A 56,311-nucleotide genomic window follows, 5' to 3' on the forward strand; every position below is an offset into this window, starting at 1 on the left:
TTGCCGCACACCCGGTTCAGCGCGCGGGTCGTGCGCGGCAGGGCGCGGGCTACGCGGCAGACCAAGCCGAACGCGCCGTTCTCCATGACCTCGTACTCGTAGAAATGGCGCAACTTCGACAAGGGCGCGGCGGGCTGGTCGGTTCGGTTGTTGCGCTTCAAGATCACGTTGTCGCTGTGTGGGAACCAGTGGAACTCGACGTGGTCCTCCACCGCTGTCAGGTGGTCGAACTCCTCCAGCACGCGGTCGAGGCGGTCCGGGGTTTCGCGGGCGTGCAGGACGAAAGCCGGTACGCAGCGCAGGGTCACGGTGCTGATGACGCCCAGCGCACCCAGGCTCACGCGGGCCGCGTTGAACAGGTCGGGGCGTTCGGCGGCGGAGCAGCGGACGGTTTCGCCGGTCGCCAGGATCAACTCCAACGCCGTGACCTGCGTGGACAGGCCGCCCAGCTTCGCGCCGGTGCCATGCGTCCCGGTGGAGATGGCGCCGGCGATGGTCTGCGCGTCGATGTCGCCGAGGTTCGGCAGCGCCAGGCCCAGGTGGTCCAGCAGGGCGTTCAGCTGTCGGAGCGTGGTGCCCGCCCGGACGGTGACGAGCGTGCCGGACACCTCAGTGATGCCGGTGTACCGGTCGAGGTCGAGGGCCACGGCGGGTGCGGCGGCGATGTCGTTGAACGAGTGCCCGCTGCCGCGCGGCCGGATCGCGGGCGCGTGCGCCACGGCCTCGGCGAGTTCCTCCGCCGTGGCCGGGTGCTCGACGCGGTGCGGTGTCGCGGTCGCGGTGCGCGCCCAGTTCCTCCACGGGGTACCCAACGCCCACCTCCGGTGTGACCTGTTCCACGCACCGTAGGTGAATAGCTTTCACCTTTCAAGTACGGTGAGCCCATGCAGCCCCGCAGCCGCCTCGACGCCGCGACCAAAGCGCTCGACGCGCCCTTCGCGATCGTCGACCTGGACGCGTTCGACCACAACGCGGCCGACCTGGTCCGCCGGGCCGGCGGCAAGCCGGTGCGGGTGGCGAGCAAGTCCGTGCGGGTCCGCTGGTTGCTGGAACGAGTGCTCGCGCGCCCGGGATACGCCGGCGTGATGTGCTACTCGCTCGCCGAGGCGCTGTGGCTGTCCGAGCACGACCTCTCCGAGGACCTCCTCGTCGCCTACCCGACCGTCGACCACGGTGCGCTGCGCGCGCTGGCCGCCGACGACAAGGCCCGCGAACGGGTGACGATCATGGTCGACTCGCCCGCCCACCTCGACCTGGTCGACGCCGCCCTGGGCACCGGCCACCCGGCCATCCGGGTCTGCCTGGAGCTCGACGTGTCCTGGCGACCCGTCCCCGGTCTGCACGTCGGCCCCCGGCGCTCGCCGGTGCACTCCGCGCGGGACGCCGCCGACCTGGCCGCGAAGATCACCCGGAGACCCGGATTTTCCCTCGTCGGAGTGATGGCCTACGAAGGTCAAATCGCCGGATTGGGTGACTCCCCGCTCGGCCGACCCCTGCGCGCGGCAGCGGTCCGGTGGATGCAGAAGAAGTCGTCGACGGAACTGGTCGAGCGGCGGGTCGAGGCCGTGGTGGCGGTGCGGCGCGTGGCGGACCTGGAGTTCGTCAACGGCGGCGGCACCGGCAGCCTGGAGATCACCGGCGCCGACCCGTCGGTGACCGAGCTGGCCGCCGGGTCCGGCCTGATCGGGCCGACCCTGTTCGACGCCTACCGCTCGTTCCGCCCCCGGCCCGCAGCGTTGTTCGCGCTGCCGGTCGTGCGGCGACCCGGCCCCCGCGTGGCCACCGTGTTCGCGGGCGGCTACCTGGCGTCCGGCACCGCCACGGCCGACCGCCTGCCCTCGCCGTACCTGCCGGTCGGCTTGTCCCTGACCCCGTTGGAGGGCGCGGGCGAGGTGCAGACGCCGGTCGTCGGCCGGGCCGCGAACGCGCTCGCGCTGGGCGACCGCGTGTGGTTCCGGCACGCCAAGGCCGGCGAGCTGGCGGAGCGGTTCACCCACTACCACGTCGTGCAGGGCGACGCGGTCGTGCACACCGCGCCGACCTACCGGGGCGAGGGCAAGTCCTTCGGCTGAGACGTGGCGACGTCAGCCGCGACCTCAGTCGGGGAGCCTTGTCGACAAATACCCCCGCACGAGCGCCTTGGCCTCGTCCAGGATCGCCTGGTCGCCGGCCGGGTCGGTGCGGAACGCCAGGTTCAGCACGCCGTCCGCCGCCTGCACGGCGATCGAGATCGGCAGTTGCAGCTTGTCCAGCGGGATGTCGAACTTGGTCGAGATCATCTCGGCGATGCGGTCGGAGATGACGGTGTTGTTGTCCCGCCGGTCGTCCAGCAGCCGCATGTCGACCACGTCGCCGAAGTGCAGCTTGCTGAACGCGGGCACTTCCCGGTGCATCGACACGTAGACGTCGAAGATGGTGTCCACGGCGTCCCACCAGTGGTCGAGCGTCTTGGAGGTGAACCGGCCGTCCACCGTGCTGATGAACTTCTCCAGGTTGCGCAGGGTCAGGGCCTGCACGACGGCACGCTTGTCGGGGAAGAACTGGTAGAGCGACCCGACCGCCACCCCGGCGCGCTCCGCGATGAGCGTCGTTGTCACCCCGTCGTAGCCGACCTCCTCGATGAGCGAGGCACAGGCTTCGAGCATCCGCTCGACGCGCTTGGCACTGCGCTGTTGCACCGGCTGGCGGCGCAACGGGGTCGTACTCGTCACGGCGACTCCTGCTGGTCGGGTTGCGGGTCTCCATAGTGCCCGGTCCGGGACGCCAGTACTTCCCGTTGGCGGTCAACACGCCTACGATCCGAATCACTTTCATGTTCTGGGAGGCCTGCGTGACCCTGCCTGACGACTTCCTCTGGGGTGTGTCGACGTCCGCGTTCCAGATCGAAGGGGCGTTCCACGACGACGGCCGCGTCCCGTCCGTGTGGGACGACTTCCCGGCGCACGAGGGCCACACCGCCGCCGTCGCGTGCGACCACTACCACCGGTACCGCGAGGACGTCACCCTGATGCGCGACCTCGGCGTCGGCGCCTACCGGTTCTCCGTCGCGTGGCCCCGCCTGGCCGACCTCGGCTTCTACGACCGGCTGGTGGACCTGTTGCTGGACAACGGGATCGCGCCCGTCGCCACGCTCTACCACTGGGACACCCCGAAGTCCGTCGAGGACGCCGGCGGCTGGCTCGCCCGCGACACCGCCTCCCGGTTCGCCGAGTACGCGGCGGCCGTCGGCGAGCGCCTGGCCGACCGGGTGGCGATGTGGATCCCGATCAACGAACCCGCGATCCTCACCCTCCTGGGGTACGCCGTCGGCCAGCACGCGCCCGGCAAAGCCCTGCTCTACGACGCGCTTCCGGTCGCGCACCACCTCAACCTCGCGCACGGCCTGGCCGTGCAGGCACTGCGGTCCGCCGGCGCGAAAGCCGTCGGCACCGCGAACAACCACACGCCCGCGTGGCCCGCGACGCCCGACGACGTCGAAGCGGCGCACGCCTACTCCGCGCTGCACAACTGGCTGTTCACCGATCCGCTGCTCGCCGGCGCCTACCCGGCCGAGTTGGCCGACCGCCTGCCGATCCAGGACGGCGACCTGGCGATCACCGCCCAGCCGCTCGACTTCTACGGCGTCAACTACTACAACCCGACCCGGCTGCGGAGTCCGAGCGACGGCAACCCGCTGCCGTTCGAGTTCGTGGACATCGACGAGTACCCCAAGACCGCGTTCGACTGGCCGGTCGTGCCGCACGGACTGTCCGAGATGGTGGCCGCGCTGCGGGAACGCCACCCGAACCTGCCGCCGGTCTACATCACCGAGAGCGGGTGCAGCTTCGGCGAGGACATCGAGGACACCGCCCGGATCTCCTACCTCGACGGGCACGTCGAAGCCGCGCTGGCCGCCGGTGTGCGCGGGTACTTCGTGTGGTCCCTGATGGACAACTTCGAGTGGGACTCGGGCTATTCGCAGCGGTTCGGCCTGGTGCACGTGGACTACGAGACCCAGAAGCGCACGCCCCGCGCGTCCTTCGCCTGGTACCGCGACCGGATCCGCCGGTGACCGCGGTCGACCCGTGGGCCGAGCCGGTCACGCCGGTCCGGCGGTCGTGGATGGGGTGGCTGTTCCTGGCCAACCTCGGGCTGTGGCTCGGGATCTACGCGCCGATCCAGGTGCTGCTGCCGCAACAGGCCGAACTGCTCGCGGGCACGTCGAAGGAGGCGGTGTTCGGGCTGGTCACCGGGGTGGGCGCGGCGGTGGCGCTGGTCGCGAACCCGCTGATCGGGCTGTCGTCGGACCGCACCACGTCCCGGTTCGGGCGGCGGCACCCGTGGACGTTGGGCGGCGCGCTCGTGGGTGCGCTCGGGCTCGTCGTGCTGGCGTCGGCGTCGTCGGTGGGCGTGATGGTGGTCGGCTGGTGCCTGGTGCAGGCCGGGTTGAACGGGATGCTCGCCGCGCTGACCTCCGCCGTGCCGGACCGGGTGCCGGTGCGGCAGCGGGCGAAGGTCGGCGGGCTGGTCGGGACCAGCCAGATGCTGGGGACCGTGCTCGGGGCGGTCGTGGTGACCGTCGTGGTGTCCGGGTTGGTCGCCGGGTACCTGGCCTGTGCGGTCGTGGTCGTGGCGGGTGCCTTGCTGTTCGTGCTGCTGACGCCGGACGCGCGGATCGTCGTGCGGCCGGAGCTGCGGTGGCGCGAGCTGTGGGTGTCGCCGCGCCGGCACCCGGACTTCGCGTGGGCGTGGGGCGCGCACTTCATGATCAACCTGGGGAACGCGTTCGGCACGTTGTACTTGTTGTACTTCCTGGACGACGTCGTGCGGCACCCGTCGCCGGAGGACGGGCTGCTGGTGCTGATGCTGTTGTACGGCGTGGCACTGACGCTCGGCGCGTTCGTCGTCGGGGTGTGGTCGGACCGCAGCGGGCGGCGCAAGCCTTGGGTGCACGGGTCAGCGTTCGTGATGGCGCTGGCGGCCCTGCTGCTGGTGGTGTGGCCGACGTGGACCGCCGCGCTGGTGGCTGCCCCGCTGCTCGGGGTCGGGTTCGGCGGGTACTGGGCGGTCGCGCTGGCGCTGCTGACCCAGGTGCTGCCGGCCGCGTCCGACCGGGCGAAGGACCTGGGCGTCGTGAACATCGCGAACTCGTTGCCGCAGGTGGTCGCGCCGCTGTTGACGACGTTCGTGCTGGCCGGCCTCGGCGGGTACCGCGGGTTGTTCGCCGTGTCCGCGTTGGCGACGTTGTGCGCGGCGGCGCTCGTGAGCCGCGTTCGAGCTGTGGGGTGATGGAGTGCGTTTGACGGGAACCACCGCTGTGGTGACGGGGGCTTCGCAGGGCATCGGTGCGGCGACCGCGTTGACGCTGGCACGGCGCGGATCGGTTGTCGTGCTGGTGGCACGCAGCGCCGAAGCGCTCGAATCCGTCGTTCAGCGGGTCCGGGGGTTCGGCGGCCGTGCGGTCGCGGTACCCGCGGACCTGACGGACGTCGACGCGATCGGCACGCTGGCCGAGCGGGTGCTGGGCGAGTTCGGGGCGCCGGACGTGCTGGTGAACAACGCCGGCGCCGGGCGGTGGCTGTTCCTGGACGACACCCCGGCCGCGGAGCTGGACGCCATGACCGCTCTGCCGTTCACCGCGGCGCTGCACGTGACCAGGAGTTTCCTGCCTTCGATGCGGTCGCGCGGGTCGGGGCGGATCGTGAACGTGAACTCGCCGGTGTCCCGGATGCCGATCCCGGGGGCGACCGGGTATGCGGCGTCCCGGTACGCGCTGCGCGGCCTGACCGCGGCGCTGCGCCAGGACCTGCGCGGGACGGGGGTCGGGGTGAGCGAAGTGGTGCCGGGCAAGGTGAGCAGCGCGTACTTCCGCAACAACCCGGGCGCGGAGGAACGCATCCCGGTCGTCGCGCGGCTCATCCCGACGGTCACGCCGGAGCGGGTGGCGGAGGAGATCGCGCGGGCGGTGGAGCGCGGGCGCGACGAGGTCGTGTTCCCGTGGCAGCTCAAGGCTTTCGACCTGACCAACCGGGTGCTCCCGGGCTTGGTGTCCTACCTGACCTGGCGCACCGGCACCCACCGCTGACCGGCCGGGCTCGGCGTCGGCAGGGCTGGCCGCCGGGTCGGAGGTCGTGAGATCCGATGCGTGCGGCGGGTTTGGCGCGCGGCGCGGGGCTCGATTCGTGCGGCGAGGTTCCGGCGCGCGCGGGAGGTTCGGTGCGGAGTGGAGGGATGTCCGGCGGAGGCGCCTCTGTCGGGCTTGCCTCCCGCTCTCGTCCCGGCTTGGCCTCCAGCCGCCTTCGGGCGTGGCCTCCGGCCCCCGTCTCCATTGTCCCACGGGGGTACGACATTTCCCCGTGAGCGCCCCCTGGGGCTCAGTCTGCCGGCGGGGTACGACAACCCCGTGCTGGGCGGGTGTGGAAACGGCCTCCGTTGCCCGCGCGGGAGGGGCGGGCAACGGAGGCCGATGTGGTGCCCGCGGACCAGTGCCGGTCGGGGAGGGAAGGTGCACAGCACCGGCCCGCGGATGTCTGTGTGGAGTTGTAGCCGGCCGGCGGTCCGTTCGTCGCGGTCGGGGGTTCGCACGTCCCGGACCGCCGGCCAGTAGGCGGGTGCTCGACCTTGTCGCGTCGGGGGAACGACAGGTCGGGGCCGCCCGTTAGTGGGCTCGGAGCACCGCGCGTCTGGTCCGGGTGACAGGAGGGGTCACCGGGGCCGAGCGCAGGTGTCGAGCCGGGCGCGGGGCGAGGCCGCCCGCGACCAGGTGTTCGTACGCGGCGCGCCACACCGAGCAAGGGCTCTTCTGCTGCCGCCACCGTCCGGAGCACTCGGGGCAGTTGCCCTTCTCGTCCGGTTCGTGCGCGGCGAGCAGTGCCCGCCACCCCTCGGTCAGCCGAGGGAGCTCGGATCGGGCCACCGACAGGAGGGACGGGGCGTCGGCCTCGTTGGCCAGCTCGGTGAGCAGGTCCAACCGTTCCCACACCGCGTTGCGAAGAACTTGTCCGAGGATCTCGTCCACCGAAACGTCACCGTCACCTTTCCGCCTGCTCGGCGGCCTCGCGTAGCGCAGCCCTGAGCTGTACGAGCTGGTCGGCCGAGAGGACCGCGGTCTCACCCGGCGGACCGACCAGGACCACGCGGCCCTGGTCGACCAGCACGGTGAGGCAGCGCTCCCGGTCCACCACGTCGCTACAGCGAATCCGCCACCAGCGACGTTGCCCGGTCGAGCCGCGCCATCCGGAGTCGAGGTCGGTCGACTCCCGGACAGTCGGGGAAGGGGGAGAAGGGGCCGTGGCGACGGCGTGCGCTGCCGACCCACCCGTGGTGGTCACCGCCCGCTCGATCAGGTCCACTGCCGGTTCCCTCTCCGTGTTCGCTCGCTTACCGAGACTCAGATTGCGATGATTCAACCCGGATCGGGACGTCACAGCGCTAGCCGGTGGCCGTTCCACGGTAAGCGGTCAACGGAGTTCGGCAGGGCCGATCAGCCTCGCCGATCAGCACTTCCTGCGGTTGGGGGAGTGCCCCTACTCTGCCGTTGACGCCCGGAGGACTGTGAGGGGGCGCAATTGAACACCATCGGTTCGCAAGGCTCTCCTGTTACACCCGACGTGTGGGACCAGCAGGAGATGCGGGACGCGCTGGCCAGGCGGGAGATCAGCTCGGTCTACCGGCTGCTGCGCAGGCACGGCGTGTCCCAGCGCCAGATCGCGGCGCTCACGGGCCAGTCGCAGTCCGAAGTCTCGGAGATCCTCAAGGGACGCCAGGTCATGGCCTACGACGTCCTGGCGAGGATCGCCCAGGGCTTGGGTGTCCCCAGGGGATACATGGGCCTCGCCTACGACGAGGCCACGGCAGTGCGGGTGGCCGCGACCGCGGAGGCACCCCAGTCTGAGGAGGACGAGTCGGTGAAGCGAAGGAAGTTCCTCGCGCACGCCGCCGCCATCACCGTCGGCGCGGCCGTGTTCGGTACGGACTCCGGGTCTTGGGCCTCGTCGCCCGCGCAGACGCCGGCTCCCGGCCGGATCGGCATGACCGACGTCCGACAGGTGGAAGCGGCCACTCGGGCGCTCCGCACGCTGGACTACCAGTACGGCGGCGGCTCGTGCCGCGACGCCGTGGTCGCGCAGCTGTCCTGGGGACAGCAGATGCTCGGCGCCAACGCCACGGACCTGGTGAAGGAACGGCTCTACGTCGCCCTCGCCGACCTGCACAACCTGGCCGGCTGGACCTCGTTCGACACGGGCCTGTACGACTCGGCGCGCAACCACTTCGGCCAGGCCCTCGGGCTGGCCAAGCAGGGCCGCAAGGAAGAGCTGGTCGCGAACATCCTGTACCGGATGGGCCGCGTCTACCTGCACCAGGACGCGCCGGACGACGCGTTGAAGGTGTTCCAGCTCGGCCAGTTGGCCGCGCAGAACTCCGGTTCGGAGCTCGCGGTGGGCATCCTGTGCGCCAACGAGGCCTGGGCCTACGCGAAGATGGGCTCCGACGACCAGGCGCTGAAGCTGCTGGGCCGGGCGCGCGACGAGTTCGCCCGCGCCAACCTGAACGAGGCGCCCGCGTGGGCGAAGTTCTTCGACGCCAACGACCTGTCCGCGATGATCGGCACGGTCCACACCGAGCTGGCGCAGACCGTGGACGCCCGCAAGTACACCCGCACCGCGATCCCGGCGCTGACCAAGGCCATAAGCGGTTACGGCGAGGACATGAGCCGCAGCCGCTCGTTCAACCTCACGTCGCTGTCGATCAACCACCTGCTGGAAGGCGACATCGACCACGGCGCCAAGATCGGGCGGCAGGCGATCGACCTGTCCGAGGGCCTGAAGTCGGTGCGCACCAAGGACCGCATGCGCCCGCTCCAGCTGGAAGCGGAGAAGCGCAGCAACAACGCCGACGCGCGCGAACTGGCCGACCGCCTGGCCAAGTTCACCGGCAACGACAGCGCGGCCTGAGCCGGGGAGTCTCGCCTGGACGGCAGGTTCACCCCGGCCGCGCTCACCGGAGTGCTGGAGCGGCTGTGCGCCCAGCTCGGGTTGGCGCACCACTCGGCGCGGCTGCTGAAGTTCACCTCCAACGCGGTGTTCGACCTCCCCGCGGACCGGGTCGTGGTCCGGATCGTCGGGTCGATGGCGTTGCGGCACCGGGCGGAGAAGGTGGTGCGGGTCGCGCGGTGGCTCCAGGACCACGACGTGCCCGCGGTGCGGCTGGTCGAGCAGTTCCCGCAGCCGCTGGCCGTGGGCGAGCACCTGGCCACGGTCTGGCACACCGTGCGTTCCGACGGACCCGCGGTCGACGGCCGTGACCTGGGCAGGCTGCTGCGCCGCGTGCACGCGCTGCCGCCGCCGGACTTCCCGCTGCCCCGCTGGTCGCCGCTGGACGACGTGCGCAAGCGCATCGCGGACGCCGAGGAGCTGTCCGCGCCGGACCGGTCGTTCCTGGAGGAGCGGGTCGCGCTGCTGGAGGACCGGCTGGACGGGCTGGCGACCGTGCTGCCGGAGGGCGTCGTCCACGGGGACGCCCACCTGGGCAACCTGATCCCCAGCCCGGACGGGCCGGTGCTGTGCGACTTCGACTCGACCAGCGTGGGGCCGCGCGAGTGGGACCTGAGCACCCTCCCGGTGGGGGTGGCGCGGTTCGGCCACCCGGACCGCTGGTACCGGCAGCTGGCCCGGGAGTACCGGTTCGACGTCACCCGTTGGAGTGGTTTCGCGGTGTTGCGGGACGTGCGGGAGCTCAAGCTGACCACCAGCGTCCTGCCGATCCTGCGCAGCCACCCCGACGTGCGGGGCGAGCTCCGCCGCCGCCTCGCGGCCCTGCGCGCGGGCGACACCACCACCCCGTGGACCCCCTACCGCTGATCGCGGGGGCGTGGGGGAACGAACCGGTAACACTCGGGCCGGTTTTTCCGAATCACGCAGCGACGGGGATGCGGGACGTGCGGTGAGGTGCGCGTGATCGGACGGCTGGTGGGTGCACGGCTGGGCGCCAAGGCGCGGCTGGGTGCGGTGGCACGGCTGGGTGCCGTGGGCGGCGCGCGGCGGTGGAAGGGCAAGCGCGCCCTGGAGGCCGCGCGGATGCTCGACGAGGTCGTGGACACGCAGTTGCCGCTCCTGGCGTCCTTCGACGAACAGCGCCGCCGCAGGTCGGCCGACTACCTCGCCGAGCTGGTGAAACTCGCCCAGGACTACCGCTACTACGCCCACGGCTGGATCGACGCCCGCGAGCTGGACCGCCGGGGCCACGCCGCGATGGCGACGCTGAGCAAGCTCCGCTCGGACCCCGAGGCGCGCCTGATCGCCGACTAGACCGTTCGGTGCAGCTCACCGCACCGAACGGTCCACTCACCGACGAACCGCGTGGCGAAGCGGGGTGTCATGTGGCCCACGCCCTGGTCGCGTACTCGGCGAAGTCGATGGCCGCCCGCCCGGTCACCTGGGGTACCGCCTCGGTGGGCTCGGTGTCCTTGAGCTGCGCGAACGCCTCGATCTCGGCCTCTGTCTGCTCCCCGGGCATGCCGATGGCGTCCTGCTGCGCCCGGTACTCGTCGGCTGTGCCGCCGAACCGCACCGGCCGCCCGGACGCCGCGCCGATCAGTGTCAAAGCCTCCGCGAAGCTCAACGCCCGGGGTCCGGTCACCTCGTAGGTCCGCCCCGCGTGCCCGTCCTCGGTCAACGCCACCGCCGCCACGGCCGCGATGTCGTCCGCGTCGACGAACCCCTGCCGGACTTCCCCGACCGGCACGGCCAGCGCACCGGCCTCGATCGCGGGCCGGAAGAACCCCTCGTCGAAGTTCTGGTCGAACCAGTCGGCCCGCACCACGGTCCACTCCGCGCCGCACCCGCGCACCGTCGCCTCCGCGCCGAGCAGCCGATCGTCCGCCATCTCCTCGATGCCACGACTGGACAGCAAGACGACCCGCCGCACCCCGCGCGCCACCGCCTCGTGCACGAACTCGGCGTCGATCTGCAACTCGTGCGGCGCCATCAGGTAGACCGCCGACACCCCGTCCACCGCCGGCACCCAGGTGTCCCGCTCCCCCCAGTCGAACCGCACCCGACCACGCCGTGACGCGGCCCGCACGACCACCCCCCGCGCTTCCAGTTCCCGCACGACCCGCTTGCCGGTCGTGCCCGTCGCTCCCAACACCAAGATCTCGTCCATGCGGTCGAGTAGACCACCGGGGTACGACAATTGCGGTGGCGCTGAGTCGGAACTGGGTTAGGCATCAGGCCGGAGAAGGGGGTCGTCATCGTCCTGGAACGCGAGGTGCTGAAGCTCGGCAGCACGATCGCCACGCACGCCGCCAAGTACTGGCTCCAGCGGCGGAAGGCGACGTTCGAGCGGGGCGCGAGCCTGGCCGAGCTGGCGCAGGTCGAGCTGAAGGGCTTGTTGCAGCAGCGGAAGCTGGAGAACCTGGTCGATCGCATCGGCCAACAGGTGGCCGAGCAGTTGGCGCCCGTGCTGGAGCAGCGGTTCTCCGACGTGCCCGACAACGAGGCCGAGGCCGCCTTGCGCGGTGTGGCCGACGTTCTGGAGGACGTGGACCTGTCCGACAAAGCGCTGCTGGCGGCGGATGCGGACCCCGAGGTCCTGGCCAAGCAGATCCGCCGCCAGTTCCCCCAACGGTCGGCACTGCTGTCCGAACGGGCCACCCAACTCCACGAGCTGGCCCTGGACCAGGCGTGCCGGCACCTGGTGCAGGTCGTCCGCTACCTGCCGACCTTCCCGTCCGCGGCACTGGGCGAAGTCCTGACCCGCCTGACCGCGCAGGCCGACGTCCTGGACGAACTCCTGTCCCGGACACCGACCACCAGCCTCTACGCACCCCGCGGCGTCGACCGGGACGAGGAGTTCCGGGTCGAGTACCTGTCGAGGCTGGCCAGCACGTTGGACCGCCTGGAACTGCTCGGACTGCCGGGCGACGACCAGCCGACGCTCGCACTGACCGTCGCCTACCTGAGCTTGAGCGCGTCGGACGGCCGCGCACGCACCCGTCGTCGCCGGATGGCCTTGCCAACTCGGCTCGACCTGTCGGAACAGGTCGCGACGGAGGGGTTGTCGATCGAGGCCGCCATCGGCGACGAACAGCGGGTGTTGCTGCGGGGCGACGCCGGTTCGGGCAAGACGACCCTCCTCCACTGGCTGGCGGTCCAGGCGGCGCGGCGGGCACTGACGGGCGCGCTGAAGGGGTGGAACGACTCCGTCCCGTTCGTCGTGCTGCTGCGGATGTTCGCCGAAGGGGACCTCCCGCGACCCGAGCAGTTCGTCGGCCTGGGCACGCCGATGGTCGCGGACCTTGCGCCGGAAGCGTGGACTCACCGGGTGCTCAAGGCCGGCCGCGGGTTGCTGCTGGTCGACGGTGTGGACGAGGTGCCCGCGGGTCGCCGGCGCGCGGTGAAGGAGTGGCTGCGCGACCTGCTGGACGCCTACCCCGGCACCCGCGTGGTGGTCACGTCGCGGACGGCCGCCGCCGACGGCCGCTGGCTGGCCGCCGAGAAGTTCCGGACGGTGACCTTGGAGCCCATGAGCCCGGTGAACATCGTCCACTTCGTGGAGCGGTGGCACCGTGCGGCGGAGTTGACCGGCGCGGAAGTGACGGCGGCTGAACGCCGCTTCCGCGCCCAACTGGAACGGCCGCACTTGCGGCAACTCGCGTCCAGCCCGTTGTTGTGCGCGATGTTGTGTGCGTTGAACCTGTCGCACCGCTCCGAACTCCCGCGCAACCGCATGGAGTTGTACGCCAAGGCGCTGGCGATGCTGCTGCACCTCCGCGACGCGGAACGCGGCATCGAGACGTTGTTGACCGATGCCGGGAAGCGGGTGTTGTTGCGCGACTTGGCATGGCGGTTGACCTTGGGCTACAAGGTGGAGCTGTCGACCGAGGAGGCCCTCGGGCACCTCTCGCGCAAGTTGCCCGCGATGCCGGACGTGGAGGTCGAGCCCGAGGCCATCTTCACGCACTTGGTGGAGCGCAGCGGTGTGCTGCGGCAGCCCGTGCCGGGTCTGGTCGACTTCGTCCACCGGACGTTCCTGGAGTACCTCGCGGCCGAGGAAGCCGTGCAGCAGCACCACATCGACACGCTGATCGCCCACGCCCACCTGGACACGTGGTGGGAGACCGTCGTGATGGCGTGTGGCCACGCGACGGCGAAACAGGCCGAGCAGTTGCTGACCGGCATCCTGGACGTGGCTGATCGGGAGCCGAGGCGGGCGCGCCGACTCCGGTTGATCGCGGCGGCGAGCCTGGAAACCGTGCGAGACGTGGACCCTGCGGTGCGGGACCGGATCGACGCGGTGGTGCGCGACAAGTTGGTTCCGCCGAGGAAGGACAGCGAAGCGAGGTCACTGGCGGCGATCGGTCCGCGCCTCCTGCGCTACTTGCCGCTCGATCTGAAACGCCTCCCTGAAACGGCAGCGGTCGCGACCGTGGAAGCCGCTGCGCTCGCGGGTGCCGCCGAAGCGATGCCACTCCTTGCGTCTTACGCGAAAGACCAGCGACTGGCCGTACGGATAGCGGTCGCCTTGCAGTGGCAGTTCTTCGACCCGGAACAGTACGCGAGAACCGTGCTCGCCAACGTGGATCTCGGCGACAGCGCCCTGCTCGTCCCATCGCCGAAATTCCTTCCGCACATCCGTCATATCGGGGGGTTGCGAGCGATCGACCTGGCCGACATCGCCCACGCGGACGTCGACCTGTCCGTGTTGGCGGAGCTGCCGGGCCTGCGAGATGTATTGCTCGACGGTTATGACGACTCCCAGCTATCCGGGCTCGACGTCTTGCCCGGAGTTCTGAGTGTGACGCTCTTCCGCTGCGTGTCGGGTTCACTGTCCGAGGCGGCGCGAGTGTTCGGAGCGGCAACGGACTGGAACATACTCTGGTTCAAAAACCTGGAGCTAGCTGAACTGGTCGGCGTGCCGTTGAATCATCTCATGATCCAGCACTCGACTTTCGGCAGCATTGAACCTCTCGCGAAGATTCGAGGGCTGAAAATGCTCTCGATTGGCAACAACGTCGAGTTCGACTACGACCTCAGCCCGCTGGCTGAACTTGACCTCGAGTTGCTGAGCATTGCGGAGGGAATCGCGTACAAGGGCCGCGGAAGGATCAATGCGAATGTAGTCGAGAATTAGGCGACCGGAGCTCGGGACAGGATGACGGCCAAGCCGAAGGCGATGCCCATGATCGTCACCTCTACGGTGGCCCAAGCGACGATCGCCGTCGTCTTGTGTCGTGCGATGTGGGGCAGCAAGCGCCAGCGGATGTTCGCGCCCAGCAACGCCAACAAGACCGCGCACACGATCTTTCCCAGCAGCACCAACCCATACGAAGTGGTGACTAGCGATCCGGGCAGGGCCACCACCGGATTGAGGAACAGTTCCAGCAAGCCGTTGAACAGCCCGGTCACCGACACCAACACCAAGCTCACCGTGGCCAGCTTGGAGAACTTCGGCAGCGCGTCCGCCAACAACCCTCGCCGATGGGACACCAACACGACCAAGGCCGCCAAACCACCGGTCCACGCTGCCGCGCCCAGGACGTGCAGCTCCATCGAGATCATGGAGTAGTCGTGGTACTTCCAGTTCGACGCGTGCCCTGTCACCGGCAGGGGCAGCAGGCCGAACATGGAGATCAGGATCCGCAGCTCCGCCGGCACGGACTCGCCGCGCCGCACGGCCATGATCCCGACCACGACGTATGCCAGCGCGCACACGGCGCTGAACAGCAACCCCTGCCCAGCGCCGACCCGTTGCACGTAGTCCACGACCGAGCTCATGGTCACGGTGACGTCGGGTCGTGTCTCGTACGCCCTGATCACGATCGACAGCAACGCGGTGAACGCCCACACGGCCGCCGCGACTACCGCCGCCGGTCGGGCGATGCGCAGCACGGGCTCGGTCACCGCGGGCCGGGTGAAGCCGAGCAGCTTGGGCAGTAGCGACAGCCCTACTACGACCGTGGCGGCCAGGTCGAGCAGCGTTCTGACCAGCGGGTGCGCGAACCGGACCACCGCCCCGGGTTCGGCCACGCCCACCGCTTCCGGCGTGGTCGACAGTCCCAACCCCAGGAGGACGCCGGCGCACCCGCCCGCGAGCAGGCCGCCGACGACCCAGTGCCGGGAGGTCGGGGTGGTGGTCCGGTCCACGGTCACCGCTTGGCGCCCGTCCCGCCGCGCAGCGCGAAGTACACGCCGCCGCCCAGCAGCACCACCGCGCCGGCGATCCACACCCAGATCGGCACGCCACCGTCACCGCTGTCCGAGCCGGGGGCGGCGGACGCCGTCGTGGTGGTGGGCGCTGGGGTGCCGTTGCCGGCGGTGGTGAGGGTGAACTTCAGCGAGCCGGTGACGGGGTGGCCGTCGGCGGACAGGATCCGGTAGCCCACCTTGTACTCGGCCGCCGGGCCGAGCGGGCGGACCTTGAAGACCACCGTGTTGTTCTTCACGGTCGGCTCGTCCGGGGCTTCCCAGTGGGACTCGTCCGGGCCGATGACCGTGATGGTGTTGAACTTCTCGCCCGCCTGCACCGGCTGGTCGAAGGTCAGGGTGATCTCCGCCGGCCCGGCCGCCAGGGCCTCGCCGTCCTTCGGGTTGCTGCTGACCAGCACGTTGTGCGCGAGGGCCGTGCCGGACGTGGTCAGCGCCAGGCCGCCCGCGAGCAGGCCGGCCAGCAGCAGGGAGAGCGCGCGCCTCATGCCGAAGGAGTACCCGTCGAACGGCGGGACCGCAGCACCGCGCCGATGCCGATGCCCAGGCCGAGGGCGCCGACGGCCAAGCCGGCTCCGCCCAGCCAGCGGGCGGTCTGGTCCGAGGACGGCGCCGCGGCCTGCGGTTCTCCCGTGGACGCGGTGACGGCGCTGCCGTGCGCGTCGCCGCCGGACTTCTTCACCAGCTTGATCACGGGTGCGGGCTTCTCCGGCTCCTCGGCGCCCTCGGCGGGCGGCGGGGCGTTCCAGTCCACGACCTCGCCGCTGTCGTAGGTCTGCTTGGTGGGCAGGAGGAGCTGGTCGGTGTTGTCCGGCAGCGGCCCGATGGACAGGTCGAACTCGTTGAACTGCCCCGGCTCGATGCGCACGCCCGGGTCGGCGGTCCACACGACGGTGCGGACGGCCTCGGTGACCTCGCGGCCGTGGCTCTTGATCGGCGTGTCCAGCTTGGCCTTGACCGCCTCGACCTTCCAGCCCGGCGTGGGCTTGGTGCTGACCGACGCCAGCGGGTACTCGGCGGGCAGGGTCAGTTCGAGCTTGACGGTGCCGTTGTTCGGCCGCTCGTTGGGCACGCGCAGGGTGACCTTGGTGTAGCCGCCCTGGACGGCGTCCTTCGGGGTGGACGCGGTGACGTGCGCGGACGCGATGCCGGCGGTGCTCACGAGGGCGAAGGCGGCGGCGGCCAGCACGGCCCCGCCCTTGGCGCACGTGCGCACGCCAAAGCGATTTGTCGACATGAAGGTATGGCTCCTGATGCCAGAGGGGATGTGTGGGTTCCGGGGGATCAGGAGCACAACGGGGGACCGCGGCGGCCGTGCACGCGTCTGAGCAGCACCGACATCCACACGTCCGGGACGGGGGCCACCCGGACGGGTGCCGTCGGCCCGGCGACCGGCGCGAACGACCACAGCACGGGCAGCAGCCGCGACACCGCCCACACCAGGGCGTCCAGCACGGCGTCCGCCCGGACCAGCAGCAGCCCGGTCAGCAGCGCGGCGACCACGTGGGCCGCCGCCATCGCGACCGGGCCGAAGCCCAGCCCGGCGCCGACGTCCTCGTGGTGACCCAGGTTGAGCAGCGTGTGCTGCGCCGCCTGGGCGAGGCCGAGGGTCGGGAGCACCGTCCACGGCCCGCGCCCGCGCACCGCCGTGCTCGCCAGCGCGATGAGCACGGTGAGCGGCAGGGCGGGTGCGAACTCGGTGACCTCGCCGCCCGCGGCGCCGTGCGCGGCCACGCTCAGCGCCGCCGACGTCACGGCCAGCAACACGGCCCGCGCGAAGCGGGTCGGTGCCGGACGTCGGGTCATGCACAGAGCGTAGGAGACCGCTCCACCAACGTGTGAGTCGCCGGCGTTAACCCCAGGTTTGGAATGCTCCACATGGGGGAACAGGCGGCCGGTGAAAACCGCACAGCACTCCATCGACCAGCCGCTGCCCGGCGAACCCCGCGCGGACCGCCCCGGCCGCACCGACCCCGTCGTGTTCGGGGTCGCGGCGGCCGTCGCGCTCGGGTTCGTCGCCTGGGGCGTGTTCGGCACCGACTCGCTAGCGGGTGTGTCGAAGACCGTCCTGGACTGGGTCATCGGCCACCTCGGGTGGGCGTTCGTGCTGGTGGCCTCGGGTTTCGTGGTGTTCGCGCTGTGGCTCGCGGTCAGCCGGTACGGCCGTGTGCCGCTGGGGCGCGACGACGAGGAACCCGAGTTCCGCACGGTGTCCTGGGTCGCGATGATGTTCAGCGCGGGCATGGGCATCGGCCTGATGTTCTACGGCGTCACCGAGCCGCTCTCGCACTTCGTGAACCCGCCGCCGGGCACCGCCCCCGCGCAGTCGGACGAGGCGCTGCGGACTGCGATGTCCACCACGCTCTTCCACTGGACCGTCCACCCGTGGGCGATCTACGCCGTCGTCGGCCTGGCCATCGCGTACGGCAGCTTCCGGCGCGGCCGGAGCCAACTGGTCAGCGCCGCGTTCGCCCCGCTGCTGGGCACCCGCCGCGCGAGCGGCCCGGCCGGCCGCGCGATCGACGTGCTGGCCATCTTCGCCACCCTGTTCGGCTCCGCCGCCTCGCTCGGCCTCGGCGCTCTCCAGATCGGCAGCGGACTCCAGGCGGCGGGCGTCGGCGGGGTCGGCAACGCCGTGCTGGTGGGCGTGATCGCCGTGCTGACCGTGGCGTTCGTCGCGTCTGCGGTGTCCGGTGTGGCGCGCGGCATCCAGTGGCTGTCCAACACCAACATGGTGCTGGCCGTCGTGCTCGGCGTGTTCGTGTTCGTGGTCGGTCCGACGGTGTTCGTGCTCAACCTGGTGCCGGCCGCGATCGGCGGCTACTTCGGCGACCTGGCCGACATGGCGGGCCGCACCGCGGCGTCCGGCGGCGACGCGACCGCGACGTGGCTGAGCGGCTGGACCGTCTTCTACTGGGCGTGGTGGATCTCGTGGACGCCGTTCGTCGGCATGTTCATCGCGCGGATCAGCCGGGGCCGGACCATCCGGCAGTTCGTGGCGGGCGTGATCGGCGTGCCCAGCCTGGTCAGCCTGCTGTGGTTCTGCGTGTTCGGCGGCACCGCGGTGTTCCTCCAGCGCGACGGCGTCGACCTGGCGGGCGCGGCCACGCCGGAGGGCCGGCTGTTCGCGCTCCTGGACCACTACCCGCTCGCGTCGGTCGCCGCGGCCCTGGTCGTGGTGCTGGTGGCGATCTTCTTCGTCTCGGGTGCGGACGCCGCGTCGGTGGTCATGGGCACGCTGTCGCAGCGCGGGTCCATCGCGCCGACCAAGGGCGTGGTCGTGTTCTGGGGCGTGCTGACCGGCGCGATGGCCGCCGTGATGCTCCTGGTCGGCGGCTCGAACGCGTTGACCGGCTTGCAGAACTTGACGATCATCGCGGCGCTGCCGTTCGCCGCGGTGATGGTGGGCCTGTGCGTCTCCCTGGCCCGCGACCTGCGCAGCGACCCGCTGTTCGTCCGCGAGGAGGAGCCACTCGGACCGGAGGAGACGGCGTTGCGGACGGTCGAACGGCTCGTCACCCGCCGAGGCTGAACACACCGGCCCCGGTGTGTGGGAGCGTTCTCGCGTGTGACAGTTCAATTCCGAGTCGCGCCATGCCTGTAATATGTGCTCCACATCACCACTGGCGCAATTTGTGACCATCCGTACACATTTAGCGCTAACAACGATTTTCCCAGCGCAGTGGGCAAGCGGGGACGGACCCGGGCTACCACCCCCCGGTCCATCCCCGTTCTACCTGCGACGGCCCCCGAACTCGGCATGAGGAACGGCAACGCGCCTGGGTGCAGCCTTCCCGATATGCGCGTACGGGATAACTCAGGATTATGAAATCCCCGCGATTTGCGGGGTCTTTGCGCACGAATCACACGCTTGTCATGATCGCAAGTCGAACTCGGCTGGTGTCACGGTCGGTGACGATCGCCGAGTGCCGGCCAATGGGAATCGGCACGCTCTTTCATATCCCTTACATCTCGTCTTCCTGCCTGGTCGCCGACCCCATACAGTCTTTCGCACCCGTGCGAACAGTGCCCGACTACCAGGGCGCACTCCGTCGAGCACGGACCTGAACTCGGCAGCTGGGGAAGGGAAAACTTCATGTCCGGATGCGCCGGTGCGTCACCGACGCGCGCCCCGAAGCCCGACTCGGATCGGTCGGGACCGCGGGGGCGACGATGAGGGACGCCGCCGCGGTCCCTCCGCGACCCGTGCTGCCGCGCCAACGCGACTCGACCACCGCGGGCGAAGCGCCACCGTCGTTGCTCGCCGCCGAGCTCGCGGCCCTGGGGCGGGAGGTCACGGCGGACAGCGGAACCACCCTGGTGGAGCAGGGTGCCGCGCAGGCGCCGGTGTTCCTGGTGACCGGCGGTGTGGTGAAGGCGCTGCGCTCGGCCCAACCGGACAGCTCGCCGATGCTGCTCTCCGTCCACAAGAGGGGTGACGTGCTCGGGGTGGCGGACGCCGTGCGCGGCCGGCCCGCCCACCTCTCGTACACGGTGGCGAAGGACGCCACGCTGAAGGTCGTGCCGCGCACGACGTTCGTCAACCTCGTCCGCTCGAACCCGGCCGTGGCCCTGTCCATGTCCGTCGGGCTCGCCGACGACGTGGACTTGCGCGACCGCTCGCTGGCCTACGCGCCGCTCGCCGTCGAGAACCGGCTGGTGGCGTTCCTCGACCAGCAGAGCCAGTCCTGTTCGCGGACGTCCGAGGGTTGGGTGCTGTTCGACCTCGGGCTCACCCAGAACGACCTCGCGGCGGCCATCGGCGCCTCGCAGCCCGCGGTGCACAAGGTGCTGAAGAAACTGGACAAAGAGGGCAAGGTGTCGATCGGCTACCGCACCTTGTACGTGAAACAACGGCTCTCGATGGCCGTTCGTGACGAGGACGCGGGTCCGGTCGAGGACCGGCAGCCGGAAACCGGCGACGCCGCCCACAGCGGCGACCACGGGTGAGGTGTCCGGTTCTCGTCCTGCACGCGATGGTGCACGACGAGAACCGGACGGCCGTGTGACCGCTCGGGCAAGAGCGGCCACCCTCCCCGCGCTCCGGCTGACCCATCAGCGACGCCCAGGGGGGCGGTGCGCGATATCGCGATCGAGCGCCGCCCGTCGGCGTCGGCAAGATTACCTAATCCGCTGGGTTCCGTCCCGCTGTTCGGCACGAATTGGAACCCGTTGGAACCGTGGGAAAGTCAGTGACCTCATCTTTTCCGCTTCTTGCGTGGCTGCCGCGCCGCCGGCGGTCGACGACCGCTTCGGCGACCCCGAAGTCGTGGGAAATCGTGGGAAGCGGCTCGTGCGGTGAAGTCACGCGCGACACGCGACCGAGGATTTGCGAGCACTCGAACACCGGTGCGAGGATGATGTAGTCCTGAAGATGAAGTTTTTGGTACGCAGGGGCAACTGCGAGCCGATCCGACGGACCACCCCCCACAGCTCCGGCTGACCCACTTGCAGGCGGCCTGGTCGTTCCCCCACAGCGGGGACGGCCGCGTCGCCGACCCAGGAAGGAGACCGGGATGCCCCGGCTCAGCAGTGTCGCGACCGTCGGTCCCGACCGTCCGTCCCCGCCCGCCCGGCGCGGCCTGACCAGCCAACACGTGTGGATCACGTTGTTCGTCTTCGGGTTCACCACCCTGTTGATCACGCTCGGGCAGGCGCCGGTCGCGGCCCTGGGGCTCGCCCTCGCCGGCCTGGCGGGAGTCCTGCTGCTCACCTCCGCCGGGCCCGCGGTGTACGCCCTGCGCCGAGCGGCGGTGCACGCCCTGGCCCCCGACGAAGGCCGCGCCGGCGACACCGGCACCGGCCAGACCGTGAGCGCGTCGTGAACGGCAACGTCAGCCGGTTGGAGCACACGGCGGCGCTCCTCACCTCGATCGAGGAGTTCCACAGCCGCTACATGGCCGCGTCCAGCGGGCAGCGGCACAGCGTCGAGGTGCTCGGCGCCGTGAGCCAGACCCGACTGCTGCCGTGGCCGGCGTACCGGGCCCACGTGTGCGTCCAGGACCAGGCCGAACGCCGACGCCTGTTCGAGCTGCACCAGGTGATGGCCCGCGCGATGACCCGGTTCCCCCAGAGCACGGGCGGCGGGCGCGGCGGTCGCGACACCGACCGCGCGGTCCGGGTCCTGCCGGACGAGCCGATCCCGCCGCCCGGCACCGCGGGCTCGGCCGCCGACGACCCCGTCCGCCCCCGTCCGCCGGCCGACGCCACGCCGGACTCGGCGTTGCAGGCGCGCACCGTGCCGGAGTTCATGGCGTTGCTGCGGCTGATCGCCGCCAACTCCGGGCTCAACCGCAACCAACTCGCCGGGGAGGCGCGAATCCCGACCAGCAGCGCCTACCGCCTGCTCGACGAGGCCAACACCGTGCTGCCCACGAAGGGGGAGCGGGTGAGGGCGCTGTGCGCAGCCGCCGGGCTGACCGAGCACCAGGTGGACCGGGTCTGGCGGCTGTGGCGCGAGCTGCGCGCCGCGGACCAGAAGGCGGGTGGCCAGGCGGCCAAGGCGCCGCTCGCCCCGGTCGACGACCCCGCGGTCGGGGGCGTCGAACCGGTCGTCGACGCGGAACCCGACGACGAGGACACGGTGCGCCTCCCCCGAGCGGACCTCGAACGCCCACGACCCCGCAGGCGCCGGTGGCTCGCCGGGGCGCTGATCGTGCTGGCGGTGGTGCTGGGGCTCGCGCTCGGCGCCTGGATCGTGCTGGGCACGATCACCGAGGACCGCCCGACCTCGTCCCCCGCCACCGCCAGCGCGATAGCCGCCACCGGGGGGTTCTTACTGGCTTCGGTGATCTCGATCAGACAGCAGCGCCGGGTGTCGGCGACCGTCGACGCCATCCGGCGGACATGACCCTCAGGACACGCCGAGACGCTTGAGCAGCTCGGCTTCCAGCGCGTCCAGGTCGGTGCTGACGGCCCGGTGCGCGGCCTTGCGGCGCGGTGCGGGCATGCGTTCGGATGCCCGCACCGCCGCGAGCAGTTGCGCCAACCGGGTCTCCGTGGCCTCCACGAACGGCCGGTCGGTGGCCTTGAGCTGGTCCAGGGCCTCGGCGAAGCCCGTGATGCGGGCGTGCAGCCGCGCGCCCCGGCCGGAGTAGCGCGTGAGCTGGTCGACCGGCACGCCGAGCCGGCGCGCGCGGTAGTGGTCGAAGCGGTCGCCCACCAGCGCCGCCGCCCGGGCCGCGAGCGGTGCCACCACCGGGATCAGCGCCGGCGCGACGACCTTCGCCACCCCGACGAGGTTCTTGGCCCTGCCGGGGGTCAAGCCCTTGCTCCGTTCGCGTGCCATCGCGCGCGCCACCTCCAGACACTCCACCCGAACACTAGAGGTCGGAGCGGGTCCGCGCACAAAAGATCCACTGCCGTCCGTGAGGTTGCCGGTACAAGTGTCGGTGCGTCGTCATACGCTTCAGCTGTGACTTCCCAGGTGCAGCTGGACGCCGGCGTGGTCACTCGTTGCCGGCGGCGGGTGCACCTCGAACACGATCCAGCGATGCGGGACGCCCCCAAGGCGGCCCCGGACCCCACCGGCCAGCTCCGCAAGGCCGACGCCACCGAGCACCGCCGCGCGGTCGCCGCCGCCCTCGGTCGGGTCGTCGGCTCGGACCTCATGGAGATCCCGCACGACGTGCCGACGGCCGACCGCGAGCGCGTGACGGCGTCCGCGATGGAGGCGGGCGTCCCCTACATCTGGGGCGCCGCCCTGCCCCGCGACGAGCGCGGCGGCCGGCGCGGCGGTATCGACCTGCTGGTCAAGGACGCGTCCGGGTACGTCCCGGTGCTCGTCGTGCGGCACAAGGTCACCGACCCCGGCTCGGGCGCGCGCACGTCCCCGTTGTCCCACCCGCTGCCCGGCGGCGCGCGCGTCGACCCGCTCCGCAAGGTCCGCCCCCAGCCGCGCGACCAGCTCCGGCTCGCGCACGCCCAGCGCCAGCTCCAGGCGTCCGGGTACGCCGTGCGGGGCCGGTCGTACGGCGGCGTGGTCGGCATGGACGGCGACGTCGTGGTGTGGCACGACCTGGAGGCCCCGACGTGGCCCGGCGGCCGGACCGCGCTGGCCGAGTACGACTCCCGCTTCTCCGACCGGCTCGCCGTCGCGGCGGCGGCGCTCAACGGCGCCACCCCGCTCGCCCGGCCGTCGCGGATCGTCGAGTGCCGCAGCTGCCCGTGGTGGCCGGTGTGCGAGGTCGACCTGCGGTCGGCGCGGGACGTCAGCCTGGTCGTGCGCGGCGAGGACGCGGTGGCGCTGCGCAAGGCCGGAGTGTCCACAGTGGACGACCTGGCCGCACTCGACCCGCACGACCCGCCCGCCACCCCGCTGGTGGGGATGCTGCATTCGGACGCCGTGGTGTTGGCCCGCGCGTGGCTGCGGGACCTCACGGTCGTGCGCCGAGTGCCGTACATGGACGTGCCGCGCGCCGACGTCGAGGTGGACGTCGACATGGAGAGCTTCGGCGACCTGGGCGCGTACATGTGGGGCTGCTGGCTGTCGGGCGCCGACGTCGGCGAGGAACACGGCTACCGCGCCTTCGCCACCTGGGACCCGCTGCCGTGCGACGACGAGGCGAGGTCGTTCGCGGAGTTCTGGGGCTGGCTGACCGGGATCCGCCTGCGCGCCCGTGCCCGGGGCCTGACGTTCCGGGCGTACTGCTACAACGAGCTGGCCGAGAACCGGTGGCTGATCGGGTCGGCGGAGCGGTTCAAGGGCCGTCCGGGGATCCCGACCGTGGGCCAGGTCAAGGAGTTCATCTCGTCGGACTCGTGGGTGGACCTGTTCGGCATCGTGCAGGAGCAGTTCCTGTGCGCCCACGGCAAGGGCCTGAAGACCATCGCACCCGTGGCCGGCTTCGCGTGGCGCGACCCGGAGGCCGGCGGCGAGAACTCGATGCGCTGGTACCGGGACGCGGTCGGCATGGACGGCGCACCCCCGAACCCGGCTCAACGACGACGACTGCTGGAGTACAACGAGGACGACGTGCGGGCCACGCACGCCCTGCGCGAGTGGATGACGTCGGACGCCATGAACAACCTGCCCTTCGCCGGCGACCTCTGAGGGACGGTCGGGAAGTGCTTAGCGGCGAGGAGCCGTTTTGGCGCATCGTCGCTGGTAGGGTCGTTGCGTGGTGATCTTCGGACCTATCACTCGATCGTGTGACATGTCGGTTTGGGAACCGATCGGCAACTCGCGCATCCCGTAAACAAGGAGCGCGGGACCACGGCAGGCAACGCTCCGGCCCATCCCGGCCCGGCCGGCGAGAGCATTGAGCCGGGGTGGGCCGAGCCAGGGTGAGCCGAGCCGGGGTGAGCCGAGCCGGGGTGAGCCGAGCCGGGGTGAGCCGAGCCGGGGTGAGCCGAGCCGGGTGTGCTGCCCCTGGGGTGCGCGGGTTCGAGGTGCGCTGCCCCAGGGACCGCGAGCTCGCATGTGCCGCCCGCCGACGTGCGCGGGTCCGGGGTGAACGGGGCGGGTGCGGGAGTGAGGGTTAGCGGGGGGCCATGCGGAGGGCGCCGTCCATGCGGATGACTTCGCCGTTCAGGTAGTCGTGTTCGACGATCGACACGGCCAGCTGGGCGTACTCCTCCGGCAGGGCCAGGCGCTTCGGGAACGGCACGCCCGCCGCCAGGCCCGCCCGGAACTCCTCGGAGACCGTTGCCAGCATGGGGGTGTCGACGATGCCTGGCGCGATGGTCATCACGCGGACGCCGACCGACGACAGGTCGCGGGCGGCCGGGAGGGTCATGCCTACGACGGCTGCCTTCGAGGACGCGTAGGCCACCTGGCCGATCTGGCCGTCGAACGCCGCGATGGACGCCGTGTTGATCACGATGCCGCGCTGGCCGTGTTCGAGCGGTTCGGTCTTGCCCATTGCCGCCGCCGTCAGGCGGAGCACGTTGAAGGTGCCGACCAGGTTCACGTCGATGACCTTGCGGTACAGGTCCAGGGAGTGAGGGCCGGACTTGCCGACCGTCCTGGTGGACGGGCCGATGCCGGCGCAGTTCACCGCGATCCGCAGGGGGTTGCCGGAGCCGGCGGCGGTGTCGACGGCCGACTGCACGTCCTCCTCCGAGGTGACGTCGGCGGCCAGGTACGTGACGCCCTCGACCTCCGGGGCGCCGTCGACCTTGAGGTCCAGGGCGAACACCTCGGCGCCCTTCGCGGCCAGTGCCCGCGCGGTCGCCAAGCCCAAGCCGGACGCACCGCCGGTGACGACCGCCGCGGTTCCCTCGATCTTCATGCCAACCTCCATCACCCGGCCGCTGTGCCGGAAAGGGAGGTTAACGGTCGTTCAGCGGTTTGTGCGCGGAGAGGTGCAGCATTGCGACCAACGGCACGGCCGCGAGCAGCGCCAGTCCCGCGAACAGCAGCGTGATCAGCAGGAGTTCCATACCTGAACGATGCCCGCCGGCCACCCGGTGGCGCGTCCGCCGCCAGAGGGGTGTCGATGTACACCCAGGGGACTACCCACCTCACTCTCCGCATACAACTGGTGTTTGACCCACGGCAAACTTCGGCTGCGACCGTCACACGCATGTTCGTCCGACGGATCGCGGTCGTGGGAACGGGTTACGTGGGCCTGACGACGGGAGCCTGCCTGGCTTCCCTCGGTCACCAGGTCGTGTGTGCGGACGTCGACGTCCTGAAGGTGTCCCGACTGCGCGCCGGGCAGGTGGACATCCTCGAACCCGGCCTCACCGAGCTGGTCGGGGAGGGCCAGGCGGCCGGCCGCCTGCACTTCACGCCCGAGGTGGCGACAGCCGTCGCGGACGCCGAGGTGGTGTTCCTGTGCCTGCCGACCCCGATGGGGGCGGGCGGCGCGGCGGACCTCTCGGCGGTCGAGTCGGTGGCCCGGGACCTGCGGGAGGTGCTGCCGTACGGGACGGTCGTGGTGTGCAAGTCCACGGTCCCGGTCGGCACGTCGCAGCGGGTCGCCGAGCTGCTGGGCCGCGAGGACGTGGCGGTGGTGTCCAACCCCGAGTTCCTGCGCGAGGGCAGCGCGGTGCGCGACTTCCTGCACCCGGACCGGATCGTCGTCGGCTCGGACTCCCCGCAGGCCGCCGAGCGGGTCGCGGCGCTGTTCGCGAAGCTGGGCGCGCCCACCGTCCTGATGGACGCGGCGAGCGCGGAGATGGTCAAGTACGCGGCCAACTGCTTCCTGGCGATGAAGCTGTCCTACGTCAACGCGGTGGCCGAGCTGTGCGAGCTGGTCGGCGCGGACGTGTCGTCGGTGACCGACGGCATGGGCTACGACCGGCGCATCGGCCAGTCGTTCCTCCAGCCGGGACCGGGTTGGGGCGGGTCGTGCCTGCCCAAGGACACGCACGCGATGGTCCAGATCGCCGAGTCCGTCGGCGTGGACTTCTCGCTGGTCAAGGCCACCATCGACACCAACCACCGGCAGCAGCGCCGGGTCGTGGACAAGGTGCGGGACGCGGTGGGCGGCACTCTCGCGGGCGCGCGCATCGGCATCCTGGGGCTGGCGTTCAAGGCGGGCACGAACGACCTGCGCGACTCGCCGGCACTGGCGGTGGCGGAGCTGCTGGCGTTCGAGGGCGCGGAGCTGGTGGCCCACGACCCGGAGATCCGCGAGCCGCTGGTGGGCATGACGGTGGTGGACGACCCGTACTCGGCGGTGCGGGACGCCGATGCGGTCGTGCTGCTCACCGAGTGGCCCGAGTTCCGCACGCTGGACTGGGCGCGGGTGGCCGGCCTGATGAACGGCGTGCTGGTCCTGGACACCCGCAACCACCTCGACGAGGACGCCCTGCGCCGGGCCGGCCTGGTCCGCGAGGGTCTCGGCCGCAAGCTGCCCGCGACCGCGGGCTGACCCCAGCCGCCACGAGCTGACCACAGCTCCCACCAGCTGGGCGCAGCTGAAGAGAGGCTGAACCATCAGGACACGATTTAGTTAGCCGGGTTAACCAACCGGGTGACACCCGGTTAGGTTGTCGGGCGTGTTCACCACCCGACCCGAACTCGTCGGCACCCACGGCATGGTCGCCTCGACGCACTGGCTCGCCTCCGGAGCGGGCATGGCGGTGCTGGAGGACGGCGGCAACGCGTTCGACGCCGCCGTTGCGGCGGGCTTCGTCCTCCAGGTCGTCGAACCGCACCTGAACGGACCGGGCGGCGAGGTGCCCGTGGTGTTCGCGGCGGCCGGCGAGTCGACGCCGCGGGTGCTGGCCGGGCAGGGCGTGGCGCCCGCCGGCGCCACCGCCGAGCACTACCGGTCGCTGGGCCTGGACCTGGTGCCGGGCAGCGGGCTGCTCGCGGCGACCGTGCCGGGCGCGTGGGACGGCTGGCTCACGCTGCTGCGCGACTACGGCACCAAGTCGCTGCGCGAGGTGCTCGACCACGCCATCGGCTACGCCCGCGACGGGTTCCCGCTGCTGGAGCGCGTGTCGGGGGTCGTGGACACCGTCGCGGACCTGTTCCGCGACCACTGGACGTCGTCGGCCGAGCTGTGGCTGCCCGGCGGGAAGCCGCCGGCGCCCGGGTCGCGGTTCCGCAACCCGAAGCTCGCCGACACCTGGGAGTGGCTGCTGGCCGCCGCCGAGGCCGCCGGGTCGGACCGCGACGCCCAGATCGAGGCCGCGCGCCGGGCCTGGTCGCAGGGGTTCGTGGCGGCGCAGGTGGACGAGTTCTGCAAGACGGCGTTCCGCGACGAGTCCGGCCGCGACCACGCGGGCGTGCTGACCGGCGAGGACATGGCGTCGTGGCAGGCGACCTACGAGGACGCGGTCGCGGTGGAGTTCGGCGAGTGGACCGTCGCGAAGGTCGGCGGCTGGTCGCAGGGACCCGTGCTGCTCCAGCAACTGCTGCTCTTGGAAGGTTTCAGCGACCGGCTGTCCTACGTGGACGGGGTGCCCACGGCCGAGACCGTTCACCTGGCGGTGGAGTGCGCCAAGCTCGCGTTCGCCGACCGCGAGGCCTGGTACGGCGACTCCGGTGACGTGCCGCTGGACGTGCTGCTGTCCCGCGAGTACGCCGCCGAGCGCCGCGCCCTGGTCGGCGACACGGCCTCGCTGGAACTGCGGCCCGGGTCGCCGGGCGGGCGGCGGGTCGTCCTGCCCGAGCACATCCGGTCGGGCCACGACGCCGCCGGCCAGGAGCGCGGCGGCGGCGCGCTGGGCGAGCCGACCGTCGAGCGGACCGGGGTGTCGCGCGGCGACACCGTGCACGTCGACGTCGTGGACCGGTGGGGCAACGTCGTGTCGGCGACCCCGTCGGGCGGCTGGCTCCAGTCGTCGCCGACCATCCCGTCGCTCGGGTTCTGCCTGGGCAGCCGGGCGCAGATGTTCTGGCTGGACCAGGGCCTGCCGAACTCCCTGGCGCCCGGCCGCAGGCCCCGGATCACGCTGTCGCCGTCGCTGGCGCTGCGCGACGGCCTGCCCGCGCTGGCGTTCGGCACGCCCGGCGGCGACCAGCAGGACCAGTGGCAGCTCGCGTTCTGGCTCGCGCACACCGCCGGCGGGATGAACCTCCAGGAGGCGATCGACTCGCCGATGTGGCACACGAACGCGTTCCCGAGTTCGTTCGCGCCACGGGGCTGGACGCCGGGCGAGCTGGTCGCCGAGACCAGGCTGGGTGCACAAGCGCTTGCGGAGCTGGGCGCGCGCGGCCACCACGTGGTCGAGGCGGGCGCGTGGACGCTGGGCCGCATGTCGGCCGTGGCCCGGGACTCCCGGGACGGCTTCCTGCGGGCCGCGGCCAACCCGCGGGGCAACCAGGGGTACGCGGTCGGCCGCTAGGCGCGCCGGAACCGGTGGGGACTGGGTTGGAACGGCCCCGACCCGAGGGGGAGGGGGCCGGGACCGTTCCGGCTGGTGGGGCGTGGGTCAGATGCCCAGGCCGGTGTCGATGTGCGACGTGGGGTCCTGCTTGCCGTAGCCGAGCATGGCCCCGACCTGCTGCGTGTCGAGGTCGGTGACGACCGCCTTGACGTCCGGCCGCTGCTGGTTGACCAGCTGGAACTTGCCGTTGGGGTCGTTGGTGTCGGCGCTGGCGAGCTTGCCGACCCCGCCGATCTTGCCCAGTTCGGTGTCCAGCGTCGGGTCGCTCTGGAGGTCCACACCCGACGCGTGCGCGGTGCCGCCCAGGCCGAGCACGACGGCGGCGCTGCCGAGGGCGACGGCGGCCCCCGAGATGGTCTTCCTGAGGTTCATGGGCGGGAAAGTTTCGCAATCCGGGTGTCCGGTTCAAGCTCGCTAACTCTCGCGAGTGGATTTCTTCACCCGTCCCGGTGGCGCGTACGTCCGCTGACGTAGGCCGCGCGCCCGCCTGCGGACCGATGTCCAGGCCGGGTGTCCTCCCGTACGGTCGGCTCGTGGCTTGGCTGGCGTGGGTGTGGTTCGGGGCGACGTTCGTCCCGCTGCTGTGGCGTCGGCGCTTCCCGGTCGCGGTGGTGGCCGTGACCGGCGGGTCCACGTGGCTGTACTACGTGACCGGGCACTGGGGGCCGCTGATCGTCGCGCCGGCGATCGCGCTGCTGTCGCTGCGCCGGATCCGCAAGGTCGAGCGTCGGGATCTCCAGGTGGAGGAAGAGCGGCTGCGCATCGCCCGCGAGGTGCACGACGTGGTCGCGCACAGCCTCGCGATGATCAACGTCCAGGCCGGGGTCGCGGCGCACGTCGCCGACCGGCGCCCCGAGGAGGCCGTGAAGGCGCTCAAGGCCATCAAGGAGGCGTCCGGGCATGCCCTGGAGGACCTCCGCGCGACCCTCGGCGTCCTGCGCACCGGCGAGGGCACCGCGCCCGTGCCGTCGCTGCGCCGGCTCGACGAGCTGGTCGGGCCGGTGCCGAAGGCGCACGTGGTCGGCGAGCCGGGCGAGCTGCCCGCGCCGGTCGACGCCGCCGCGTACCGGGTGGTGCAGGAGTCGCTGACCAACGCGATGCGGTACGCGCCCGACGCCACGGCGGTCACCATCGCGTTCACCCGGACCGAGGACGCCCTGGAGCTGTCCGTCCGGGACGACGGGTCGGGCGCGCACGGCGGCCGGCAGGGCTCGGGCACCGGGTTGCGGGGCATGCGGGAACGGGTGGAGGCGCTGGGCGGGCGGTTCGCCGCCGGTCCCCACCCCGGGGGCGGGTTCGAGGTGCGTGCGGTTCTGCCGTGGGAGGGCAGTCATGATCAGGGTGGTGCTGGCCGACGACCAGGTGCTGGTCCGGGCGGGTTTCCGGCTGCTGCTGGACACCGAGGACGGGTTCGAGGTGGTCGGCGAGGCGGGCGATGGCGCGGAGGCGGTCCGGCAGGCGCATGAGCACCACCCGGACGTGGTGGTGATGGACATCCGGATGCCCGGCACCGACGGCCTGGCCGCCACCCGGCAGGTGAAGGCCGAGCTGCCGGACGTGAAGGTGCTGGTGCTGACCACCTTCAACGTCGACGAGTACGTGTTCGAGGCGCTCAAGAGCGGCGCCTCGGGGTTCCTGCTCAAGGACACCGACCCGGTCGAGTTGCTGCACGCGCTCCGCGTCGTCGCGCAGGGTGACGCCCTGCTGGCCCCGAGTGTGACCCGGCGGCTGATCGAGGAGTTCGCGGCCCGGCCCGAGCACCGGCGCCCGGACCCGGCGGCGCTGCGCGAGCTGACCGCCCGGGAGCGGGAGGTCCTGACCCTGGTCGCGGGCGGTCTGTCGAACGACGAGATCGCCGATCACCTGGTCATCAGCCCGGCGACGGCCCGGACCCACGTCTCTCGGGTGATGACGAAGCTGGGTGCGCGGGACCGGGCGCAACTGGTCGTGCTGGCCTACGAATCGGGATTGGTGATACCGCGCAGGGCATAACCTGATGGTATGAGCAATTGTTATCCCCGTCGTAACCCGGAGTATTGGTGGCATTGGCTCGCAACATTGTCGTGAGCGCAGTGAAAGGGTGCATATTCTCGTCACGCAATGCAAGCGAAAGCGCGGGATAATGTACGCTCCGTCACCACGGCCACAAGCCCCGCGTTCTCCACGCGGGGCTGCGCAACTGTTGCGTAGACGTCAGGCGATGGCGCCCGGCGGCAACTTCAGCTTGAACGGGAGAGTCGTCACCACGGCCAGGTCGGAGGCCGTCCGCTTCATCAGCGTCGGCGCGTTCCGCGTACCCGGCTCCGGCAGGTCGAGCAGCCGGTCGACCGCCTCCACGAGCGGGCCCTCGTAGATCCAGACCGCCTGCGCGGCCCGCGTCGAGTCCCGAACCGCAGGTAGACGGCCTGCGCGGGCCTCCGTCTCGGACCAGAACAGGATCGAGTCGATGAACCCTCTGCGCTGCTTGAACGCCATGATGCGATCGAGCTGCCCGTCCTCGTCCCGGAGGTGGAGGAACTGGAAACCGCTCTCGCGCAGCTCGATCACCTTGCTCAGTGCGAGATCCATGACGCACCTACCTCTGTTGTGAGGTCCCCTAGCAGGCACAGGTCGTGTGACCCGAAAAAGATCGTACGGCAAGCGCACAATCCCCCATAGGGCCTAGGTGGACGTTGTTGTCCCAATGGGCGGGTGACTCCGGTCCGTTTTCTGTACGGACCGCAGCACCCGAACGGTTCGCACGGAAAATGCGACCGCCCCCAAAGTGACCAGGCTCACAGCCAACCACATGGCCGCACTCCGGCTTCATCGGGTGGATCGGGGTCACCTCTACAGACGCGGCGCATGGCGCGGGGGTTGCCGCGGCGGACCATGATCGAACCCCTACCTCGGCGAACTCGCCACATCGGGTGAGGGGGCGCGGGCGGGCGGACAACCCGCCCGTGGCATCCTTGCGCGGTGGCGCGTGCATTGATCACCGGTATCACCGGTCAAGACGGCAGGTATCTCGCCGAGCTGCTCAACAGCAAGGGCTACGAGGTGTTCGGCCTGGTCAAGGGCCAGAACAACCCCCGAGTCGAACTCATCCAGCAAGAGATGCCGTTCGTCGAACTGGTGTCCGGCGACCTCCAGGACCTCCCGAGCCTGGTGGCGGCCCTGGAGCAGACCCAGCCCGACGAGGTCTACAACCTCGCGGCCATCTCGTTCGTGGCGATGAGCTTCAAGCAGGCGGAGCTGACCGCGAACGTCACCGGCCTGGGCGTCCTGCGGATGCTGGAGGCCATCCGCATGGCGGGCGGCAGCCAGAACAACCCGATCCGCTTCTACCAGGCGTCCAGCTCGGAGATGTTCGGCAAGGTCCGCGAGACCCCGCAGCGCGAGACCACCCCGTTCTACCCGCGCTCGCCCTACGGCGTGGCCAAGGTCTTCGGGCACGACATCACCGTCAACTACCGGGACAGCTACGGCCTCTACGCCTGCTCCGGCATCCTGTTCAACCACGAGTCCCCGCGCCGCGGCCTGGAGTTCGTGACCCGCAAGATCACCAACGCGGTCGCGCGCATCAAGCTGGGCCTCCAGGACACCCTGGTGCTGGGCGACCTCGAGCCGCGCCGCGACTGGGGCTTCGCCGGCGACTACGTGCAGGCCATGTGGCAGATGCTCCAGCAGGACGAGCCCGACGACTTCGTCATCGCCACCGGCAAGACCCACCGCGTCCGCGACTTCGTCAACGCCGCCTTCACCCACGCCGGCATCGAGGACTGGGAGAAGCACGTCACCCAGGACCCGCGCTTCTTCCGCCCGGCCGAGGTGGACCTGCTGGTCGGCGACGCCTCCAAGGCGCACGAGCAGCTGGGCTGGAAGCCGGAGGTCGACTTCGACCAGCTGGTCGCGATGATGGTCGACAACGACATCGCGGTCGAGTCGCGCAAGGCCGGCCTGGCGTGACGCACGCCGCGTAGCGGCCCGAACCCGCTCACCCCGTGCCCCGGGACGTTTACCCTCACGGGGTGAGCACCGACCAGGCCGAGTCCTCGAAGCGGACGTCGACGTCCCTCCCGGCTCTGCCCGAGTCCTTCCTGCCCGTCGAACACGCCCTCTACAGACCGCGGCACAGCGCACGGCAACGCACCGCGCGCTATGCCGCGGTCCTGTACTTCTTCCTGCCGCTGGCGATGCTCGCGGTCGGCGTGCGCCCGGCGGAGTTCGAGAACCGCAAGCTGGCGGAGTTCCCGTCCATCACCGACGGCTGGGGCTTCTTCACCGGCATGGAGAAGTGGGCGAGCGACCACCTCCCCCTCCGCGACCACGCGGTCGCCGCCGCCGACGGCATCAGCCGCGGCGTCTTCGGCGAGGCCCCCAAGTTCGAACGCCCCCAGGGCCCGGCGGGCCCGGTCCAGACGACCCCGCCGCCGAAGGACCCGTCCCTGGACAAGCCCGAGCCGACCGCGTTCGCCAACGTCGTGGAGGGCAAGGACGACTGGCTGTTCCTCGGCTCGGACATCAAGCTCGCGTGCGAGCCGACCGTGCCGCCGGCGGACACGCTCGCCCGCATCGACCAACTGCGCACGGCGGTCGAGTCGTCGGGTCGGAAGTTCATCCTCGCGGTCGCGCCGAACAAGAGCACGATGGTCGCCGACCACCTCCCGTCCCGCTACTTCGGCAAGGGCTGCGCCCAGGCCGCGCGCGACCAGTTCTGGCAGAAGGTCGTCACCAAGCCGGGCGTGCTGGACCTGCGGCCGGGACTGCGGGAATCGCAGCGGCGCGAAGGCACGTCGGCGTACTCCAAGACCGACAGCCACTGGACGCACGACGGCAGCCTGGTGCTCGCCAAGGCGGTCGCCGAGACGGTCAAGCCCGGCACGACGAAGACGTGGAAGGTCGCCGAGGTGGCCACCCACGACCGTCCGGGCGACCTGGCGACGCTGCTCGGCCGCGAAGCCACCGACCCCGTCCCGAGCCACTCCATCGCGCCGGACGGCAAGACCGAACACGTCATGCCGCCGCCGTTCGAGGACCGCGAGCCCAAGCACCTCACCCAGGACGTGGTCCCCGGGGTGCTGAACCTGAAGGCGAGCATCGTGGGCGACTCGTTCGGCTACTACTCGTCGCCGTACGTGGCGAACGCGTTCGGCGACGCCTGGATCCAGCACGTCGAGGGCGCCAACAAGGACCCGCAGGCCCTGAGCCGGCTGCTCGCGGAGACCGACGTCATCGTCGTCGTGGCGGCCGAGCGCAACCTGGTCGGCGGCGTGTACCCGTTGTTCAAGCCCGCCGTGGTCGAGGCGATCGCGGCCGAACTGGCGGCGAAGCCCCGGCGCTAGCGGCGGTCCCGGTCGCGGCCCTCGCGCGCCCGCTCGGCGAGCAGGGACTGGACCGTCACGGCGGCGGTGCCGTCGTTGTGGCGGCGTCTTCGCGGTTCCGGCTGCTCGACCACCGCGTCGATGACCTGCGTGGGGTGCTCGACGGTCGGGACCCGGGGTTGGGGCCGCTGGATCTCCTCGGTGCGCTCCGCCGGGACTTCGTCCACCGGCGTCCGCACCGGGCGTGCCGCGAGGCGGCGGCGCGGGGGCAGCGGCGGTGGTGCCACCGGCGGCGGTTCCACGCGCGTCTCCTCCACCTCGGCGGGTGCCTCCTCCGCCTCCGGCCAGTCCACCGAGTCCTCGTCGGCCGCGGGCCGCGCGGACTGCTCGGCCCGGAGTTCGGCCAGCCCCCGCTCGACCTCGCGCACCACCTCCTCCGGCTCGGGCGGCGCCGGCCGGGGCCGGGACAGGCGGCGGGCGAGCACGTGGCTCGGCCGCTCCACGAACCGGTAGCTCACCTCCACCGCGCCGAACGTCGCGGCCACCGCCACCGGGATCGCCAGCGCCAGCGGCACGGCCGGCCGCAGCAGGTCCAGGGTCGCGAACGCCACCAGCCCGTGCAGGAGGTAGATCGAGTAGCTGCGCTCGGACAGCGCCACCCAGACCTTCCGCTCCTTGAGCCTCGGCTCGGCGAACATGCCCATCAGGAAGAACAGCACCGCGCACGCGAGCGCCAGGCTGTAGGAGCGGTCCAGCCGGCCCAGGCTGGGCTCGTCGGCGAACACGTACAGCACCCACGCCAGGCTCGCCAGGACGCCGCCGAGCCACAGCGGGATCCGCTTGGCGGTCGTGGCCCAGACGATCATCCCGAGGATGGGGATGGGCAGGTAGGAGAAGTTCACCGCGAACAGGAACCACGACGGGCCGAACTGCCGCGCGCTCATCAGCACGACGAACACCAGGGTCAGCTGGACGGCGATCGCCAACCACACCCACCGCCGCAGCACCGGCAGCAGCAGGACCAGCAGCGCGTAGAAGATCAGCTCCACGATGAGCGTCCACGCGACACCCACCAGCGCGACCTGCGGGACGATCACGTAGTTGATCACCAGCATGTTGGTCAGGACCGTCCACCAGGACAGCTCCGGCCGGTTGCCGGTCAGCGGCTCGACGCCCAGCCACATCGCCAGCGCCGTCAGCAGCACCACGAAGAACATGGGGACGTAGACCCGGATCAACCGGTTGACGGTGAACCTGCGCTGGCCCATGCGCATCGCGATGGGCGTGACCACGAACCCGCTGACCAGGAAGAAGAACGGCACACCGATCTGGCCGATGCCCTGCGCGCCCATGTGCATCGCGTCGCTGCTCACCGAGTCGATGGCGTCGATGACGGGCGTCGGCCCGACCTCGCGCTTGGCGACCCACTGCTCGGCGATGTGGCTGTAGAAGACCAGGAGGGCCGCCACGGCGCGGCCGATGTCGATGAACGCGATGCGCGTCTTCTGCTCGGCGTCCAGGGGTCCGCCCCTCTCCAGTCCGCCCCCGAGTGACTGTCTGCACCGGAGCGTAACGGAACGGACTCGGCCGGTCGGCCGATTCGCCGGCTAGGCCGCCGGGTCGGGCGCCCGCCGCTCGCGGTGGCGGCGTTCCCACTTCCGGATCGCGCGGTCGGCCGGGGCCTCGACGAACCGGTGCGCCACCTCGGTCAGCAGGGCCACCGACACCAATCCGAGCACCACCAGCAGGGTGCCGTCGACGTGCGGCACCAGCAGTTCGAACAGCGGGTACATGGCCAGCATGTGCACCAGGTAGACCGCGTACGTCCGCTTGGCCCAGGCCTTGACGAACGCCGACCGGCACACCGGGCCGTCCATCCGCACCAGGAGCACCGTGACGAGGACCGCGATCAACAGCGTGCGCGGCACCGCTTCGCCCATTCCCGCATAGCGGTACAGCTTGTCCACCCACACCACCACGGCGAAGTGCGCGGCGCCGATCGCGGTGCCCACCAGGGGACTGATCTTCCGGGAGTGCACCAGGGACACGAGCTGGCCGATGCACAGCAGCGGCAGGTACCCGATCAGCCCGCCGATCTGGCCGAACGCGCGCACCTTCGTGTCGAAGGTGGACAGGATGACCACGAAGCACAGGACCGCCGCGGCCAGCGGGGCGATCCACGGCTGTCGCCGCAGCACGGGGATGGTGGCCGCCACGTAGGCGTAGAAGCCGATCTGGACCAGCAGCGTCCACGTCACGCCGATCAGGACCACCGCGGGCTTGGTGAAGAAGCCGGCGAGGACCATGTTGCTCAGCAGGGCGCCCATGCCCGCGTTCTCCGGCTTGACCTCCGAGTAGTGCACGCCGGCCTGGAGCGCGAGCCACGCCACCAGCGTCACCGCCCACAGCAGGGGCATGAGCCGGACGATCCGGCGGCGCAGGAACTGGCCCGGCGACTCCCGGTCCGCGACGTGGGTGACCACCACACCGCTGACCACCAGGAAGATCGCCACGCCGAGGAAGTGCATGTCCTCGTTGATGTGCAGCGGGCCCACCACGCCCGCCTCGACCGCGTCCACGAGCCACATGTCCCGGTCGTACACCCGGAACCACGCGACCAGGTGGGTCAGCACCACCAGGCACGAGCCCACGACCCGCAGGAGGTCGAGCCCGTGCATGTAGTTGTCCTTGCGAGTGGCGGTCGCGGGTCTCTCCGCGGTCGCGGTCACTCCGACCACCTCGTCTTCCGGTGCAGGGCCTCCGCGGCGGCGACCGTGGCGGCCAACGCCACCGGCAGCGCGAACCCGAACGGCAGCGCGGCGAGCAGTCCCAGCACCGGGTAGCCGACCACGGGCACGGCCAGGCCCAACGGCCAGACCCGGTCCGCCACGAACCGGACCGGCCGGGCCGCGGCGAGCGACTCCCCGCGCGGCAGGGCGATCAGGAACAGCAGGGTCGCCACGACCCCGCCGAGCGGGCGCCAGAACCCGGCGTACTCGGGGAACAGCAGATCCGCGGGCACGGTCAGCGCCAGGCAGAACAGTCCCAGCCCGACACCGTGCGCCGCGGGCAGCCGGTCGGCCCGGAACAGCCACGACAGCTGCCCCAGCGCGAGCAGCGGCACCAAGGCCGCCGCCGACCCGGCCACGCGCGCCCACGCGGACCCGCCGTCGCCGCCCAGCCAGCCGCCGACCAGCGCGACCACGCAGGCCACTTCCAGCAGCACGAAGACGGCCAGCACCGGGTACCGGCGCAGCAACGGCAGCGACCCCGCCGTCAGCGCGGTGAACACCACGACCGCCACGATCGGCGCCGCCACCGCCACGTCGACCAACGGCTCCGCGCCGAGCAGCCACAGGACCGCGCCGAGCGCACTCGCGACCACCAGCGGCGGAGCGGCCACTCGAACCACTCGGGAGAGGGTTCCGGTGTACGCGGCACCGGTGATCGCGTACCCGGCCACCAGCACCAGCAACGCGGTGCCCAGGTACCCGAAGTCCTCGCCGAGCCCGGACGGCTTGTTCACCCAGGCCCGCACGACGGCCACGACCTCGGGGGTCGAGCCGTGGCGACTCGGCCACAACCCGACCAGGTAGCTGTAGGCGAGCAGGCACAGGCCGGCCGCGGCGGCGACGCGGAGACCGGGCGTGGTGAGCGGTGCGGTGCGGACCTGCGCGGTGGTCTCAGTCATGGGCGGGCAACGCCTTCGTCTGCCGTTCGAGGAGCCCGTCGAAGTCGGCCAGGCCCTCCGGTGACGTGGCGTCCCACTGGATCCGGACCAGCAGGTCGCCGCTGGCGTAGTGCGCGCGAGCCGTCGGCCGGGCCGCGTTCTCCGACCCGGGGGGTGTGGACACCGCCCTGGTCACCCGGTGCGCGGTGGGCCGGCGCTCCAGGCCGAACAAGAGTTGGAGTTGGTCCAGGCGGTCGGCGGCGTGCCGGGCGGCGGCCGGGTCGGCCATCCGGACGACGGCGGCCAACACCCGCCCGCGCGGCAGGTCCGCGCCCACCGAGAGCCGCGCGGGACCGGCGCCCCCCTCGGTGTAGATCGCGATCTCCGATTCGTGCAGGAAGTTCAGTGACACCAGGTTGGCGAAGGCGCGGACGTCGGGGTTCGGCCCGGGGTGCGCGCCGAAGTCGCCCAGGGCCAGCACCAGGGGGTCGTCCGCGATCCGGCCGGCCTCACCGGTCGGCGGGACGTTCCAGGCACTCGCGGGCACCGGCTTGCCCCACACCGCCCAGGCCGTGACGCACACCGCCGTGAGCACGGCGACGACGAGCAACGGACCCAGCTTCGAGGCGCGTTCGTCCGCCACTCGACACCCCCCTCGCGAAGACCAGGCGCACGCGACAACGGGCGCCGTCGGGATTGTCGCAATTCCCGGGGCGCCCGTTACGCGTAGCCGCAGTTCAGAGTGGGCGAAGCCACAGTGTGACGAAGTTCGACTCCGCGTCGTTCGCCATGCGGACGAGGTCCTCGTCGGTGTGGTCGCCGGGGACCGGGCCGCCCTGGAGGACCGGGGCCGGCGCGTAGCCGAGCTTGCGGTAGCCCAGGAGGACGTCGGACGGGTCGTCGCCCAGTTCCGTGATCGCGTCCGGCGCGAATTCGCACACCACGTGCGGTCGGTCGCGGTCGAGGACCTGGGTCAGGCCCGCGAGGGCCCGGTGGTCGCGGCCCTGGAGGTCGACCTTCACCAAGGAGACTCGGCGGTCCTTCAGCTCCGGCAGGGTGTCCAGGCGGATGGCCGGGACGACCACACCGCCTTCCGTGCCGTCGGAGAGGTCGTGGGCGCGGTGGTCGCCGCTGTTGTCGCCCTCCGGGACCAGGCGGATCTCGGTGTCGGTGTCCCACGCCGCGATCGGCAGGACGGTGACCAGGTCGGCCGCCGCCCGCGGGAGGTTGGCGGCGACGTTGCGGCGCAGGTAGTCGGCGTTGACCGGGTTGGCCTCGACCGCCACCACCGACGCCACGCCCGTGGACCGCTGCAACAGGCGCAGCGAGTGGTAGCCGACGTGGGCGCCGACGTCCAGGAACGTGCCGTTGCCGACGAGTTCGGCCATCAGCTCGGCCTCGTCGTGCTCCCAGCTGCGGTAGTACGCCAGCCACGGCAGCATCACGCGGTCCACCGGCAGCAGCAGGGCGCCGGCGTCGCACACGACGACGTCCGCGCCCGCGGGCACCGGGGCGTGCTTGAGCCGCGCCGCGTCGCGCACGGCCGCCAGGTCCCGGGTCAGGTCGGCGATCCGCTGGTCGCGGGCGTCGTGGGCGCGGTCGCGTTCCACGAACATGTCGAACACCTTGCGCTCGCCCTCGTCCAGGCGCGCGGTCAGGCGGTCCAGACTGCCGTCCAGCCGCTGCTCCAGGCTCGACAGCGAGTCCTCGACGCCGTTCAGGTCCTGCACGCGACCCTCGACGGCGGCCAGGCGGGTGCGCACGCCGTTGTTCGCGTACCGGGCCGCCTCCTGCGCGGTCTCCAGCGCCGACAGGCGGGCGACCACGTCGCTCAGCGTGCCCTCCACGCCGTCCACGATCGCGCCCATGACCCGGCGCTGGTGCACGTCGTAGTGGTCGATCGCGCGCAGCACGGCCTTGCGCAGCGCGGGCGCGAGCGGCGTGCGGGACGCCGCCCCCGCGTCGGCGCGCCACAACAGCGCCTGGCGCGAGTCGTGCAGCGGGCGCAGGGGGTTGTTGACCCCGACGCCCGGCGCGACGCCCGCGCGGGCGGTGGTGCGCTTGTCGTAGGCGAGCTTGAGCTGCTCGCGCATCCACTCGGCGCAGTTCGCCATCGACCGCGTCCGCAGGATGTGCTCCCGGGCCGCCCGGCCGCGCCGGTCCGCCTCGGCCGGGTCGTCGGCGACCTCGCGCATCGCGCGCGCCGCCGCGTCCAGGTCGGGGTCGGCCCACAGCGAGTCGGCCTCGTAGGGCTCGTTGCCCTTGCCGACCGGGACCAGCTTGTACGGGATCGGCCACCCCACCTTGGGGTTCACGAACTCCGCGGTGCTGGAGTAGTCGGTGGAGATCACCGGCATCGCGCGGGCCATCGCCTCGGCCACGGTCAGGCCGAAGCCCTCGCTGCGGTGCAGCGACACGTAGGCCGTGCTCGACGCGTACAGGTCGTTGAGCTCCTGCACGGTCAGGTACTTCTCGACCAGCTCGACCCGCGGGTCCTCCATCGCGCGCACCCGCAGCCGCTCGGCCACGTCCGGGCGCTTGTTGCCGTTGATCGCCTTGATCACCAGCCGCACGTCGTCCCGACCCGGGAACGCCCGCTGGAACGCCTCCAGGACGCCCCACGGGTTCTTGCGCTCGCCGATGCTCAGGAAGTCGAACGCGAACAGGAACCGGACCGGGTCACCGGGCTCGCGCGCCGCGCGGTCGACCTCGCCGGGGTCGCGCACCGGCATCGGGATCGCCTTCACCGGCTTGTCGGTGTGCTTGGCGATCGCCTCGCGGCAGAACTCGCTGATCGTCCACACCTCGTCGACGAGGTGGAACGCCGAGTGCATCCAGCCCGGGAACTCCTCCAACTCCCACGCCCACAGCCCGATCCGGTACCGGTGGTGGCCCACGTGCGGACGGTTCTCCAACACGGCCTGGGTCTGGTCGGCGTTCACGCACAGCAGCGTGATCGGGTAGTGCGGGTCGCCCTTGGTGCCCGGCTCCGGCATCCCGGTGCGGCTGGACACCAGGCGGTCCTCGACCACCGAGCTGATCGGCACGCCGGCGCGGGCGATCGCGTCGTGCGCGATGCGGCCCAGCTCGCCGACGCCCAGCTCCGCGGTGAGGTAGCCCACGACGTTGACGCCGAACTCGTCACCCGGCTCGGCCGGGTCGACCGGCTCGCGGGGCAGCGCCCAGTCCGGCAGCGACTCCTCGGTGACGCCCGAGGTCTGGCACCACGCCCGGAACGGCTTGGCGTCGCGGCCGTGCGGGCGCGGGAACGCGGACCTGAGGTCCGGCCGGCCCTCCCACACGGCGGCGGTGAGCCGGTTGAGCACGGTGCCCGCGGGGGCGTCGTCGGGCGGGCCGGCGAGCCACTCGCGCAGCGCCTTGCCGCCGTCGGGGCCGAACGCGTGCGGCGGCAGGTCCAGGCCCTTGCGCTCCGCCTTCACCCACGCCTCGCGGAACAGCGTCCGCACGGTCGGGGTCACGCGCGTGCCGTCGGCCATCTTCGCGAAGCCGTACGGGATCGACTCCAGCGACTCGGCGTACCCGTTGCCCTGCAAGGACTCCCGGTACGAGTCGCACAGCTGCTTGACCACCGGGTGCTCGGACAGCACCACGCGCGGCTTGGCCGGCGTGTGCACCGACAGCAGCCACGGGCGCTCCGGCCGGTAGCCGGAGAAGTGGAAGAACCGCAACGGTTTCCCGGCCGCGGTGAGGTTGCCGTCCGCGTCCCGCTCGACCGGGCGCTCGTGCACGTTCCAGTAGGCGACGTTGAAACCGGGGTCGCGCAGCACGTGGTTGTCGAACAGCGCGGGCACCTGGTCCACCCACCGCTGGTCGGTGAACAGCTGCTTCTCCGGCGCCACCACGGCGTCGTGCCGCAGCCGCTCGGCCCAGAAGTCCAGGAACGGCTCCGAACCCGGGCCGGTCGCGACGAAGCCCAGGTTGAAGATCCCCGAGCCCATGATCACGGCTTCGCTGGGGTCCTTGCCGTCGCGCGGCAGCGGGCGCAGGTGGTGCGGCGTGAGCACGATCCCGTGCGCCATCGCCAGCTCCGCCAGCTCCGGCATCGGGGCGAACACCTCGATGTCGGGGTCGAGGTAGATCACCACGTCGGAGGTCTTGCGCTGTTCCCGCAGCAGGTACGGCTTCACCGCCGTGGCCAGCTCGGTGACGTTGTACGAGGTCGCCATCCGGAGGTAGTCCTCCGGGTCGATCCCGAACGCCTCCGGGCCGACCGTCCGCAGCCGGCCCTGGACGGTGCCGGAGTCGCGCGGCGCGTCGATGACGGCGATGACGAAGTCGTGGTCCTCGTGGTGCTCCAGGTAGGAGGCGGCGAGGACGCGGGCGGCGGGCAGGTAGTTGCGCGCGACCACGGTGCACGTGGTCACGCGGGTGGGGCGGTCAGCCATCGGCCTTGAGCACCTTCAGCTGGGCGTCGAGGACCTCGGTGAAGCCCTTCTGGGCGGCGGCCAGGGTCGGGGCGGAGACGTCCACGCGGACGATCATGCCCTCGCTGCCGTAGTGGCCGCGGACCCGGGCGTTGCCGCCGTTGGCGGCGTCGATCTGGCCCACCAGGACGGTGGCGGGCGCCTCCTTGAACGGGGCCATGCTGTTGCCGAGCTGGATCTCGTGCAGCGCCGTGGCCGCCGCGTTCGCCGCGGTGGCGTCGGAGGCCTCGACGATCAGGATCACGCCCTGCGCGCCGCCGTCGAGGGTGAACTGGACCAGCTTGGCCTTGCCCGCGCCGGCGGTCGTGTAGGCCTGGGTCTCGGAGTCCAGCAGGTACTTCAGGCCCGGCACGGCGGTGAACGCGGTCACGTTCTTGTTCTGGGTGACCTTGCCGGGGAACTTGCCGATCGGCATCGGGTCCGGCGGCGCGCTGGGCGTGGTGCTGGTCGAGGTGGTGGACTGCGCGGTGGTCTGGTCGCCGCCGCCCGAGGGCGAGGAACCGCCGCGGCCCCAGATCATGTACGCGCCGAACGCGATGCCCGCGAGCAGCACCACGGCCACGACGATGCCGATGACCTTCTTCTTGCCGCCGCCGCCGTCCTCGTCGAAGACCTCGGGCCCCTGGGCGATCCAGGACGGGTTCGGGTCGGTGTAGCCGCCGAAGCCGTCACCGGAACCCCACGGCGTGCCACCGGCCGGCGCCTGGGCGCCGCCGCCCTGCCAGTTCGGCTGCTGCTGCGGCTGCTGGGGCATGCCGCCGGGCGGCGTGACGGGGCGCACGTACTGGGTGCGTTCGGCGTCCGCCGGCGGGCGCGCACCACCGGACACCACCTGCGTGGCGTCGGGGTTCACCGGCTTGCCCGCCTGGACGACCTGGGTGGCGTCGGGGCTGGTCGGCTGCTGCTGGGGCGGCGTGGCCTCCCACCGGAACGGCGGCGCGAACGGCCCCTGCCCGGGCTGACCCTGGGGCTGCGCCGGACCGCTGCCGCTGCTCGCGGAGGCCAGCAGCTCGTCCCGGCGACGGCGGTAGTCGTCGGCGCTGATCCGACCCTCCGCCAAGGTCCGGTCCAGTTCCGACAGCTCGTCTTGCCAAGACATCCTGCTCCTCCAGTGTCAGCGCGCGAGCGCCATTGTGACGCATGGCCGTGGTGGGCCCACCGGGATCGGTCACTTGTGATCCGGTCGTTGCCGCGGTGCGGTTCGGTCACGTGGTATGGACCGGTGCGGGCGCACTGAGAGCATCGTCGGGACGCGGGCGGACGGTTACAGCGAGGTCGGACACCGGTCCCGGAACGCGGTGTCCGACCGGGCGGCGCTATTTGCCGTAGTGGTAACGACAAGCGGCGATGCGGATCTCGTCCCCGGCGACCTTGTAGACCAGTCGGTGCTCGTCGGTGATCCGACGCGACCAGTAGCCCTGGAAGCCGTGCTTCAGCGGTTCGGGCTTGCCGATGCCCTCGTTGCCGTTGCGCAGGATGTCCTTGATCAGGTCGTTGATGCGCTTGAGCACCTTGCGGTCCTCGGTCTGCCACCAGACGTAGTCGGACCAGGCGAGCTCGTCCCAGATCGGCTTCATTCAGCCAGGTCGTGCTGCGACCCTCCGCCGGACTCCAGCCGCTCGATCGCGGTGATCAGGCGGCGCGCGTTCTCCGGGCTGCGCAGCAGGTAGGCGGTCTCCTTGAGCGACTGGTAGTCGTCGAGCGACACGATCACCACCGGCTCGTGCCCCGCACGGGTGATCACGACTTCTTCGCGGTCGTTGACGACGGAGTCGAGCGTCTCGGCGTACTTCGCGCGAGACTCGGAGTAGCTCATGGTCTTCACCAGCACCCCTCCCTTCGGCGTACAAGATACTGTACGTCCGCTCCCGGCTCGGGACAAGGGTGCCGCGGTGTGGTCCGGCTAACCACGTCGTGACCGGGGGCGGCGCCGGGGGATGACGCCGCCCCCGGGTCGGTCACTTCTTGGTCAGGATCGTCGGGCCGACGATGCGCCGCGCGAGGCGGCGCAGGGTGCTCTTCTTCGACTGCTGCGGTGCGGGTTGCTGCTTCACGGGGGGAGAGGTGGTGGTGAGGGGGCTGATGCGGAGGGTCGGTGCGTCGTTGCCTGGCTGGGGCTGGAGGGGATCCTGGCTGAACGTCACGCGGCGATCCTGCCAAACCACGTTCCGTGAGCGGCAGGGGAGATCAGCAGAAGATCAGCCCGCACGGCTTGGTGGTCGTCGTGGTCGTGGTTCTCGACGTGGTCGGGGGTCTTGTCGTCGTCGGGGGCTTCGTGGTGGTCGTCGTCTGGCTCACGGTGGTCGTGGTGGACGACTCCGTGGTGGTCGCGCTGCTGGACGACGACGTGGAGCTCGACGAGCTCGTCGAGCTGCCGGTCGACGACTGCGTGGTGGCGGCGGTGCTCGTGACGCTGGTGCGGCCTGGCTGGGAGGCGCCCGTGACCACGACGATGTCCGCGCCGTCGGCGGGCAGGCCCGAGGGCGCCAGCGGGTCGTCGGAGGCGCCGTTCGCGAAGAGGGCGGCCATCACGACGCCGATCAATGCCCCGACGGCGAGTCGCGCCGGGCCACCCGCAGCGGTGAGCATTGACCTTGACTACCGGCCTCACTCAACCGGGTCAAATCGTTCGACGCAGTTGGTACCGGGTCGGTACGCGTGGTACCGACCCGGTACCGCCGATCGGCGGTCAGACCAGCTCGGCCGTCAGGGTGATCGTGGTGCCCGTCAGCGCCTGGCTCACCGGGCAGTTCTTCTTGGCGTCCTCGGCCGCGGCGGCGAACTGGTCCTGGTCCAGGCCCGGCACGGCGCCGCGCACGGTCAGGTGGATGCCGGTGATCCCCTTGCCCGGCTGGAAGGTCACCGCGGCGGACGTGTCCAGCTGCGTGGGCGGCGTGCCCGCCTGGTCCAGCGCGTGCGAGAACGCCATCGAGAAGCACGACGAGTGCGCGGCGGCGATCAGCTCCTCCGGGCTGGTCCGGCCGTTCGCGGCCTCGTCGGTGCGGGCCGGCCAGGACACCGCGTACGAGCCGAGGCCCGACGACTCCAGCGTCACGGTGCCGCTGCCCTGGAGCAGGTTGCCTTCCCAGTGCGTGCTGGCGTTGCGGGTGCTGGGCATCGCGGACTCCATCCCACTCGACGAACCGGTCGAGGCCAACCTATCGGCGTGGCGCGGAATCCGCTGCGGCGAACACACGAAGAAGGCGGGTACCTGTCGAGGTACCCGCCTTCTTCAGCGAGCGGATGACGAGACTCGAACTCGCCTCTACAGCTTGGGAACCCGACCAATCAGCCCTGGTCCGGGTGTTGACCTGATCGCACGGAGTTCTTCGTCCCGGGTGTGTCCCGGCCGGTCACGACCGGGGACGGCGGGAGCCGATCAGGTCGCCGGGATCGAGCGTGACGCGTCCACCACCGGGAACGTCGACAGAACCGGGGGTACCCGCTCGGAGTGTCACAGCCTCCACGTAGACACCCTGGTCCAACCGGTAGCAGTAGATGATCGGTCCGCCTTCGCGACCGATCTCCACACGCCAGAAGGCGGGCACCCCGGCCGCGGCGAAAGCGGCGGGCTTCTCCAACCGGTCACTGCGCGCGGGGGACGGGCTGACCACTTCGACCGCGAGCGCCACCAGTTCGACCTCGACCGCGGTGGTCTCCACCAACTCCGTGCACACCACCACATCCGGGATGTAGCCCAGTCCCGGTGCAACGCGTACACCGACTGCGGTCACGGCTTCCATGCCGCCTTCGGCAACCGCGTCGTCCAGCAGTCGGCAGAGCCGGTCCGCGACGCGTTGGTGCGCGACAGCCGGGGCGGCGCTCACCACGAACCGCCCGTCGACCAGTTCGACGCGGTGGCCCTCCGCAGGCTCAAGGCGCTCCCAATCCTCCAACGTGTAGCCGTCCAAGCGGCGTGCACTGGTCATGGTGTGGCCTCCGAGGCGCTGCTGCCGGTGAGCCCGTCTCGCGCTCAGGAGGAAGATCCGTCGACCTGGGTACACGAGCCTACCGAGCGCCTCCCCGCCCATCCCGGAGGTCTCGCGTCCCGGGCGAACCGGGCCAGGTGCGGATCACCCCCGCTCGCGCGGGGTGGACCTCAGGCAACGATACGGCAGAGGTGGGGTCCGTCCCACGTGTGCGGGGAGGTGGGCAACACCCGACACACGACGAAGGCCCTGGTCACCGTGACCAGGGCCTTCGTACTACGAGCGGATGACGAGACTCGAACTCGCGACCCTCACCTTGGCAAGGTGATGCGCTACCAACTGCGCTACATCCGCCTGACAGCAGAGAACTATACAGGAGGCTCAAACCGCGTTTCGACCGGGGGGTCGGGTCTCCTCCAACAGGCGATCTACCTCGGACAACCGCTCCGCCGGCCACCGCCACTCCCACAGCGGCCTGACCTTGTCCACGACCTCGCCCGGCAGCCACGGCGCCACCAGGTGCCGCAGTTCCCACTCGTCGAACACGTGCTCGTAGAAGCTGACCACCGACGCGTTGGACAGGAACTGCTCCTGCTGGAAGCACCAGTGCGCGAAGCCGTACACCCGGGTCAGCGTGTCCCGGTCGTCGTCCCGGTGCGCCTCCAGGGCGAGCTGCCACAGCTCCGACAGGAACACGTGGCACGACCAGGACTCGCGCTCGATGACGGCGCCCAGCTCGGGGAGGAGGGCGGAAGCCCTTGTGCGCCAATCGACCACGCGGCAGGAGACTACTCGTCGCAACGGCCCCCGGGGCGGGGCCCGGGACCACCTGACGCCTTCCCGTAACCGGCTCGTCACCGACCGCGATCCGGTGCCCGGCCGGACGGACTGCTCCGAACGGCCCACGCCGTCCGGATGGTCTTCGGTATCGGGTCGCTATCGCTTCGGGGCGGTTCGATCCAGCTGTGGCATCTTGACCGGGTACGACAGAGGCGGGCGGGAGGTGCCGGGCGGGATGGCCGGAGATGCCGATTTCGACCGGGAACTGCTCGCCAGGGTCAGGGCGGGCGACGACGCGGCCTTCGGGGAGCTGTTCAGCCGGCACGCCGACGCCGTTCGTCGGTTCGCCCTCCGGCACGTCCGTGAACACGCCGAGGCCGACGACCTGACCGCCGAGGCCTTCTTCCGGGTCCTCCAGGCCATCCGCCGGGGCACCGGACCCACCGACCACGTCCGGACCTACCTGCTGACCGTCGCGCGCCGGGTGGCGTGGGAGTGGAGCGGGCGGCGCCGGGACGTGCCGGTGGAGGACGAGGAGCTGTCCCGCCGGGTCGAGCCGTTCCCCGACGCGACCGCCAGCCGCGCCGAGCACACCCTGATCTCGCGGGCGTTCACCAGCCTGCCCGAGCGGTGGCGCAGCGTGCTGTGGCAGGTCGAGGTGGAGGGCGCGCGGCCGGCGGCGGTGGCGCCGAGCTTCGGCCTGAGCCCGAACGCGATGGCCGCGCTGGCCCGCCGGGCCCGGGAAGGGCTGCGCGCCGCGTACCTCCAGGCGCACCTGGCCGAGGATTCCGGGCCGCGCGCGTGCAGCTCGGTGCTGTCCAAGCTCGGCACGTACACGGCGGGCGGGGTGCAGGGCGCCGAGCAGCGGCGCATCCGCAAGCACCTCCAGACCTGCTCCTCCTGCAACGCCCTGCACGCCGAGCTGACCGAGGTGTGCTCGTCGCTGCGGGCGCACGCGGCCTCGATCGCGGTGCCGGTCGCGGCGACCGCCCTGGTGGGCCCGGTCGTGCTGGGGAAGGCGGCGTGGCTCACCGGACGGGTGAAGCTGGTGCTCGCCGGGGTGGCCTCGGCCGCCGCGGTGGGCCTGTTCGGCATGGTGGCGGGCACGTTCACCGGCGGTCCCGGCCCGGCGCTGGTGCAGACCGGGCCCAACGGCGTCGACGGCGAGAACGTGCTGGCGCTGTGCTCGACGCACGCGACCGCGACCGGCGTGCCGACCAGCGCCGAGTCGCCCGCGCCGACCTCCGGGCAGGTCCACCGCGTGGACCACACCCAGGTGCGGACGCGGGTGGTGACCGAGACCGTCACCGCGGGGCCCGAGAGAACGTCCGAGCAGGTCCTGGCGGTGCCGGTGCCCTCTGGTGCGCCGACCACGTCCAGCGAGGTCCGGCTGTTCCAGGACCCCACCAGCGAGCCGGTGACGACCACCACGACCACGGTCGAGCCGACCAAGACGGCGTTCGTCAGCACGACGTCGTCCGCGCCCACGGTGACACCCACCACGGTGACGCTGACCCCCACCTCGGCCAGCCTCAAGGCCACCTGACCACGAACCGCGACCGCCCGGTTCACCCACTGGATGCAGGGGTTTGCCGGTAGCGTTGAGATCGTTCAGGTCAGGCGCTGGCGAGGAGAGAAGCGATGACGCGGCTGGTGCGCGGAGCGGACGGCCGGATGTGGACGGTGCGCAGCCAGATCGAGTGGCGCAACCCGGCGAAGGACGCCGACTTCGAGCACGACGTCAGCGGCGGCCAGGGGCCGGGCGTGCTCATGCTGGCGATCGTCATCGTCATGGCCGTGGTGCTCGTGGCGTGGACGCCCGAGCAGGTCGTCGTCCCCGGCTGGCTGATCTTCGCGCTGGTCCTGCTGTTCCTGTTCTTCCCGGCCCGGTGGGCGGTGCGCCGGCCGTGGCTGGTGGCGGCGGAGTCGAAGAAGACCGACGAGCTGCCGCCCGAGCGCTGGGTGGGCACGGTTCGCGGCTACCTGACCGTGCGCAACGAGATGGCCAACGTGGCGCGCAAGATCGAGATGTACTCGCTGCCCGACCTCGAGGGACCGCTGCAACCGGTCGACTGATCGCGGTGTTCGGGTGACACTGGTCCGGTGCCGGAACTACCCGAGGTCGAGGCGCTGGCCGAGCACCTGCGCGAACACGCCGTCGGGCGCGTCGTCCACCGCCTGGACGTGGCGTCGTTGCAGGTCCTGAAGACGTTCAGCCCGCCGTGGACGGAGTTGCAGGGCCGCACCGTGACCGGCGCGGGCCGGCACGGCAAGCACCTGGACCTGGACTGCGACGGCCTGCACCTGGTCGTCCACCTGGCCCGCGCGGGCTGGCTGCGCTGGTCGGACACCCTGTCGGTGGCCCCGCCCAAGCCGGGCAGGGGGCCGTTGGCGCTGCGCGTGCACCTGGGTCCGCCGGGCGAGGGGCCGGGGTTCGACCTGACCGAGGCGGGCACGAAGAAGGGCCTGGCGGCGTGGATCGTCACCGACCCGACCGACGTGCCCGGCGTGGCCCGGCTGGGTCCGGACGCGCTGTCGGTGTCCCGTGAGCGGCTGGAAGAGCTCTTCAAGGGGCGCACGGAACGCCTGAAGACCGCGTTGACCGACCAGACGCTCATGGCCGGCATCGGCAACGCGTACTCCGACGAGATCATGCACACCGCGAAGCTGTCCCCTTACGCGACCGCCGGCAAGCTCAACGCGGAGTCCCTCGACCGCCTGCACCTGGCGATGGTCGACGTGCTCACCGACGCCGTGGCCCGCTCGGTCGGCCAGTCGGCGGCGCGGCTGAAGGGCGAGAAGCGCTCGGGCCTGCGCGTGCACGCGCGCACCGGCCTGCCGTGCCCGGTGTGCGGCGACACGGTCCGGGAGGTGTCCTTCGCGGACCGGGCGTTCCAGTACTGCCCGACCTGCCAGACCGGCGGCAAGCCGTTGGCGGACCGGCGGCTGTCGCGCCTGCTCAAGTGACGATCAGGACTTCCAGCCGGCGGGGGCCGTGGACGCCCTCCACCCGGTCCAGTTCGATGTCGCTGGTCGCGGACGGGCCGCTGATGAAGGTCAGCGGGCGGACCGGGTCGAGGCGTTCCAGCGCCTCCGGGACGGTGCCGGCGATCTGGTCGGACCGCACGACGCACACGTGGTGGTCGGGCAGCAGGGTCAGCGCCCGCCTGCCCTGACCGGGGCCGCCGTCCAGGACGATCGTCCCGGTCTGCGCGATCGCGACCGCGCACCCGGTGAGCACGCCGTCCGCCCGGTCCAGCTCCTCGACGGTCAGCGGGTCGCGCAGGACGGTCACGCCCGGCACCTCCCACGGCAGGCCGTCCGGCACGACGATCCGCTTGCCCGCCAACAACTCCGCCAGCAGCGGCACGACCTCCTGGTCGGACACCACGTGGACGGTCGCGCGGTAGTGGGCGACGCGTGAAGCCAGCAGCTCGACGGAAGCGTCGCCGGTGCGGACGTAGTCGCGGACCACCGGGGGTGTGTCGGGCTTGTCGCGCAACGCGTTCCGCACCCGTCCCAGGATCTCCGCACGGGCGTCAGCCACGGTTCTTCCTCCACCACTCGCGGAACGGTTCGCGCGCCGGCACCGGGGCGTCCCGGGACGACGTCCACGCCGCGCCCGGACCGGGCAGCCAGGAGATGCGGCCGTCGTGCGCGAACAACCGGGCCAGGGAACCGAGTTTCTGCACCTTCTCGTACCGGGACGCCGACGCGAACACCCAAGCGGCGGCGGCCATCGCCACCGACTCCGCGCTGCGCCCCTTCGCCTCCACGACCCGCGCGCGCAGGTGCGTGAGCACGGACGGGATGTCGATGCGCACCGGGCACACCTCGAAGCACGCGCCGCACAACGAGGACGCGAACGGCAGCGAGGCTGCCTGCTCGTCGTGCGGGTCGTCGACCAGTTGGGGCGTCAGGATCGCGCCGATCGGACCCGGGTACACCGAGCCGTAGGACTGGCCGCCGGTGCGCTCGTAGACCGGGCACACGTTGAGGCACGCCGAGCACCGGATGCACCGCAGCGCCTGCCGCCCGACCGGGTCGGCGAGGGTGGCGGTGCGCCCGTTGTCCAGCAGCACCAGGTGGAACTCCTCCGGGCCGTCGCCGGGGGTCACGCCGGTCCAGGTCGAGGTGTAGGGGTTCATCCGCTCGGCCGTCGAGGACCGGGGCAGCAGCTGGAGGAACACTTCGAGGTCCTGCCACGTCGGCACGACCTTCTCCAGCCCCATCACGGTGATCAGCTTGCGCGGCAGGGTGAGGCACATCCGGCCGTTGCCCTCGGACTCCAGCACCACCACGGAGCCGGTGTCGGCGACGGCGAAGTTGGCGCCGGACACCGCCACCTCGCAGGACAGGAACTTGCGCCGCAGGTGGGCGCGGGCGGCTTCGGCGAGCACGCGCGGGTCGTCGGAGGCCGGGTCGAGGCCGGCGGCGCGGAAGATCTCGCGGATCTCGCTGCGGTTGCGGTGGATCGCGGGCACCAGGATGTGCGACGGGCGGTCGTCGCCGAGCTGCACGATCAGCTCCGCCAGGTCGGTCTCGATGGCGTGCACCCCGGCCTGCGCCAGGGCCTCGTTGAGCCCGATCTCCTGGGTGGCCATCGACTTGACCTTCACGACCTCGCGCGCGTCGCCGCACAGCCGCAGCACGATCGCGTTGGCCTCGGCGGCGTCCCGCGCCCAGTGCACGACCCCGCCGCGCGCGGTGACGGCGGCTTCGAGCTGCTCCAGGTAGCGGTCGAGGTGGTGCAGGACGTCGTCCTTGATCGCCTCGCCGGCGCGGCGCAGCCGCTCCCAGTCGGGCAGCTCGCCGACGGCCTGGGCGCGCCGGCCGCGGATGGTCGTGGTGGCGTTGCGCAGGTTGCGGCGCAGCTGGGTGTCGGCGAGGGCGGTGCGGGCCGCCTCCGGGAACGTGGGGCTGCCCAGCCAGGTCACCGGGTTGCGGGTGCCCAAGGCTCCTCCTCCGTGCTCGCCAGGACCTCCGCCAGGTGGACCGGGCGGACGCCGGTGCGCAGCCGGGACAGGCCGCCGCCGATGTGCATCAGACACGAGTTGTCGCCGGCGGTCAGCACTTCCGCGCCGGTGTCGAGCACGCCGCGCATCTTGTCGGCGAGCATGGCGGTCGACGTGTCGGCGTTCTTCACCGCGAACGTGCCGCCGAAACCGCAGCACGACTCGGCCTGCGGCAGCTCCACGAGTTCGAGACCCCGAACCTCCCGCAGCAGCGCGAGCGGCTTGTCGCCCGCGCCCAACATGCGCAGAGAGTGACAGGTCGGATGGTAGGTCACCCGATGGGGGAAGTATGCACCCACGTCGGTCACCTTGAGCACGTCCACGAGGAATTCGGACAGCTCGTAGGTGGGCGGCGGCGCGGCCCCCAGGTCCGGTTGGACGTGCCGCACCATGCCCGCGCACGACCCCGAGGGCACCACCACGGCGTCGTACCCCGAGAACACCGAAGCGAACCGAACCGCCAGGTCAGCGGCGTGGTCGCGGTAGCCGGTGTTGAAGTGCATCTGGCCGCAGCACGTCTGGTCGAGCGGGAACTCCACGGTGCACCCGAGCCGCTCCAGCAGCCGCACGGTCGCACGGGCCGTGGCCGGGTACAGCGTGTCCGTGAGGCAAGTAGCGAACAGGGCGACCTTCTCCACGGGGCACACTCTGACCTCAAATTCATCGGATGTCTACCTCGTCCGGTGCGCGCCCCCTTGCCGAGAGGGCACAACACAGAACAGCATGGACGCCGTGCGTGACCTCCTGACCGAGCGCGCGGTCCTCGGTGTCATCGCGACCCTGGCCGTCTTGGGCCTCTTCGTGATGCTGTGCCGCGCCCGCAGGGTGAGCACCTCCGTCGAAGACGCCGTGATGGACATGCTGCACCGCATGTCCAAAGCGTCCGCCGACCTGCGCGAGGGGCTGACGCAGGAGGCCGCCGACAAGGCCACCCCGCACCTGCGCGAGATGCTGAGGTGCGTCGCGGTCGGCATCACCGACCACGAGGGCACCCTGCTGTCCTGGGACGGCGGCGCCAACGACCACTACGAGTTCCTCGTGCCGTTCATCGAGCGCGCGATCGGCGAGGTGCACAAGGAGCACGTCGAGCACCGCAAGCTGGACTGCGAGCTGCCCGGACCGTGTTCCCTGCACTCGGCGGTGATCGTGCCGCTGATCGTGGAGTCCGAGGTCGCGGGCACGCTGATCGTCGTCAGCGGCGTGGCGAACAAGCGCCAGATCCGGATGGCCGAGGAGACCGCGCGGTTCGTCTCGACGCAGCTGGAGCTGGAAGTCCTCCAGAAGTCCCGGCAGGCCCTGGCGCAGGCCGAGGTGAAGGCGCTGCGGGCGCAGATCTCGCCGCACTTCGTCTACAACGCGCTGAACACGATCTCGTCGCTGATCCGCACCGACCCGGCGCACGCGCGGGAGTTGTTGCAGGAGTTCGCCGAGTTCACCCGGTACTCGTTCCGCACCGACGGCTTCTTCACGACGCTGGCCGACGAGCTGACCAACATCCACCGCTACCTGACCATCGAGCAGGCCAGGTACGGGGCTCGCCTGAACGTCCGGCTGAAGATCGCGCCCGAGGTGTTGCAGGTCGTGCTGCCGTTCCTGGTGTTGCAGCCGCTGGTGGAGAACGCGGTGCGGCACGGGCTGGCCAAGAAGCCCGGTGGCGGGCTGCTGACCATCATCGCCGAGGACAACGGGGCGGAGGCCCTGATCTCGGTGGAGGACGACGGCGTGGGCATGGACCCGGACCGGCTGTTCGAGGACCTGAAGGACGCCCACCAGACCGGCGCGCACGTCGGCTTGGGCAACATCAACCACCGGATGCGGGCGGTGTTCGGCGACGACTACGCGCTGGTGGTCGAGACCGCGCCCGATGCGGGCATGAAGATCATCCTGAAGGTGCCGAAGTACTCGCCCGGGGTGCGCACCAACATCCCGATCATGCCCCCCAAGCTCGACGAGACCGCCGAGCAGCCCGTCGTGAGGGCCTAGGTCGCCGCGACCGCCAGGGTGGTCACGGTCATCACCGCGACCACGGCCCAGATGATCCACATCCAGTAGATGTGCATGGGTGTCGGGCCGTCCGCGTTCCGGCGGCCACGCTCGTCCCACCACTCGACGTACCGCTCCAGCCAACGGATCGGGTTGAACGTCACCGACCGATGTTAGCTCCACCACGCCGGGGCGCGGGCACACGTAAGGTCGGGGGCATGAGCGTGACCGACAAGATCGCCGCCCGGCTGCCGAAGATCGTCGCCGACCGTGCCGATCGCGCGCCCGTGGTGGCCGCGGTGCGGCTGCACGGGGTCATCACGCCCTCGCCGTCGCCGATGACCCGCAACACGATCAACCTCCAGAACGTCGAGAGCGCCCTCACCCGGGCCTTCGACCACGACCGGCTCGTGGCGGTCGCCCTGCTGGTCAACTCGCCCGGCGGCGCGCCCACCCAGTCGGCACTGGTGGCCGAGCGGATCCGGGAGCTGGCGGCCAAGAAGCGCGTGCCGGTGCTGGCGTTCTGCGAGGACGTGGCCGCGTCCGGCGGGTACTGGCTGGCGTGCGCGGCGGACGAGATCTACGCGCACGGCACCTCGCTGGTTGGGTCGATCGGCGTGGTGAGCGCCGGGTTCGGGCTCAACGGGCTGCTGGAGCGCCACGGCGTCGAGCGGCGGGTCTACACGGCCGGCGAGCACAAGGTCCGGCTCGACCCGTTCAAGCCCGAGAAGCCCGAGGACGTCGAGTGGCTGCGCGGGCTGCACGAGGAGCTGCACGGGCAGTTCGCCGACTGGGTCCGGGAGCGCCGCGGGTCCAAGCTGAGCGACTCGGTGGACCTGTTCTCCGGCGAGGTGTGGACCGGCGCCAAGGCGGCCGAACTGGGCCTCGTGGACGGCATCGGCACGCTGCGCAGCGTGGTCGCCAAGCGGTACCCGGACGCGGACGTGACCGTCGCCGAACCCCGCCGGCCCCTGCTGGCCCGCCTCGGCCTCGCCGGCAGCGCCACCCGATCGGGGGACTTCCTGCTGGACGGCCTGGCGGCGCTGGAAGAGCGGGCACGCTGGTCGCGATTCGGCTTGTGAACGTTCACCGAGGTCATTGAGGGGGCCGGACCCGCGACCCCGCGTAGACACGACCCCGCGGGACTGGGCAAGATGCGCGGCACAGTGAGTACCCAGGACAACGCCGGCCTCCTCGTTCTGGCGGTGGACGACGAGGCGCCCGGTCTGAGCGAGATCAAGTACCTGCTCGAGAGCAGCCCGCACATCCGCCGCGTGCTCACCGCGTTCGACGCGGCCGAGGCCCTGCGCATCCTCCGGGGTGACTACGACGTCGAGGTGATGGACCGCACCCGCGCGGGCCGCCCGCCGGTCGACGCCGTGTTCGCCGACATCAACATGCCCGGGTTGTCCGGCACCGACCTCGCCCGGGTGCTCGGCGCGTTCCGCGCGCCGCCCGCGCTGGTCTTCGTGACCGGGGTGGAGCACTCCGAGGCGGTGGTGGCGTTCGAGGTCGGCGCGCTGGACTTCGTCACCAAGCCGATCAACGAGGACCGCATCAACAAGGCGATCTCGCGCGTCGTGGACCGGGTGTCGGCGACCCCCGCCGTGCAGCCCGAGCCCGCGCCGCAGGAACCCGCCGACGAGGAGGTCATCCCGGTCGAGCTGGGTGGCACCATCAAGCTCGTGCCCCGAGCCACCGTCCGGTACGTCGAAGCGCAGGGCGACTACGCGCGCCTGCACACCAACGACGGCCAGAGCCACCTGGTGCGCATCCCGTTGGCGCAGCTGGAGGAGCGGTGGGAGAACGCGGGGTTCGTGCGCATCCACCGGTCGTTCCTGGTGGCGCTGCCGCTGGTGACCGAGCTGCGGATGACGTCCAACGGCTACGCCGTGGTGATCGGCTCCGGCGAGTCCGCGAAGGAGCTGCCGGTCAGCCGGCGGCACACCCGTGAGCTGAAGGAGCGGATCGTGCGACCCCCCAAGAGCAGCTGGGGATGAGCAGGCACTCCGGGCCGCCGGGCCAGCCGGACCAGCCGCAGCCAGGGGAGCGGGACGCCTGGACCGCGGTGTCGGCGCGCAAGAACCGCCGCCGGCGGGTCGTGCTGGCCGATCCGCGGGGCCGCGGCCGGGTGCTGCGCACGATCATCGAGCTGGAGGAGCAGACCAGCGTCGGCGAGAAGCTGATCCGCGACCTGATCAAGCAGCAGCTCA

The 56,311-nt window shown here is 71.3% G+C and carries 56 protein-coding genes and 1 tRNA gene (2 of these 57 only partly in view); 26 read left to right on the plus strand and 31 right to left on the minus strand.

The features are described from left to right. Positions 1–812: the 5' portion of a D-arabinono-1,4-lactone oxidase gene (locus tag WBN91_RS02920; RefSeq protein ID WP_337722443.1), read on the minus strand. Its footprint begins 466 nt before the window's first position; only the first 812 of its 1,278 coding nucleotides appear in the window; the start codon lies at positions 810–812; its stop codon lies off the left edge, out of view. A gap of 72 nt (positions 813–884) precedes the next feature. Here WBN91_RS02920 and WBN91_RS02925 point away from each other — a divergent pair, with 72 nt between their 5' ends. Next, entirely contained in the window at positions 885–2,072 is a 1,188-nt protein-coding gene (locus tag WBN91_RS02925; protein ID WP_337722444.1) for an amino acid deaminase/aldolase, read from the plus strand. A gap of 24 nt (positions 2,073–2,096) precedes the next feature. On the opposite strand, the gene WBN91_RS02930 is transcribed toward WBN91_RS02925, so the two are convergent. Further along, positions 2,097–2,711: a TetR/AcrR family transcriptional regulator gene (locus WBN91_RS02930; protein WP_337722445.1), complete on the minus strand. Its 615-nt coding sequence runs from the start codon at positions 2,709–2,711 to the stop codon at positions 2,097–2,099. Between the two features lie 101 nt (positions 2,712–2,812). On the opposite strand from WBN91_RS02930, the gene WBN91_RS02935 reads away from it, so the two are divergent. The 3 genes from WBN91_RS02935 to WBN91_RS02945 are packed head-to-tail and all read left to right on the plus strand — an operon-like array spanning position 2,813 to position 6,064. After that, positions 2,813–4,051, plus strand: coding sequence for a GH1 family beta-glucosidase (locus WBN91_RS02935; RefSeq protein ID WP_337722446.1), 1,239 nt, complete (start codon positions 2,813–2,815; stop codon positions 4,049–4,051). A gap of 50 nt (positions 4,052–4,101) precedes the next feature. Then, the gene (locus tag WBN91_RS02940) at positions 4,102–5,268 is read left to right on the plus strand and encodes an MFS transporter (RefSeq protein WP_337722549.1); all 1,167 of its coding nucleotides are present in this window, start codon (positions 4,102–4,104) and stop codon (positions 5,266–5,268) included. Positions 5,269–5,278: 10 nt separating this feature from the next. Continuing rightward, positions 5,279–6,064, plus strand: a complete 786-nt coding sequence (locus WBN91_RS02945) for an SDR family NAD(P)-dependent oxidoreductase (protein ID WP_443217649.1) — start codon at positions 5,279–5,281, stop codon at positions 6,062–6,064. A gap of 573 nt (positions 6,065–6,637) precedes the next feature. Here the strand turns inward: WBN91_RS02945 and WBN91_RS02950 are convergent. After that, positions 6,638–6,997: a hypothetical protein gene (locus tag WBN91_RS02950; RefSeq protein ID WP_121223852.1), complete on the minus strand. Its 360-nt coding sequence runs from the start codon at positions 6,995–6,997 to the stop codon at positions 6,638–6,640. Positions 6,998–7,010: 13 nt separating this feature from the next. Continuing rightward, positions 7,011–7,325, minus strand: coding sequence for a hypothetical protein (locus WBN91_RS02955; protein ID WP_443217657.1), 315 nt, complete (start codon positions 7,323–7,325; stop codon positions 7,011–7,013). A gap of 282 nt (positions 7,326–7,607) precedes the next feature. Between WBN91_RS02955 and WBN91_RS02960 the strand changes: the two genes are divergently transcribed. The 3 genes from WBN91_RS02960 to WBN91_RS02970 all read left to right on the plus strand — a co-directional run bounded on the left by WBN91_RS02960 (position 7,608) and on the right by WBN91_RS02970 (position 10,286). After that, positions 7,608–8,933: a helix-turn-helix transcriptional regulator gene (locus tag WBN91_RS02960; RefSeq protein ID WP_337722550.1), complete on the plus strand. Its 1,326-nt coding sequence runs from the start codon at positions 7,608–7,610 to the stop codon at positions 8,931–8,933. 15 nt (positions 8,934–8,948) lie between these two features. After that, a complete protein-coding gene (locus WBN91_RS02965) occupies positions 8,949–9,839 on the plus strand; it encodes an aminoglycoside phosphotransferase family protein (protein WP_337722551.1) in 891 nt (296 codons plus the stop codon). Positions 9,840–9,932: 93 nt separating this feature from the next. After that, on the plus strand, positions 9,933–10,286 hold the full coding sequence (locus tag WBN91_RS02970) for a hypothetical protein (RefSeq protein ID WP_337722449.1): 354 nt from the start codon (positions 9,933–9,935) through the stop codon (positions 10,284–10,286). Positions 10,287–10,353: 67 nt separating this feature from the next. Here WBN91_RS02970 and WBN91_RS02975 read toward each other — a convergent pair whose 3' ends face one another. After that, entirely contained in the window at positions 10,354–11,142 is a 789-nt protein-coding gene (locus WBN91_RS02975; RefSeq protein ID WP_337722450.1) for an NmrA family NAD(P)-binding protein, read from the minus strand. Between the two features lie 105 nt (positions 11,143–11,247). Between WBN91_RS02975 and WBN91_RS02980 the strand changes: the two genes are divergently transcribed. Next, positions 11,248–14,112, plus strand: coding sequence for an NACHT domain-containing protein (locus WBN91_RS02980; RefSeq protein WP_337722451.1), 2,865 nt, complete (start codon positions 11,248–11,250; stop codon positions 14,110–14,112). Here the strand turns inward: WBN91_RS02980 and WBN91_RS02985 are convergent. Genes WBN91_RS02985 through WBN91_RS03000 form a run of 4 tightly spaced genes read right to left on the minus strand, consistent with a single transcriptional unit; the run spans position 14,109 to position 16,991 of the window. Next, on the minus strand, positions 14,109–15,131 hold the full coding sequence (locus tag WBN91_RS02985; protein WP_337722452.1) for a copper resistance D family protein: 1,023 nt from the start codon (positions 15,129–15,131) through the stop codon (positions 14,109–14,111). The two genes, WBN91_RS02980 and WBN91_RS02985, sit on opposite strands and share 4 nt — an antisense overlap. After that, the gene (locus tag WBN91_RS02990) at positions 15,128–15,673 is read right to left on the minus strand and encodes a copper resistance CopC family protein (RefSeq protein WP_337722453.1); all 546 of its coding nucleotides are present in this window, start codon (positions 15,671–15,673) and stop codon (positions 15,128–15,130) included. Before WBN91_RS02990 ends, WBN91_RS02985 begins: the two co-directional genes overlap by 4 nt. After that, positions 15,670–16,422: a YcnI family copper-binding membrane protein gene (locus WBN91_RS02995; protein ID WP_337722454.1), complete on the minus strand. Its 753-nt coding sequence runs from the start codon at positions 16,420–16,422 to the stop codon at positions 15,670–15,672. The genes WBN91_RS02990 and WBN91_RS02995 overlap by 4 nt, the downstream gene beginning before the upstream one ends. Before the next feature lie 47 nt (positions 16,423–16,469). After that, complete coding sequence (locus WBN91_RS03000; protein ID WP_337722455.1) at positions 16,470–16,991, minus strand: hypothetical protein; 522 nt, start codon at positions 16,989–16,991, stop codon at positions 16,470–16,472. A 91-nt stretch (positions 16,992–17,082) separates the two neighbouring features. On the opposite strand from WBN91_RS03000, the gene WBN91_RS03005 reads away from it, so the two are divergent. From WBN91_RS03005 to WBN91_RS03020, 4 genes are all read left to right on the plus strand, one after another. Further along, positions 17,083–18,717, plus strand: a complete 1,635-nt coding sequence (locus WBN91_RS03005) for a BCCT family transporter (protein ID WP_337722456.1) — start codon at positions 17,083–17,085, stop codon at positions 18,715–18,717. Between the two features lie 641 nt (positions 18,718–19,358). After that, positions 19,359–20,135, plus strand: coding sequence for a Crp/Fnr family transcriptional regulator (locus WBN91_RS03010; RefSeq protein WP_337722457.1), 777 nt, complete (start codon positions 19,359–19,361; stop codon positions 20,133–20,135). Positions 20,136–20,701: 566 nt separating this feature from the next. After that, on the plus strand, positions 20,702–21,010 hold the full coding sequence (locus WBN91_RS03015) for a hypothetical protein (RefSeq protein ID WP_337722458.1): 309 nt from the start codon (positions 20,702–20,704) through the stop codon (positions 21,008–21,010). Beyond that, complete coding sequence (locus WBN91_RS03020) at positions 21,007–22,035, plus strand: hypothetical protein (protein WP_337722459.1); 1,029 nt, start codon at positions 21,007–21,009, stop codon at positions 22,033–22,035. The genes WBN91_RS03015 and WBN91_RS03020 overlap by 4 nt, the downstream gene beginning before the upstream one ends. A 3-nt stretch (positions 22,036–22,038) precedes the next feature. Here WBN91_RS03020 and WBN91_RS03025 read toward each other — a convergent pair whose 3' ends face one another. After that, positions 22,039–22,473 carry a DUF6474 family protein gene (locus WBN91_RS03025; RefSeq protein ID WP_337722460.1) on the minus strand — a complete coding sequence of 145 codons (435 nt, stop codon included), beginning with the start codon at positions 22,471–22,473 and terminating at the stop codon, positions 22,039–22,041. A 126-nt stretch (positions 22,474–22,599) separates the two neighbouring features. Here WBN91_RS03025 and WBN91_RS03030 point away from each other — a divergent pair, with 126 nt between their 5' ends. After that, a complete protein-coding gene (locus tag WBN91_RS03030) occupies positions 22,600–24,237 on the plus strand; it encodes a TM0106 family RecB-like putative nuclease (protein WP_337722461.1) in 1,638 nt (545 codons plus the stop codon). 427 nt (positions 24,238–24,664) lie between these two features. On the opposite strand, the gene WBN91_RS03035 is transcribed toward WBN91_RS03030, so the two are convergent. After that, entirely contained in the window at positions 24,665–25,417 is a 753-nt protein-coding gene (locus tag WBN91_RS03035) for an SDR family NAD(P)-dependent oxidoreductase (RefSeq protein WP_337722462.1), read from the minus strand. 294 nt (positions 25,418–25,711) lie between these two features. Here WBN91_RS03035 and WBN91_RS03040 point away from each other — a divergent pair, with 294 nt between their 5' ends. Together WBN91_RS03040 and WBN91_RS03045 are read left to right on the plus strand one after the other, a co-directional pair. Then, positions 25,712–27,007 (plus strand): UDP-glucose dehydrogenase family protein, encoded by a 1,296-nt coding sequence (locus tag WBN91_RS03040; protein WP_337722463.1) that lies wholly within the window; start codon positions 25,712–25,714, stop codon positions 27,005–27,007. A gap of 127 nt (positions 27,008–27,134) precedes the next feature. Beyond that, positions 27,135–28,931: a gamma-glutamyltransferase family protein gene (locus WBN91_RS03045; protein ID WP_337722464.1), complete on the plus strand. Its 1,797-nt coding sequence runs from the start codon at positions 27,135–27,137 to the stop codon at positions 28,929–28,931. An 87-nt stretch (positions 28,932–29,018) separates the two neighbouring features. Here the strand turns inward: WBN91_RS03045 and WBN91_RS03050 are convergent, their stop codons facing one another. Beyond that, a complete protein-coding gene (locus tag WBN91_RS03050) occupies positions 29,019–29,345 on the minus strand; it encodes a hypothetical protein (protein ID WP_337722465.1) in 327 nt (108 codons plus the stop codon). Positions 29,346–29,506: 161 nt separating this feature from the next. Here WBN91_RS03050 and WBN91_RS03055 point away from each other — a divergent pair, with 161 nt between their 5' ends. Both WBN91_RS03055 and WBN91_RS03060 read left to right on the plus strand, forming a co-directional pair. Continuing rightward, positions 29,507–30,439: a sensor histidine kinase gene (locus WBN91_RS03055; protein WP_337722466.1), complete on the plus strand. Its 933-nt coding sequence runs from the start codon at positions 29,507–29,509 to the stop codon at positions 30,437–30,439. Beyond that, positions 30,336–30,965, plus strand: a complete 630-nt coding sequence (locus WBN91_RS03060; protein WP_337722552.1) for a response regulator transcription factor — start codon at positions 30,336–30,338, stop codon at positions 30,963–30,965. Before WBN91_RS03055 ends, WBN91_RS03060 begins: the two co-directional genes overlap by 104 nt. A gap of 201 nt (positions 30,966–31,166) precedes the next feature. Here the strand turns inward: WBN91_RS03060 and WBN91_RS03065 are convergent, their stop codons facing one another. Continuing rightward, positions 31,167–31,541: a hypothetical protein gene (locus WBN91_RS03065; protein ID WP_121001064.1), complete on the minus strand. Its 375-nt coding sequence runs from the start codon at positions 31,539–31,541 to the stop codon at positions 31,167–31,169. A 390-nt stretch (positions 31,542–31,931) separates the two neighbouring features. Here WBN91_RS03065 and gmd point away from each other — a divergent pair, with 390 nt between their 5' ends. Both gmd and WBN91_RS03075 read left to right on the plus strand, forming a co-directional pair. Continuing rightward, positions 31,932–32,921: a GDP-mannose 4,6-dehydratase gene (gene gmd, locus WBN91_RS03070; protein ID WP_337722467.1), complete on the plus strand. Its 990-nt coding sequence runs from the start codon at positions 31,932–31,934 to the stop codon at positions 32,919–32,921. Between the two features lie 62 nt (positions 32,922–32,983). After that, positions 32,984–34,297, plus strand: a complete 1,314-nt coding sequence (locus WBN91_RS03075; protein ID WP_337722468.1) for an alginate O-acetyltransferase AlgX-related protein — start codon at positions 32,984–32,986, stop codon at positions 34,295–34,297. On the opposite strand, the gene WBN91_RS03080 is transcribed toward WBN91_RS03075, so the two are convergent. The 14 genes from WBN91_RS03080 to WBN91_RS03145 all read right to left on the minus strand — a co-directional run bounded on the left by WBN91_RS03080 (position 34,294) and on the right by WBN91_RS03145 (position 47,097). Continuing rightward, a complete protein-coding gene (locus tag WBN91_RS03080; protein WP_443217650.1) occupies positions 34,294–35,745 on the minus strand; it encodes an acyltransferase family protein in 1,452 nt (483 codons plus the stop codon). The genes WBN91_RS03075 and WBN91_RS03080 overlap by 4 nt on opposite strands. 138 nt (positions 35,746–35,883) lie before the next feature. Then, positions 35,884–37,005 (minus strand): acyltransferase family protein, encoded by a 1,122-nt coding sequence (locus tag WBN91_RS03085; RefSeq protein ID WP_337722469.1) that lies wholly within the window; start codon positions 37,003–37,005, stop codon positions 35,884–35,886. Then, entirely contained in the window at positions 37,002–37,967 is a 966-nt protein-coding gene (locus WBN91_RS03090; RefSeq protein ID WP_337722470.1) for a hypothetical protein, read from the minus strand. Before WBN91_RS03090 ends, WBN91_RS03085 begins: the two co-directional genes overlap by 4 nt. Continuing rightward, the gene (locus WBN91_RS03095) at positions 37,960–38,589 is read right to left on the minus strand and encodes a hypothetical protein (RefSeq protein WP_337722471.1); all 630 of its coding nucleotides are present in this window, start codon (positions 38,587–38,589) and stop codon (positions 37,960–37,962) included. Before WBN91_RS03095 ends, WBN91_RS03090 begins: the two co-directional genes overlap by 8 nt. A gap of 94 nt (positions 38,590–38,683) precedes the next feature. Then, entirely contained in the window at positions 38,684–42,352 is a 3,669-nt protein-coding gene (locus WBN91_RS03100) for an FkbM family methyltransferase (RefSeq protein ID WP_337722472.1), read from the minus strand. Next, a complete protein-coding gene (locus WBN91_RS03105; protein WP_337722473.1) occupies positions 42,345–43,490 on the minus strand; it encodes a hypothetical protein in 1,146 nt (381 codons plus the stop codon). The genes WBN91_RS03100 and WBN91_RS03105 overlap by 8 nt, the downstream gene beginning before the upstream one ends. A gap of 217 nt (positions 43,491–43,707) precedes the next feature. Then, complete coding sequence (locus tag WBN91_RS03110; RefSeq protein WP_337722474.1) at positions 43,708–43,968, minus strand: Txe/YoeB family addiction module toxin; 261 nt, start codon at positions 43,966–43,968, stop codon at positions 43,708–43,710. Beyond that, positions 43,965–44,207 carry a type II toxin-antitoxin system Phd/YefM family antitoxin gene (locus WBN91_RS03115; protein WP_337722554.1) on the minus strand — a complete coding sequence of 81 codons (243 nt, stop codon included), beginning with the start codon at positions 44,205–44,207 and terminating at the stop codon, positions 43,965–43,967. The genes WBN91_RS03110 and WBN91_RS03115 overlap by 4 nt, the downstream gene beginning before the upstream one ends. A 142-nt stretch (positions 44,208–44,349) precedes the next feature. Beyond that, positions 44,350–44,535, minus strand: coding sequence for a hypothetical protein (locus tag WBN91_RS03120; protein WP_337722475.1), 186 nt, complete (start codon positions 44,533–44,535; stop codon positions 44,350–44,352). Positions 44,536–44,578: 43 nt separating this feature from the next. Next, a complete protein-coding gene (locus WBN91_RS03125; protein WP_337722476.1) occupies positions 44,579–44,980 on the minus strand; it encodes a hypothetical protein in 402 nt (133 codons plus the stop codon). Between the two features lie 100 nt (positions 44,981–45,080). Further along, entirely contained in the window at positions 45,081–45,509 is a 429-nt protein-coding gene (locus WBN91_RS03130; protein ID WP_337722477.1) for an OsmC family protein, read from the minus strand. 235 nt (positions 45,510–45,744) lie between these two features. Continuing rightward, complete coding sequence (locus WBN91_RS03135; RefSeq protein ID WP_337722478.1) at positions 45,745–46,320, minus strand: Uma2 family endonuclease; 576 nt, start codon at positions 46,318–46,320, stop codon at positions 45,745–45,747. Positions 46,321–46,601: 281 nt separating this feature from the next. After that, positions 46,602–46,674: transfer RNA gene (locus WBN91_RS03140), tRNA-Gly, on the minus strand. 27 nt (positions 46,675–46,701) lie between these two features. Next, on the minus strand, positions 46,702–47,097 hold the full coding sequence (locus tag WBN91_RS03145; RefSeq protein WP_337722479.1) for a DUF7674 family protein: 396 nt from the start codon (positions 47,095–47,097) through the stop codon (positions 46,702–46,704). Between the two features lie 238 nt (positions 47,098–47,335). Between WBN91_RS03145 and WBN91_RS03150 the strand changes: the two genes are divergently transcribed. The 3 genes from WBN91_RS03150 (at position 47,336) to WBN91_RS03160 (ending at position 50,067) form a co-directional block, all read left to right on the plus strand. Next, complete coding sequence (locus tag WBN91_RS03150) at positions 47,336–48,646, plus strand: sigma-70 family RNA polymerase sigma factor (RefSeq protein WP_337722480.1); 1,311 nt, start codon at positions 47,336–47,338, stop codon at positions 48,644–48,646. A gap of 95 nt (positions 48,647–48,741) precedes the next feature. Then, positions 48,742–49,176 carry a DUF983 domain-containing protein gene (locus tag WBN91_RS03155; RefSeq protein ID WP_337722481.1) on the plus strand — a complete coding sequence of 145 codons (435 nt, stop codon included), beginning with the start codon at positions 48,742–48,744 and terminating at the stop codon, positions 49,174–49,176. A gap of 27 nt (positions 49,177–49,203) precedes the next feature. Next, entirely contained in the window at positions 49,204–50,067 is an 864-nt protein-coding gene (locus tag WBN91_RS03160) for an Fpg/Nei family DNA glycosylase (RefSeq protein WP_337722482.1), read from the plus strand. Here the strand turns inward: WBN91_RS03160 and WBN91_RS03165 are convergent. The 3 genes from WBN91_RS03165 to WBN91_RS03175 are packed head-to-tail and all read right to left on the minus strand — an operon-like array spanning position 50,060 to position 52,753. Continuing rightward, positions 50,060–50,647 carry a LutC/YkgG family protein gene (locus tag WBN91_RS03165; protein ID WP_337722483.1) on the minus strand — a complete coding sequence of 196 codons (588 nt, stop codon included), beginning with the start codon at positions 50,645–50,647 and terminating at the stop codon, positions 50,060–50,062. The two genes, WBN91_RS03160 and WBN91_RS03165, sit on opposite strands and share 8 nt — an antisense overlap. Further along, positions 50,640–52,055 (minus strand): LutB/LldF family L-lactate oxidation iron-sulfur protein, encoded by a 1,416-nt coding sequence (locus WBN91_RS03170; RefSeq protein WP_337722484.1) that lies wholly within the window; start codon positions 52,053–52,055, stop codon positions 50,640–50,642. The genes WBN91_RS03165 and WBN91_RS03170 overlap by 8 nt, the downstream gene beginning before the upstream one ends. After that, complete coding sequence (locus WBN91_RS03175) at positions 52,034–52,753, minus strand: (Fe-S)-binding protein (RefSeq protein WP_337722485.1); 720 nt, start codon at positions 52,751–52,753, stop codon at positions 52,034–52,036. The genes WBN91_RS03170 and WBN91_RS03175 overlap by 22 nt, the downstream gene beginning before the upstream one ends. An 85-nt stretch (positions 52,754–52,838) precedes the next feature. Between WBN91_RS03175 and WBN91_RS03180 the strand changes: the two genes are divergently transcribed. After that, on the plus strand, positions 52,839–54,098 hold the full coding sequence (locus WBN91_RS03180) for a sensor histidine kinase (protein ID WP_337722486.1): 1,260 nt from the start codon (positions 52,839–52,841) through the stop codon (positions 54,096–54,098). Here the strand turns inward: WBN91_RS03180 and WBN91_RS03185 are convergent. Then, the gene (locus WBN91_RS03185; protein ID WP_337722487.1) at positions 54,095–54,262 is read right to left on the minus strand and encodes a hypothetical protein; all 168 of its coding nucleotides are present in this window, start codon (positions 54,260–54,262) and stop codon (positions 54,095–54,097) included. The two genes, WBN91_RS03180 and WBN91_RS03185, sit on opposite strands and share 4 nt — an antisense overlap. Before the next feature lie 54 nt (positions 54,263–54,316). Here WBN91_RS03185 and WBN91_RS03190 point away from each other — a divergent pair, with 54 nt between their 5' ends. The 3 genes from WBN91_RS03190 to WBN91_RS03200 all read left to right on the plus strand — a co-directional run. Continuing rightward, positions 54,317–55,180, plus strand: coding sequence for a S49 family peptidase (locus tag WBN91_RS03190; RefSeq protein ID WP_337722488.1), 864 nt, complete (start codon positions 54,317–54,319; stop codon positions 55,178–55,180). Positions 55,181–55,252: 72 nt separating this feature from the next. After that, the gene (locus tag WBN91_RS03195; protein ID WP_337722489.1) at positions 55,253–56,098 is read left to right on the plus strand and encodes a LytR/AlgR family response regulator transcription factor; all 846 of its coding nucleotides are present in this window, start codon (positions 55,253–55,255) and stop codon (positions 56,096–56,098) included. Further along, positions 56,095–56,311 carry the 5' portion of a hypothetical protein gene (locus tag WBN91_RS03200; protein ID WP_337722490.1) on the plus strand. 224 nt of this gene lie beyond the right edge of the window, so 217 of the gene's 441 nt are visible here — the first part of the coding sequence; its start codon is at positions 56,095–56,097; the stop codon falls past the right edge of the window. The genes WBN91_RS03195 and WBN91_RS03200 overlap by 4 nt, the downstream gene beginning before the upstream one ends.

Origin of the sequence: Saccharothrix sp. CCNWYY140, from assembly GCF_037401995.1 — a bacterium.
Lineage (GTDB): Bacteria > Actinomycetota > Actinomycetes > Mycobacteriales > Pseudonocardiaceae > Actinosynnema.

What these genes read in the sequence shown, in the direction of transcription:
- WBN91_RS02925 (WP_337722444.1), top strand. Translation starts at nt 885, where the DNA reads ATGCAGCCCCGCAGCCGCCTCGACGCCGCGACCAAAGCGCTCGACGCG.
- WBN91_RS02935 (WP_337722446.1), top strand. Translation starts at nt 2,813, where the DNA reads ATGTTCTGGGAGGCCTGCGTGACCCTGCCTGACGACTTCCTCTGGGGT.
- WBN91_RS02940 (WP_337722549.1), top strand. Translation starts at nt 4,102, where the DNA reads ATGGGGTGGCTGTTCCTGGCCAACCTCGGGCTGTGGCTCGGGATCTAC.
- WBN91_RS02960 (WP_337722550.1), top strand. Translation starts at nt 7,608, where the DNA reads ATGCGGGACGCGCTGGCCAGGCGGGAGATCAGCTCGGTCTACCGGCTG.
- WBN91_RS02975 (WP_337722450.1), bottom strand. Translation starts at nt 11,142, where the DNA reads ATGGACGAGATCTTGGTGTTGGGAGCGACGGGCACGACCGGCAAGCGG.
- WBN91_RS02990 (WP_337722453.1), bottom strand. Translation starts at nt 15,673, where the DNA reads ATGAGGCGCGCGCTCTCCCTGCTGCTGGCCGGCCTGCTCGCGGGCGGC.
- WBN91_RS02995 (WP_337722454.1), bottom strand. Translation starts at nt 16,422, where the DNA reads ATGTCGACAAATCGCTTTGGCGTGCGCACGTGCGCCAAGGGCGGGGCC.
- WBN91_RS03000 (WP_337722455.1), bottom strand. Translation starts at nt 16,991, where the DNA reads ATGACCCGACGTCCGGCACCGACCCGCTTCGCGCGGGCCGTGTTGCTG.
- WBN91_RS03010 (WP_337722457.1), top strand. Translation starts at nt 19,359, where the DNA reads ATGAGGGACGCCGCCGCGGTCCCTCCGCGACCCGTGCTGCCGCGCCAA.
- WBN91_RS03015 (WP_337722458.1), top strand. Translation starts at nt 20,702, where the DNA reads ATGCCCCGGCTCAGCAGTGTCGCGACCGTCGGTCCCGACCGTCCGTCC.
- WBN91_RS03025 (WP_337722460.1), bottom strand. Translation starts at nt 22,473, where the DNA reads ATGGCACGCGAACGGAGCAAGGGCTTGACCCCCGGCAGGGCCAAGAAC.
- WBN91_RS03035 (WP_337722462.1), bottom strand. Translation starts at nt 25,417, where the DNA reads ATGAAGATCGAGGGAACCGCGGCGGTCGTCACCGGCGGTGCGTCCGGC.
- WBN91_RS03040 (WP_337722463.1), top strand. Translation starts at nt 25,712, where the DNA reads ATGTTCGTCCGACGGATCGCGGTCGTGGGAACGGGTTACGTGGGCCTG.
- WBN91_RS03050 (WP_337722465.1), bottom strand. Translation starts at nt 29,345, where the DNA reads ATGAACCTCAGGAAGACCATCTCGGGGGCCGCCGTCGCCCTCGGCAGC.
- WBN91_RS03065 (WP_121001064.1), bottom strand. Translation starts at nt 31,541, where the DNA reads ATGGATCTCGCACTGAGCAAGGTGATCGAGCTGCGCGAGAGCGGTTTC.
- WBN91_RS03090 (WP_337722470.1), bottom strand. Translation starts at nt 37,967, where the DNA reads ATGACTGAGACCACCGCGCAGGTCCGCACCGCACCGCTCACCACGCCC.
- WBN91_RS03100 (WP_337722472.1), bottom strand. Translation starts at nt 42,352, where the DNA reads ATGGCTGACCGCCCCACCCGCGTGACCACGTGCACCGTGGTCGCGCGC.
- WBN91_RS03105 (WP_337722473.1), bottom strand. Translation starts at nt 43,490, where the DNA reads ATGTCTTGGCAAGACGAGCTGTCGGAACTGGACCGGACCTTGGCGGAG.
- WBN91_RS03110 (WP_337722474.1), bottom strand. Translation starts at nt 43,968, where the DNA reads ATGAAGCCGATCTGGGACGAGCTCGCCTGGTCCGACTACGTCTGGTGG.
- WBN91_RS03115 (WP_337722554.1), bottom strand. Translation starts at nt 44,207, where the DNA reads ATGAGCTACTCCGAGTCTCGCGCGAAGTACGCCGAGACGCTCGACTCC.
- WBN91_RS03125 (WP_337722476.1), bottom strand. Translation starts at nt 44,980, where the DNA reads ATGCTCACCGCTGCGGGTGGCCCGGCGCGACTCGCCGTCGGGGCATTG.
- WBN91_RS03130 (WP_337722477.1), bottom strand. Translation starts at nt 45,509, where the DNA reads ATGCCCAGCACCCGCAACGCCAGCACGCACTGGGAAGGCAACCTGCTC.
- WBN91_RS03135 (WP_337722478.1), bottom strand. Translation starts at nt 46,320, where the DNA reads ATGACCAGTGCACGCCGCTTGGACGGCTACACGTTGGAGGATTGGGAG.
- WBN91_RS03150 (WP_337722480.1), top strand. Translation starts at nt 47,336, where the DNA reads ATGGCCGGAGATGCCGATTTCGACCGGGAACTGCTCGCCAGGGTCAGG.
- WBN91_RS03155 (WP_337722481.1), top strand. Translation starts at nt 48,742, where the DNA reads ATGACGCGGCTGGTGCGCGGAGCGGACGGCCGGATGTGGACGGTGCGC.
- WBN91_RS03180 (WP_337722486.1), top strand. Translation starts at nt 52,839, where the DNA reads ATGGACGCCGTGCGTGACCTCCTGACCGAGCGCGCGGTCCTCGGTGTC.
- WBN91_RS03190 (WP_337722488.1), top strand. Translation starts at nt 54,317, where the DNA reads ATGAGCGTGACCGACAAGATCGCCGCCCGGCTGCCGAAGATCGTCGCC.
- WBN91_RS03195 (WP_337722489.1), top strand. Translation starts at nt 55,253, where the DNA reads ATGCGCGGCACAGTGAGTACCCAGGACAACGCCGGCCTCCTCGTTCTG.